Raw genomic sequence first — 56,826 nt, forward strand, 5'->3', positions numbered from 1 at the left:
AAACGTATTTCAACAATCATTGAGTTTAGCACTCGATGGTCTGGAGTGCTAAAAATTTCGAGTACAGGAATAAGAGCGTCGCAGCAAGAAAAAGTTCACTACTTGAGGGGAAACGGCGGTCAATCGGTGGGCAGAACGCCACAAACAGGCAAAAAACCGTGTCTGCCTGAGAGTAACGCCTTAAGGCCCACCTGAAAATAACAAAGTACGACCTTGTTTATCCAACGATCACAGTCGCTCGGCGTGGAAATTCAGATGGTCCTGAATGAAGGTCGAGATGAAGTAGTAGCCATGGTCATAGCCGTCGTGACGGCGCAGGGTCAAAGGCTGTTTGGCCTGCTCGCACGCCTGCTCGAATACGTCCGGATACAGTTGTTCGGCCAGAAAACCGTCGCTCAAACCCTGATCCACCAAAATTCCGGCAGGATACGGCGTGCTGGTCTTGGCCATCAAGGCGCTGGCGTCGTGCTGTTCCCAGGCCTGACGATCCTGACCCAAGTAGGCACCAAAGGCTTTTTCACCCCAGGGGCAGCGGGTTGGCGCAGCAATAGGCGCAAAGGCCGACACGGAGCGGTACTTGCCGGGATGGCGCAACGCCAGCGTCAAGGCACCATGACCGCCCATGGAATGACCAAAAATACCCACACGGCTGGCATCACCGGGCAGGATGGTCGTGACCAGCTCAAACAGCTCCTGGGTCACATAGCTTTCCATGCGGTAATGCTTGTTCCAGCCCGGTTCAGTGGCATCCAGATAGAAACCAGCACCCGTGCCCAGATCCCAGCCCTCATCCTCCCCTGCCACACCAGCGCCACGCGGGCTGGTGTCGGGAGTCACCAGCATGATGCCGTGCTCGGCAGCGTAACGCTGGGCACCGGCCTTGATCATGAAGGTTTCCTCTGTGCAAGTCAGCCCTGCCAGGAAAAACAGCACAGGCACACGGCCTTGCCCGATGGCCTCTGCCAGGCTGGCGGCCCCTTTCTGAGCGCCGGCCTGTAGTTGTGGCGGCATATACACAGAAAACCGCATGGGCAGACCAATCGTCTGCGAAGCGTGTTGGTAATAACGCTGCCAGCCATCAAAACAGCGGTGTTCGTTGAGCAGTTCCAGTGTCTGAGTCATAGCCCCCTCTTGTTCTCAATTGCAGATCCGGCCCAAAGCCGGTGGCACACCCCCAGGGCGGCAACGGACTCTGGCACCGGGATAAAGGGTGCAGGCAGCGGCCTGCGCCCTCTTCCTGCGACATCTATCAGTACATCACCACCGAACGGATGGATTTACCGGCATTCATCAGGTCGAAACCTTCATTAATGCGTTCCAGCGGCAAAGTGTGGGTGATCAGATCGTCGATATTGATCTTGCCATCCATGTACCAGTCCACAATTTTCGGTACGTCGGTACGACCACGAGCGCCACCAAAGGCAGAGCCCTTCCATTCACGGCCGGTCACCAACTGGAACGGACGAGTGGAGATTTCGGCACCGGCCTCGGCCACCCCAATAATGATGGACTGGCCCCAACCACGGTGGCAGCACTCCAACGCCTGACGCATCACCTTGGTGTTACCAATACATTCAAAGGAGTAATCCGCGCCGCCGTCCGTCAGTTGAATAATGTGGTCCACCACGTTTTCAACGTCATTGGGGTTCACAAAATCAGTCATGCCGAACTGGCGAGCCATGGCTTCGCGCTCGGGGTTGATGTCCACTCCAATGATCTTGCCCGCGCCCACCATCTTGGCGCCCTGGATCACGTTCAGGCCGATACCGCCCAAACCGAACACCACCACGTTGGCACCGGCCTCCACTTTGGCGGTAAACAGCACGGCGCCCAAACCGGTGGTCACGCCGCAGCCGATGTAGCACACCTTGTCGAACGGCGCGTCGTTACGAATCTTGGCCAAGGCAATTTCTGGCACCACGATGTGGTTGGCAAAAGTCGATGTGCCCATGTAGTGGTGCACAGGCTTGCCACCGATGGAGAAACGCGACGTTCCGTCCGGCATCAGGCCCTTGCCCTGAGTAGAGCGAATGGCGGTACACAGGTTGGTCTTGCGCGACAGGCAGGATTTGCACTGGCGGCACTCGGGCGTGTACAGCGGGATCACGTGATCGCCGGGACGCAGGCTGGTCACACCCGCGCCCACATCCAGCACCACGCCTGCACCTTCATGGCCCAGGATGGCCGGGAACAAACCTTCTGGATCCGCGCCAGACAGGGTGTAGTAATCGGTATGGCAAATGCCCGTCGCCTTGATCTCGACCAGCACTTCGCCCGCTTTGGGACCTGCCAGATCGACCTCTTCAATCGTTAGCGGTGCGCCCGCTTTCCAGGCAACTGCTGCACGTGTTTTCATGTGGTCCACCCTCCGGGTAAAAGTAATTATGGTTACGGCAAACTCGGTCCTTCGGGACCAAACTCTTAAAGTATAGAGAGTATTTTATAAGGCGCTGCCCGGCTGGCGGCACCTTGTATGGGTAAAGACCCGCACAACGTACAGGATTGCCCTCAATACAAAGACGATTTACCCGTCAGCAGCACGCCCAGGCGCAACATACCATAGGCCAGGTAATCAACCAGCCGGCTGAACACCCCCAGACGCTGATATTGCTCCGGGTAGACTCTGGCAGCATTGTGTTCGATCTCGTACTCCAGCTTGGTCTGCAAATTCTGGGTAAATGGCTGATCCTGAATCAGCACATTGGCCTCACGCGCCAGGAGCAGGCTGAACGGATCCAGATTGGACGAGCCCACCATGGAGTAGTCATCGATGACGGCTACTTTGGCATGCAGATAGCTGGCCTTGTACTCGTACAGCTCAATGCCATGATCCAGCAACTGCCCATACATGAATCTACAGGCCCGATATTGCAGGAAATATTCGGCATGGCCTTGCAACAACAAGCGTACTCGCACACCACGTTCGGCGGCTTGCTCAATATGCCGTCGCAAGGTACGGCCCGGAAAAAAATAGGCATTGGCCAAAATGACCTGCTCTTTCGCCTTGCACAACAACTGCAAATAAGCCTGCTCAATTTGCTGACGATGGCGCACATTATCCCGCAGCAACAAAGTGGCCCGTATGCCTTCAAAGACCTGGCCGGCCTGCTCCGCCTTCTTGCGCTGCTGACGGCGCTTGCGCCATTCGCGCCACAAGGTGAAACGCTGGGTGAAGCTGTCCCAATCCTTGCGTCTGCGCCAGGCCATACGCAGCCATAAAGCCTGCTGCGCCCGCACCATGTCATCGACAATCGGCCCTTCACAGCGCACGGCGAAATCAAAACGCGGCATACCCTGCCCATTGATCAAGGGCACATCATCAAAGTCATCCAGAATATTAATGCCACCCACAAAACCAATGCGCTCATCGACCACCAGCATTTTCCGGTGCAGTCTGCGCAGGCGTCGCAAGGACAGGCGGGGTTCGCGCCACCCTTGCGGCTTGGGGCGATAAATCCGGTAGCGCGCACGCATGGCCTTTAACTGCTCGGCAATTTGCAAGGCATGCACATCGCTGCCAAAGCCATCAATTACCACGCGTACGCGCACACCGCGCTCACTGGCTCGACGCAAGGCGTCCAAAACACAGTGACCACTATCGTCCAGATTGAAGATATAGGTTTCCAGATGCAGACGCTTTCTGGCCTGATCGATGGCTTCGCAGATAGCCGGAAAAAACTCCTGGCCATTTTGCAGCAAGGTGATTTGATTACCTTCGTGCCAAAGTGGATCGCGCTTCAGACTCGGCATGCTGGCTAGGCCTATACGTTAGGAAACCACTGAATGCCCCGTTACGGCAGCTCCAGCTCGGTCAGGATAGGGGCATGATCGGACAACTGCTTCCAGGGGTCTCCCACCAGCACGCGGGCATTACGCACTGCAAAACCACGCTGATAGACACGATCCAGCCGTAACCAGGGAAATGCTGCGGGGAAAGTACGAGGTGGGGGTGTCATGCGTGCAGCACCATTGACACCCAGTTGGATGCCTTGGTCCGGCACAACCAGCCCGCTTTTACGCATGGTACGCAGCCATTTAATGGGCTGGCGCAAGCGGAAACGGTTATCGGCCTGACCGCGAGGCGAGAAGGAAAACACTTCGTACAGATTCAATTGCTGCACAAAGATAGGCGCCAGACGGTTATTCCAGTCGTTGAAATCGCCCGCGATCAACAAGGGTTCGTCCGCAGGGACAATGCGCTTGATACGATCGAGCAAGGCCTGAACTTGGCGAACCCGGCCACTGTTGAACAGGCCCAGATGAACCACAATGCAATGCACCGGACGGCCGCCAACATCAACAACCGCATGGAGCAAACCGCGCTGTTCCATACGATGGTCGGAGATGTCCTGGTTTTCGTACTGCAAAATGGGAAAGCGCGACAGCAAGGCGTTGCCGTGATCCGTATGAGGACGAACCACGTTGCACCCATAAGCCGTATTCATGCGCAAGGCAGCGGCCAGCGATTCGTGCTGGGCGTCCAGACTGCCTTGCAGTTGGTTACGCCCCTGCACTTCCTGCAAAAACAACAAGTCGGGAGACAATCCGTAAAGTCCCAGGCGCAGATCCGCCAAAGACTCCCGTTTGCCAGAAGCCGAACGGCCTTTGTGAATGTTGTAGCTGACTACCCGAATCACTGACACGCCGTCCCCCGCTCTGACTTACTTGTTTTCAACAGCCCGCAGACGAATATGCAACTCACGCAGTTGCTGCTCATCCACAGCCGATGGGGCCTGGGTCAGCAGACACTGAGCACGCTGTGTCTTGGGGAAAGCAATCACATCACGAATCGAATCGGCACCGGCCATCAAGGTGACCAGACGATCCAGGCCCAGAGCCAGACCGCCATGTGGAGGCGCACCGTATTGCAGCGCATCGAGCAGGAAGCCGAACTTCAGTTGTGCTTCTTCAGGACCGATCTTCAAGGCATTGAACACCTTGCTTTGAACGTCGGCACGGTGGATACGGACCGAACCGCCGCCCACTTCCCAACCGTTCAGCACCATGTCGTATGCCTTGGCAAAGGCCTTGCCGGGATCGGTTTCCAACAGGTCTTCATGGCCGTCTTTGGGGCTGGTGAAGGGATGATGAGCCGCAAAGTAACGGTTTTCGCCCTCGTCGTATTCGAACATGGGGAAGTCCACCACCCACAGAGGCTTCCAGCCTTCCTCAAACAGACCGTTCTCTTTACCAAACTCGCTGTGACCGATCTTGATACGCAGGGCACCGATCGCGTCGTTGACGATCTTGGCCTTGTCCGCACCAAAAAAGATCAGGTCGCCGTTCTGGGCGCCCGTGCGCTCCATCAACTGCTTCAGAACATCAACATGGATGTTCTTGACGATCGGCGACTGCAAGCCTTCAGGAATCGAGGCAACATCGTTGACCTTGATGTAAGCCAGGCCCTTGGCACCGTAGATACCGACGAATTTGGTGTAGGCGTCGATTTCGCTGCGGGGCATGGCGCCACCACCAGGAATGCGCAGGGCAACCACACGGCAGGATGGGTCATTGGCTGGGGCGGAAAAGACCTTGAAGTCCACTTCACGCATCAGATCAGCCACATCCACGAATTCCAGTTTGACGCGCAGGTCAGGCTTGTCCGAACCGTAGCGCTGCATGGCCTCGGTCCAGCTCATGGTGGGGAACGTAGGCAGTTCCACGTTTTGCACCGTACGGAAAATGTGCGTGACCATGCCTTCAAAGATCTCGCGAATCTGCTCTTCGTTCAGAAAAGAGGTTTCGCAGTCGATCTGGGTAAATTCTGGCTGGCGGTCAGCGCGCAGGTCTTCGTCGCGGAAGCACTTGGTGATCTGGTAGTAGCGGTCAAAGCCCGAGACCATCAGCATTTGCTTGAACAACTGGGGCGACTGAGGCAATGCGAAGAATTCGCCCGCGTTCACACGCGAGGGAACCAGATAGTCGCGAGCGCCCTCAGGGGTGCTCTTGGTCAACATGGGGGTTTCAATATCGATGAAACCCAGGTCGTCCAGATAGCGACGGGACTGCATGGCCACTTTGTAGCGCAGCATCAGGTTGTTCTGCATTTGCGGACGACGCAAATCCAGCACGCGATGCGTCAGACGCGTAGTTTCGGACAAATTGTCATCATCCAACTGGAAAGCCGGGGTGACCGAGGCATTCAGGATTTCGATCTCATCACACACGATTTCGATCTCGCCCGAACGCAGATCCGGGTTGACGGTGCCTTCAGGACGGGCCTGAACGCGGCCGGTAATGCGCAGGCAGTACTCATTACGGATACGTTCGGCCACTTCAAAGGCCTGCACGTTGTCAGGATTGACGACAACCTGCGCCAGACCCTCACGGTCGCGCAGATCAATGAAAATCACACCCCCGTGGTCGCGGCGACGATGTACCCAGCCAAACAAATTGACCGTCTGGCCCAGGTATTCTTTGGAAACCTCGCCGGTATAACACGTACGCATCTAGGATGACTCCGAAATAGTAAAAACTGCAAATTGGAAAATTCAGGTTCCAGCCAAGGGAGGTGTCCCTTCAGACTGGTCAGAAACTGGGGGTAAGGCGATCGACTCGGCAGGGCCGACCACACCCATGGATACGATGTATTTAAGCGCCGCATCCACTGTCATGTCGAGCTTGTGTACATCGGCCCGAGGCATCATCAGGAAAAAACCGGAAGTTGGGTTGGGTGTTGTGGGCACGTAGACGCTGACAAAGTCGTCTCCCAATATCTGCGCCACTTGTCCGCCCGGTACTCCGGTCAAAAAAGCAATGGTCCAGGAGCCAGCCCTGGGATACTGCACCAGAACGGCTTCGCGAAACGCCTGACCATCGGGTGCCAACACCGTATCACTGACTTGCTTGACCGAATTATAAATGGAACGCACCAAAGGAATACGCCCAAGTAGCAATTCCCAACGATCCACCACCGCACGGCCCAGGTAATTGGCCGCCAGTAAACCCGTACCAAACAAGACCGCCAGCACCAGCACAATTCTAAAGCCGGGAATTCGCAGGCCGAACAGGGCCTGCGAAGACAGAAACTCCGGTACCACGCTCTCCAGCGTTTCGATCAGCAAAGTCATCACCCAGACGGTGATGACCAAGGGCACCCAAATGAGCAGGCCAGTGACGAAATAACGCTTGAAGGGGCGCATAAGAAGTGATGTTAGCTGGACGATGAGGACGTGGGTGTCGCCGCAGGCGCAGGCGTGGACGTAGCGCCACTGTCCGCGGACTTGCTGCCACCCTGGTTACGAAAATCCGTTACATACCAGCCCGTACCCTTGAGCTGGAATCCTGCCGCCGTTACCTGTTTGGTAAAGGTAGGCTGATTACATTCTGGACAAACCTCTAAAACGGGGTCCGACATTTTTTGCAGCACATCTTTTTCGTATTGGCACGAGCTGCATTTATACGCATAGATAGGCACGACTCATCCTAACAAAAAGCCGAAACAAACTTCGAGAGATAAATAAGTAGGGTCGATACCAGCAAATTTCAAGCTGGGGACCCGCTCAAAAAGAACCCGAAAAGAGTTCACAGGGGCACTTCTGACGTGATTTTAGCCCTTTTTGGGGTGCAATCGCACTGAACTTCACCCCGCCAGACAGGCCGCCTGCGGCGGCCATCCGATTTAGATCAAAAATAGGCAGGCAGCAATCAAGGTCGGTGCTGCGGCGCTAAGCAGCAGCCGCAGGGGTGAGATGGCCCCGTCCGGGAAGCTGCCTTTCAAAATGGAAAAGCCAGCGGGGTTCGGTGCATTGGCAATCACGGTCAAGCCACCGCCAGTTACAGCACCTGCCACCAGCATGTATCGCCAAATGTCCGACGTACCTTCAACCAAAGAGCCCAGATAGGTCAAGGCAGCATTATCGGTCACAGCGGTCAAGGCCGTTGCACCCCAGAACAGCACCGTCGGCGACAGGCCGCCCAGCAAATCCTGCAACCACCATTTTTGCAAACCACCCAGCACCACCAGACCGGCCAGAAAGAAACCAACCATCAGACCTTCACGCACCAGCAAAGGGTTCTGGTAATGCTTGTACGAATGGGCATAACCAATGAACAGCATCAGCAACGCCATGAACACAATGGGGTGATGCGCACCGAGCACAACCGCTATCAGGAAAGCCACGTGAACCGCCATGACACCAATCGGTACCGGGCGTTGGGTTTGGCTGGGCTCGGGCATGCCCTGCCCCATTTCCAGCAAAGCTTTACGGCAAATCAGTGTGACCAAAGTGGCATTGATCAAGACGGCCAAAATAGCGCGCCAACCAAAATGCGTCGCCATAAAGGCGCTGTCCCAGCCAAACGTGCTGGCAACCATCAGGACAGGCGGTGCCGCGTACGCGGTCAAAACACCGCCAATGGACACGTTCACAAACAGCACACCCACGGTCAAATACTTGAAACCGGCATGGCCTTGATGGCGGAAATACGCCTTATGCAGCAGTAAGGCCGCCAAGGTCATGGCAGCGGGCTCGGTAATCAGGGAACCCACCAACGGCACCACGGAAATGGTGATGAAGTAGGTGGAAATCTGGTTCGACACGGGTACCGCTCGTGCCAGCACCGACACGATCTTGTTCACCAGCTCCAGAATCGGGCGGCTGGCGGCAACCACCATAATCGCAAACACGAACATGGGCTCGGTAAAGTTGCGGCTCTCCAAATACTCGATGGCCGACTGCAAGTCCACAAAAACGGCCATATAAGCCACCAGCACACAGGCCCAGACGCCAAACACGGCTTCGACCTCGGACAACATGTGCCATAGCCCTGCATGGCTGCCGCCTTTATTGGCCAAGCGTGCAAACACCGGAACCGAGAAGGTGTGGACGATGGCAATGGCAAACAGCGCCGTTGCAACATACTCAAGAGGAGAAGCCATTCTTCGAACCTTTAAAGCTTTATGTAAATTGCTGCGTATCAAACCAAACTGATTGTGCCCGCCAACGCGGCCACCACCAGCAAAACACCAACCCAGATGTTGGCACGGAAAAGGCGCAGGCCTCGTTCGGGATAGCGCACGTCAAAATGTTTCATCTGCCACAGCAGATGGGCACCAATAACCGCCATCACGGCGTAATACAAAATCCGCTCGTCCAACAGCAAACCGCCTACCAGCCAGCACAACATGGCGGCTATGTAAAAACCGCTGATCCAGGTCTTGCCGGCCTCACGAAAACGCAAGGCGGTCGAGTGCAGACCCAGCTTGGTATCGTCAGCCACGTCGATATAGGCATAGATGGAGTCATAGCCTACCTGCCACAAAATCGCGCCCACCCACATCAGGATGGCACCCAAAGGCACTATGTTCTGCGTGTCGGACCAGGCCATCAGCATGCCCCAGTTAAAACAGATCCCCAGAACCACTTGCGGCCAATAGGTAAAGCGCTTGCACAGTGGGTAGATCATCACAATGGGAAACAGGGCCAGCGCCAGCCAGCGGCTGTACTCATTGATGGCAAAAAGCAGCAAGGCACACACAGCCATCTGCGCCAGCACGAAGATCACGGCCTTGCGCATGGTGAGCTGTCCGCTGGTCAAAGGCCGGAAACGGGTGCGTTCAACCTGGTGATCAAAGTTGCGGTCCGCCATATCGTTAAAGCAGCAGCCAATGCCACGCATCAACAAGGCACCCAGGGAAAAGATCACCACACGCCACAAGGTAGGAAGACCGTCCGCCGCCTGCACCAGAGCGGCCAGGGCGGGCAAGAGGGTCAACCAAGTGCCCACAGGCCGGTCCAGCCGGCACAAACGCGCATAAGGCCCCCAGGAGGCGGGTAAATAGCGGGCCACCCAGTCATTGGTGGGGCGCATATCGGACAGATCTGGGCGCGGAGAAGACTCCGAAGCGGATGGAGATGTCATAGAGGTAAAACCTAAATCCAGGCCTTGAGCCATAGACTAGAAACAGGCATACCCTCTGGCTGAGGGTATGCGGTGGATTCCAGGAACCTGCTCATGCTCCAGGAGCAAAGAGAGCAAAATGGACGACCCTTGAAAACCACAACGCTGGCCCAGCCAGCGCGTGAAAAGACGCAGACCATCAGTCTGCGTCCATTGCCTGCCAAACACCCATCAGGCTTCTTTAATGAGTTTACCCAAGATGGCGATGCCTTCGCGAATTTTTTCCTCGGGCACAGTCGCAAAGCTCAGGCGCAAGGTGTTGCGTTTGACGTCCTTGCCCGCGTAGAAGGGCTCGCCAGGCACAAAAGCCACCAGATTTTCAATCGCTTTTTGCAACAGGGCCGTGGCATCCACGTGCTCGGGCAAGGTCACCCAAATGAACATGCCACCTTCAGGACGAGTCCATTGGGCCGTGTCCGGGAAGTTCTTGTCCATCGCATCGAGCATGATGGCGCACTGTTTCTGGTAAATATCGCGCACTTTGGGCAGGTGCTGTTCCAGGAAACCGTTATGTACGGCTTCGTAAACCGCCATCTGCGTCAACGTGGAGGTATGCAAGTCCGTGGCCTGTTTGATCTGCACCAGCTTGTCGATGATTTTGGCAGGAGCCACGATGTAACCCAGGCGCAGGCCGGGAGCCAGAACTTTAGAGAAGGTGCCCAGACGAATCACGGTGGCACCTGCCTTGCGGCCCAAAGACAGCAAGCTGGGCAGGCGTTCGCCAGCGTAACGCAGTTCGCCGTAGGGATCGTCCTCGACGATTGGGATATGTGCGGCAGCACATCGTTCCACCAGATCCTGACGACGCTCCAAGGGTAAACGCAGACCGGTCGGGTTCTGGAAGTTAGGCAGTGCGTACAGCAGACGGGCACCCATAGCTTCAGGAGCCGACACGTACTCGGGAATCATGCCCTGACCATCGGTAGGAATCGCCACAAAAGAAGGGTCGTACACCGACAGAGCCTGCAAGGCACCCAGGTAAGTAGGCGATTCCACCAACACCTTGCTGCCCTCGTCGATGAACAACTTGCCCAGCATATCCAGCGCTTGCTGCGAACCGTTCACCAGCAGGATTTCGTCGGCGTGTACAGGGGCGCCTTCGGCGCTCATTTGCTCTGCCAACCACTGGCGCAGGGGCAGATAGCCTTCCGTGGTGGCGTATTGCAAGGCCACACGACCCTGCTCGCTCAGTACCTTGTTGCACGCGCTTTGCATTTCCTCGACAGGAAAGCCAACTGGAGTGGGCAGACCGCCCGCAAAGGAAATAATCTCGGGACGCGAAGTGACCTTGAGAATTTCACGAATTGCGGAGCCACTCAGTTTCTGGGCACGTTGGGAAAAGGTAAAAGACTGCGAGAGGGTATCCATGATTCGGAAAAGTCCTGAAGAAGAACGATTAAATACTTCATATGCAAACTTTCTAGCTTGCAACAATGAACGCAGGATGCCGGACAAACCAGGCATCCTGCACCTTTGAATGAGTTATGACGCGGGTTTATTAGCGTATACCTTGCCACCAAGCGGCTTGCAGCGCAAGTAGCCAAACCGTATCAGCTCGGGATTTACCCTGAAAAATCGATCTCCCCTTCAAGGCAATCGTCGCACTTTGTCTATACTCAGCTATTGTATATACAATTAAAAATCTGCTCGGAGCCATGCCACCATGAGCGACCCTCACCCTGCCACTTTGCTTGACCTGCTAAACATCAGCAGCCTGCCCGCGCAGCCCTGGAAAAACGGTGGTGGCACCACGCACGAAATACGGTGCTCCCCAAAGCATTCCGATTATGAGCACTTTGACTGGCGCATCAGCCTGGCCCAAGTCCACACTTCCGGCGATTTTTCACGCTTTCCCGGCATAGATCGACACATCATGTTGATCAAGGGCGACACCATGCAGCTAATCCACCATGACCACATTCATGTGCTGCACCCTTTCCAGCCCTACGCCTTCGCGGGCGAGGACCGGGTGGCCTGCATGTTACCGCTCGGGCCCACGCAGGACTTGAATCTGATGCTGCGCCGGGGCCGAGCCCAGGGCAGCCTGCAAGCCTGGCAAGGACGGAATGCTCCCATGACCTTGGCCGCAGGCACGCACTTTCTGTATGCACCGCAAGGCGGCTACCAGTTCCAGGCCGACATACATCGCTGGACCTTGAACACCGGGCAGGCCCTGACAGGCAGCACATCCGCCCCCTTGTCGCTGCAACTGCAGGCCGAGCACGCTGATGCTCCACTGGTCTACGCCTATATCGCTCCCACGGAATGAAACCATGCGCTACACACTTTGGACTGATTTACGCTTGGCCCCCAACGCCGACCCCGAGCAAGTCATTGAAGATGCCTGCCTGGTCGAACAGGCAGGCCGTATCGCCTGGATGGGCCCGCGCCATGCTCTGCCCGCACAGTGGCAGCAAGCCACAGAAGAACACAGGCTGGGAAACCGCTGGGTCACTCCAGGCCTGATCGATTGCCACACTCATCTGGTTTACGGCGATAACCGCGCCCAGGAATTTGCCTTGCGGCTGGCAGGGGCCTCCTATGAAGACATCGCCCGTCAGGGCGGGGGCATTGTGTCCTCCGTTAACGCCACCCGCTCCTTGAGCGAGGACGAACTGCTGGCTCAGGCCCTGCGTCGTCTGGATGCTTTGCTGGACGAAGGCGTCACCGCGATCGAAATCAAATCCGGCTACGGCCTGAATCTGGAGAGCGAGCGCAAGATGCTGCGTGTGGCCCGTCGTCTGGGTGAGTTGCGTCCGGTAACCGTACGTACCACCTTTTTAGGGGCCCATGCCCTGCCCCCTGAATTTGCCGGGCAAACCGATGCCTATCTGGATCTGGTGTGCGATCACATGCTGCCCACGCTGGCACAAGAAGGACTGATCGATGCGGTTGACGTCTTTTGCGAGCGCATTGCCTTTGATTTGAAGCAGTCCGAGCGCGTCCTGAAAGCAGCCCAAGACCTGGGCCTGCCCGTCAAAATGCACGCCGAACAGCTCTCCAACCTGGGCGGTACAGAAATGGCAGCACGCTACCACGCCCTGTCTACCGATCATCTGGAATATCTGGATGAGGCCGGTGTCATCGCCATGAAGCAAGCAGGAACCGTGGCCGTACTCCTGCCCGGTGCCTACTACTTCCTGCGTGAAACTCAGTTGCCCCCTATCGGATTGCTACGTAAACACGGCGTGCCCATGGCCCTGTCCACCGACAGCAACCCCGGTACATCCCCCTGTGCTTCCCTATTATTGATGCTGAACATGGGCAGCACGCTTTTCAAGCTGACAGTCCCTGAGGCCCTGGCAGGTGTCACCCGCCATGCCGCCAAAGCCCTGGGTGCCCCGAATATCAGCGGTGAATTGAGTATCGGGGCCCGCGCCGACTTTGTTGCCTGGGATATAGACTCCCTGCCCGAGCTGGTCTACTGGATGGGCCTGCCACGCTGTGCCCTGGTCGTGTACCAAGGAATCATCAGCCGTGACCTGCGTAAGGAATCACCATGACTATTCTGCGGCACTATGATGCGCTCTGGGCCCCCTGGGCCTATCTGGACAGCCAATGGCAGGCCAATGTACTGCTGCGCTGGGACCGGGACGGTACGCTGACGCATGTTCTCCCCGAAGCCAACCAACAAGACATAGACACCGCAGGCTCCGTATATAAGGCACTGGGCGCCGCACTGCCGGGCATGCCCAATCTGCATTCACACGCTTTTCAAAGCGCCATGAGCGGGCTGACTGAATTCCGGGGACAAGGCCAGGACAGTTTCTGGAGCTGGCGTGACCTGATGTACCGCTTCGCCGCCCGTCTGGAACCCGAGCACATGCAGGCCATTGCCCATTGGCTCTATATACAGATGCTAAAAGCAGGCTATACCAGCGTGTGCGAATTCCACTACCTGCATCACCAGCGCGACGGCCAGAATTACGCGCCCATAAGTCTGCTGGCCCAAGGCGTCATGGAAGCGGCCAGCGCCAGCGGACTGGCCATTACCCTGCTGCCCGTGCTGTATCAGTACAGCAATTTCGGCAGTCAGGCTCCCCGCCAGGATCAACAACGCTTTTTGAATAGCCCCACACAGTTGCTGTACCTGCTGGAGTCCTTGCACACCAGCCACCCGTTGAATGCCGACCGGCGTTACGGTATTGCGCCCCACTCCCTGCGCGCCACCAATATTGCTTCCATCAATACCCTGATCGACGGCCTGCACAGCCTGCCATCACGCCACCCGATTCACATCCACATTGCCGAGCAAATGGCCGAAGTGCTGGCCTGCCAGGACGTCAAGGGCTGCAGCCCGGTGGCCTATCTGTATGACAACTTCAACGTGGACGAACGCTGGTGTCTGGTCCACGCCACTCATATCGACGAGCAAGAGCGCAAGCAAATTGCCCGCAGCGGTGCCGTAGCCGGCTTGTGCCTGACCACCGAAGCCAATCTGGGCGATGGCTTGTTCCCCGCTGCCGCCTTTCTGGCCGAGCATGGTCATATGGGTATAGGCTCGGACAGCCATATCTGCGTGGACTGGCGCGCTGAGCTACGCTTGCTGGAATATGGTCAACGATTAATCAGCCAGCAACGCAATGTGCTGACTTCACCCCAACAGCCTTTTGTGGCGGACTACGTGTTTGAGACCTGCACGCGCGGCGGCGCACAAGCATCCGGACGAGCCAGCGGGCAACTACACCCCGGCCATCAGGCCGACGTGATGGTGATTGATCTGAAGCACCCTAGCCTGGCGGGTCTGGACAAGCAGCATTGGCTCTCTGCCCTGGTCTTTTCCGAACGCGCCCACGCCAACCCGATTCGTGATGTATTCGTCAGTGGTAAGGCCTATGTGACAGAGGGCCATCATCCGCAGGAAGAAGCGGCCTTTGCCGCCTATCAAGAAACGCTGAGTAGTCTACTGAACAAGGCTTAGATACAAAAAATCAGATAATGGCCTGTAAGCCCTTGTCGGCAATGATGTTCAGCAACTTGAGCGCCGGGCCGGTAGGATGGGTTTCACCTTGCTCCCACTTGCGTATGGTCGATGCCGTGGTATGCAAATAAAGCGCAAATACCGGTTGGCTGAACTTCAAGCCCTCTCGCAGCCGCTTGATGTCGGCTGCATCGAACTCCCGAACTGGCGGCGGACAAATCGCGTCAAACTCGCGCATCGTCACCTTGCCAATCGCTCCTGCCTCCTGGAGCGCCGCCAGGTCGCCGCGTAGCGATTCGATGATCTTGCTCACAATGCACCTCCAATAACACGTCAGCCTGCAATGCATTAAACAAGGCTTCAGGGGACAAACCCAAGAACACCTTACCGACAAATTGCAGCGCTTTCTTCTCATCCTGCGTGATGTTCCCCTTGTCGCTCTTGGAGAACCCATGCAAGAACACATAACGGCTACCTATTCTGGCCGAAAGCAAGCTGCGATAGCCGCCGCTTTTGCCACCACCAGGGCGAGCTACCCGCTTCTTGTATAAGGCGCCCCCCAAGTCCACATCGATCAAACCGCTTTCCATCTCCTGAACTGCCTTGCACAAGGCAATATCGGGCAGCTTCTCGGCCGCCTGCCATCGTGCAAAGTCTTTGCGCTTGAGAACGCACGTCATATCGACCTCCAAACTATACCCGTATCGGATACACTTATCAATCTCTCGCCGTGGAACAACCGATTCACCACCCGCTCAGCCGCATTCCACGCCTCGTTATGAACATAGCGCATACCCATCGCCACAGCCATGTGACTTGTGAGCTTTATATCCATCTTGATTGGCACACCTCAGTTGGCAATACAGGTCATCGCTCGATAGCGGATACCGTGCCTGCCTACGTATGGGACGCAGCAGCAGCCGTAGCATTCAGCGTGGACTTGTGCCGGCAGGGTGTAGTCCAGCGAAATGCAATGCTGGAGTCGTCGTGAAGCCCCCCCCCACGCTACGCCTTCGGCTTGCTGCCCCCGAGGGGGAGCTTTTTGTCTTGGGGCGGCCCGGCGACAAAAAAATCCCCGGCTTGGTGATCCAGGCCAGGGACAAGTTCGTGGAGACAAAAACAATCAGCAGTACTTCATGAAAACTAAAACAGATCCGCCGCCGTCGCTGCCAGGCTCTCGTCCAGCACCAGGGCTTTCAGAGCCTCGATATCGGGAGCCAGATAACGGTCCTGATCGTAGAAAGGAACGGCCTGACGAATCGCATCCTGCACCTTCTTCAAACGCGCCGAAGTCAGCAAAGGCGCATGAAAATCAATGCCCTGTGCCGCACACAACAATTCAATTGCCACAATCGCAGCCGTGTTCTGTGCCATGTCTTCCAGCCTGCGCGCCGCAAAGGTTGCCATGCTGACGTGATCTTCCTGATTCGCCGAAGTCGGCAAGCTATCCACACTGGCGGGATGGGCCAGCGACTTGTTTTCCGAGGCCAAAGCCGCCGCCGTCACATGGGCAATCATGAAGCCCGAATTCAGGCCTGCGGACGGCACCAGGAACGGAGGCAGTCCGGAGATGCTGGCATCAATCAGCAAGGCGACTCGACGCTCTGCCAAGGCACCCATTTCAGCAATGGCCAGAGCCAAACCATCGGCGGCAAACGCGACCGGCTCGGCATGGAAGTTGCCGCCTGAAAGCACCTGATCCGGCTCGCCATCCTTACCGGGGAACACCAACGGGTTATCCGTGACGGCATTGGCTTCGGTCAGCAAGGTACGTTCGTTTTGCGTGATCAGATCCTGAATCGCGCCCATGACCTGGGGCTGGCAACGCAAGCTGTAGGGGTCCTGCACCTTGTTGTCATTGTCCCGGTGCGACTGACGAATCTGGCTGCCGGCCAGCAGTTCCCTATACAGGCGGGCCGCGTAAATCTGTCCTGGCTGCCCACGCACCTCATGGATACGCGCATCAAAAGGCGCATCACTGCCTTTGGCGGCGTCCACGCTTAAGGCACCGGCCAGAATCGCATTGCGGAACAAGGTCTGGGCGCGGAACAGGCCGTTCAGTGCCAGGGCCGTAGACACTTGCGTGCCATTGATCAGCGCCAACCCTTCCTTGGCAGCCAGCACAATCGGGGTGATACCGGCCTTGGCCAAAGCCTGCTGGGCCGGCATCCATTCACCTTGCCACTTGGCTTGCCCTTCCCCGATCAGCGTCAAGGTCATGTGCGACAAGGGTGCCAAATCACCCGATGCGCCTACAGAACCTTTGGACGGAATGAACGGCACCACGCCCGCATTCAAAATATCCAGCAAGGTCGTGACCACATGCGAGCGAATACCCGAAAATCCCCGTGCCAGACTGGCGATTTTCATAGCCATGATCAAGCGCGCAACCGCATCGGACACCGGCTCACCCACTCCCACGGAGTGCGACAAAATCAGGTTCTTTTGCAACTGCTCCAGATCGTGGTCGGGAATGCGTTGCTGGGCCAATTTGCCAAAACCGGTATTGATGCCATAGGCGGGATTACCTTCACGGATAATCTTGGCCACAATGGCCGAGGACGCATCCATGGCCCCGATCGCCTCTGGCGGCAGAGTCAGAACAGTCGGTTCCTGCCAGATTTGGCGCAGTTGTGCCAAGGTCAGTGCGCCGGGCGAAAGTTCGATACGCTTGCTCATTTATCTGTCCTGTTGTTCTTACTTGATCATGGGCAATGTCAGCCCGAAACTCTTGGCCGTTTGAATCGCCAGCTCGTAGCCTGCATCCGCATGACGCATCACACCACTGGCGCAATCGTTAATCAAGACCCGCTCCAGACGGGCCGCCGCCTGCTCGCTACCGTCGGCCACAATCACCATACCCGCGTGCTGGCTGTAGCCCATACCCACCCCGCCCCCGTGGTGCAGCGAAACCCAACTCGCCCCGCCTGCGGTATTCAACAAGGCATTGAGCAAAGGCCAGTCCGACACGGCATCCGTGCCATCACGCATACTTTCAGTTTCGCGATTGGGGCTGGCCACCGAGCCGGTATCGAGGTGGTCACGACCAATCACAATTGGCGCTTTCAACTCGCCGTTACGCACCATTTCATTAAAGGCCAGACCGGCGCGATGACGCTCGCCCAGCCCCAGCCAGCAAATTCGTGCAGGCAGGCCCTGGAAAGCAATGCGTTCCTGCGCCATGTCCAGCCAGCGATGCACGTGCTGATTGTCCGGAAACAGCTCTTTGATTTTTTGATCGGTTTTGTAGATGTCTTCCGGGTCGCCCGACAAGGCCACCCAGCGGAATGGGCCTTTGCCCTCACAAAACAAGGGGCGAATATAGGCGGGCACAAAACCGGGAAAGTCAAAGGCATTGGCCACGCCTTCATCAAACGCGACTTGGCGAATGTTATTGCCGTAGTCCACAACCGGAATACCCATTTTCTGGAAATCCAGCATGGCCTGCACATGGGCCACGCAAGACTTGGCAGCCGCTTGCTGAATACGAGCATGTTGAGCGGGATCTTGCTGCGCCGCCTGCCACTGCTCCACCGTCCAACCCGAAGGCAAATAGCCATTGAGCAAATCGTGGGCGGAGGTCTGGTCCGTGACCAGATCAGGTTTCAAACCACCGGCTTGGGCGCGTCGCACCAGCTCAGGCAGCACGTCAGCCGCATTGCCCAGTAAGCCAATCGACACGGCCTGTTTGGCGGCAGTATGTTGAGCTATCAGCTCCAGCGCATGGTCCAGATCCCGCGCCTGCTTATCCAGATAACGAGTCTGCAAACGGAAGTCGATACGGCTTTGCTTGCATTCAATCGTCAGCGATACCGCTCCGGCAAAGCTGGCAGCCAAAGGCTGTGCGCCGCCCATGCCACCCAGGCCAGCGGTCAGAATCCAGCGCCCGGCCAGCGAACCACCAAAATGCTGACGGCCTGCCTCGGCAAACGTCTCGTAGGTGCCTTGCACAATGCCCTGGCTGCCAATGTAGATCCAGCTACCTGCCGTCATCTGTCCGTACATGAACAAACCGGCCTGATCCAGCGCGTGAAACTTTTCCCACGTGGCCCATTTGGGCACCAGATTCGAGTTGGCCAGCAACACACGCGGTGCATCGCTATGCGTACGAAATACGCCCACCGGCTTGCCGGACTGAATCAGCAAGGTCTGGTCATCCTCCAGTTCGCGCAAGCTGGCCAGAATCTGGTCGTAGCACTCCCAGTTCCGGGCTGCACGCCCAATGCCGCCGTATACCACCAGATGTTGCGGATTCTCGGCCACGGCTGGATCCAGATTGTTCTGAATCATGCGGTATGCGGCTTCCGCCACCCAGTTTTTGCAACTAAGCTGTGTCCCCGTGGGAGCATGAATCTGCCGCGCAGGATCGAAACGAGGATCTTGGCGGGCCGCCGAAGTGTGATGATCTGGCATGGTGATGTCCTCCGTCTGAGGTGTCTCTGGGTACGCGCTGGTTCTATCTGGCAGGCTGCTCCACACACTGATGGCAGGCCCAGGCGCCGACAAAACAACGGTTTTCTTGTAAGCTCACGTCAATGTATAGTCATTTTTTCAAGTTGTCTATACATATACCAAGCAGAGTCTTGCATAAGCTCATGACCGTGAGCATGGCTTCACTCACTGCCCAGTTCACGACCTTAAGTCTGGTCTGCGCGAGGCCCTTTTGAGTGTGGACACGTCCTACAGGAAAGCATAAGAATGGATGCCCCCCAGACGAGCAATACGCCCTCCGAATCGGCGTTACCCGCCTACCTGCAAATCAAAAATTTTGTGCTGGAAAAAATCCAATCCGGCCAATGGCGCGAAGGCGATCTGATTCCCACCGAACTGGCTTTATGCGAGCAGTTTGGTGTGTCACGCATGACGGTCAACCGCGCTCTACGTGAACTGACCACCGACAAGTTGCTGGTCCGCATCAAAGGCTCGGGCACCTATGTGGCGCAGCCCAAATTCCAGTCCACCTTGATCGAGATACGCAGCATCGCGCAGGACATACGGGAGCGCGGCCACCAACATAGCTGTCAGGTGCTGAGCGTAGAGCGGCTGCAGGCCAGCCCGGCTCAAGCGCGCTTGTATGGCATTGCACCGGGCTCAGCCCTGTTTCATTCCATTATTGTTCATGCAGAAAATGGCTTGCCCATCCAATATGAAGATCGTCTGGTGGATGCGCACATGGCCCCAGATTACATGGAGCAGGATTGGAGCCAGATCACGCCTAACGAGTATCTGCTGCGGGTTGCCCCCTTGCCGACCGGCTTTTACAGCATTGAAGTGCTGGTGCCTCCCGCCAGAATCGCACAAGCCCTGCACATGAAAGAGCAGCAGCCCTGTTTGGTGATGGACCGCCGCACCTTCTCCAGCGAGCAGTTCACGACTCACGCAAGACTGTGGCACCCTGGCGACCGCTATAAATTCACCGGCAAAATGTAGGCTGTAAACCTGCTCCGCCTGGAGTTTGAGTCCCAAACGCATCGATCAGGCGGACAGACTTCTCGCCTTCCTGAGCCATACAACATTGCCATTTTCTTATCGTATTGACCAGGCACGACCCGCCCTTGAGCTGATCACTTGCAACCCCCACCGTCCCTCTATCAGCCTATTGCCACCACACCGGAACGGGCCTGCTCATGCTGGCGATAGCGGGTCAACGACAAGCCTGTGTGACGCTTGAAGTAACGGCATAGATACGAGGGATCCTCAAAACTCAACTGATCGGCAATCTGCCCGATTGCCAACTGACTGTAGGAAAGCAGCGCCTTGATCTCCAGAACCACCTGTCTGTCGATCAAGGCCTTGGGGCTGTCGTTGAAGAACTCTTTGCTCAGTTGGGAGAGGTAAAACGGCGTGATATTGAGCGCATCCGCATAAAACTTCACCTCTCTGTGCTTTCGACATTGCTGGCCTACCAGCTCCCAGAAACGCCAGCTGATCATTTCCTTGCGGCTGAACGACTGGCTACCCTGGTATTCGGACGGAATCTGCTCGGCAATACGCAGAAAGAAGTTCTGCAGCTGATTACGCAGCATGATGTGTTGATACCGCCCTCGGGCCTGCACAATCTGGCGCAGTTGCACCAGCCATGCGGCCAGCAAAGCCCGATCCTTTTGCAGGGGCACACACAAGGGATTGTCGTGCAGGAACACAAACAGGGAATTGGGCAGCGGATAAGCCACTTCTGACGCCAGGTTCTTGGGCATCAACAGGAAAAACACCTTGAAGCCTTGCGAGCGTCGTTTCAGCAAGGTCATCGTATCTTCGGCCAGCACCAGCACATCATGGGTACGTACGACCTGATCCTTGAAGTTCAGGCTGACCAGGGCGCGACCCGACAGGCAGATCATCAAGGTCATATAGGCATGACCAAAAGACAAAGGCATGCCCACGCCTTCGGACAACGTTGTCTCGCCCGTCAGGCAGCCGTCTTGGGCGCTGAATAATTGTGGAATGTGATGCATGGGGCTGAACTGTCCTTGACTGGCTAACAACAGGCAAGACTTTCTAAAAGTACCGAAACTGCCAAGGTCCCGCTCTGTTCGTCAAACCCGCCAGCTTCTATTCTGTTTGCTGCTTGACCGTGAGTAAACAAAATGAAACTTCAAACAGAAAGACTTATTTTACGCCCCTGGCAGGACAGCGACGCCGAGGATTTGTACGAATACGCCAAAGATGAACGAGTCGGCCCGATTGCAGGTTGGCCGGTTCATACCAGCGTTGAGGAAAGTGCCGAAATTATCCGCACCGTTTTCAATATGCCCGAAGTGTATGCCGTCGTACACAAGGACAATGGCCGCGCCGTCGGTTGTATTGGCATCCTGATCGGCAAGAACAGCAACGTCGAGATCAGTGCAGAAGAAGGCGAAATTGCCTATTGGATTGGCGTGCCTTACTGGGGGCAAGGCTTGATTCCCGAGGCCGTGCGCGAAGTGATGCGACACGCTTTTGAAACACTGAAGCTGAAAGCACTGTGGTGTGGCTACTTTGCCAACAATACCCAATCGCAAATTGCGCAAGCCAAGTGTGGCTTTCGCCATCATCACACCGAGGAAAACAAGTACAACCAGTTCCTGCAGGACTATCGGACTGAACACATCAGCCGTATTACGGTCCAGCAATGGCGGGCCTTGCCCAAACAACCGGCCTAATCCCAGCCATCATCCTCCGGTCAGTTGGAAGCGGCATCCTGGGACTGACTCACACACAAGAACAGCTCCTGGGCTTCTTCGATGCTTAATGTCAGGCCCAAGCGTGACTGCAAGCATTCAGCCCAGGATGCCACCCATCAGAAACTCGGCACTGCCCATGGCAAACAGGCTCAGGGCAAGCAGATAGACGCCAGACGGGATGGTTCCAGTGGTTTTCAGGCTACTCATGACAAATGTCCCAACAAATTACATCGCCTTAGGCCACGTGCTTGGTCAGCAAGGCCGCAAAGTACATGCCCAGACCAAAAATTGCGTGTGTCAGCACGCTGCGCAAACGATTGATCCAAGGCGTAGGGGTACGCGATGCAGCCACTCCGGCACCCATGGCAGGCTGCATGACAAAAAAGGGCATCACCACCGTCACCGTGCCCACCATGACAGCGGGCAGCCAGCGGGGATCTTGCAGCCATGCGGTGCCATAGACCGCGACCAGCAAAAAGGCGAAAACAATGCCCACGGCATAGTGAATGAACCAGCCCAGGGCAGACTCCCCCGCAATCGGTTCAGCCTTGCCGATATGGCTGTGCGTAATCTGGCCACGCAGCAAATGTCCGGCCCAGCGGCCCACCATGGCGTAGTTCAGCGTAGCAACGCCCAGCGCTTTTTGAATCAAGCCCCAAATATCCATAAAAATGGTGGCTCCGACCCCAATCAGCATCACCTGCACCCACTCATTGATCGATAACATTGGCAATCCTTTCCGTTGATAAGCACCTTGTTTTGAGTGATCATAGAAGTTGAAGTTAACTTCAAGTCAATAGGTACACGATGGATATTTCAGAAGTCGCCAAACATACCGGCTTGCCCTCCTCCACCGTGCGTTATTACGAGAAGGAGGGCCTGATCAGCGCAGTCAGCGCCCCCGGTGAACGACGCCGTTTTACACCACAAGTGCTGGATCAACTGGCCTTGATTGCCCTGGGGCAAGCGGGTGGTTTATCGCTGGAAGAAATACGGGCCATGCTGCCTCCCGATGGGGCTGCGCAGGTAGACAGGCAATTGCTGCTGTCCAAGGCCGATCAACTGGATGCCACCATCAAGCGCCTGAAAGCCATGAGCGAAGGCTTGCGCCACGCTGCCCACTGCCCCGCCGCCAACCATACGCAATGCCCGACATTCCAGCGCTTGCTGAAAGCTGCCGCCATCCGGGTGAAGAAGAACAAGACCGGCAACTCCAGCGAGGCAGTGCGTCTTGCCAAAACCAGATAGGACAGAAACGCAACAGCCATACTGGGTTGAAGCTTCAAAGCCATAAAAACCTCCCCCTATAATGGGCAACTGCCGCAACAAGGCCATATACCCTCTTGGGGATTGCGCTGACCGGTACACGTACCGCATTTCGCCAACACCCCCCAGCAAATTATTTAAGTGAGGAGCCGTCTACATGACGAGCACTAAGTCAGCAACTGAATAAGCCGCAACAAGCTCTTGTCTTGTTGCGGCGTTCTGTACTTCCAATCCCGCTGATTGATAACAAACAGACGCCGCCCGATTTCTTTTTCGAGTGGTAATTTTGTTATGTCTTCCTCACGCTCTTCCTGGGCTTTTACGCTGCCAGCCGCCTTGCTGCTGATGGCGCCCTTCGACATCCTCGCCTCCCTGGGGATGGATATTTACCTGCCTGTCGTCCCGGCCATGCCAGCGCTTCTAGGCACGACCCCAGCCGTCATCCAGCTGACCCTTAGCCTGTACATGCTGCTATTGGGTGCCGGGCAACTGATCTTTGGCCCCCTGTCGGATCGCATAGGCCGACGGCCTGTTTTGCTGACAGGGGCCGCCCTGTTCGTGCTGGCTTCAACAGCCGCCGCCCTGTCCAGCTCCGCCTGGGCTTTTGTGGGTTTTCGGGTGCTGCAAGCACTGGGGGCTTCGGCCACCCTTGTGGCCTTGTTTGCCACAGTGCGCGATGTCTATGCCGATCGCCCTGAAGGAGTAGTGATCTATAGCCTGTTCAGCTCCATCCTGGCTTTTGTCCCCGCCTTGGGGCCGATTGCCGGTGCTTTGATTGCCCGTGCGGGCGGGTGGCAGGCCATCTTCCTGAGTTTGGCTGGCATAGGACTGCTGGCCTGGATCCATGCACTGCTCAAATGGCCAGAAACGCGACCTGCCAAACCAATACATTCACAACAGTCCGCACTGGCCGTACTCAAAAGCCCGGCCTTTTGGGTCTACACCCTGGGCTTCTCTACCGGGATGGGAACATTTTTTGTCTACTTCTCGACCGCGCCACGAGTCTTGATCGGACAAGCGGGCTATTCGGAAATGGGCTTTAGCCTGGCCTTTGCCAGTGTTGCCCTGGTGATGATTGCCACCACCCGCCTGTCCAAAACCTTTGTTGCTCGCTGGGGCACAGCCGGGAGCCTGAAACGCGGCATGGGCTTGATCGCCCTTGCCGTCCTGCTACTGGCAGCCGGACAACTCTGGCTGGATCCCTCCTTTGCCAGCTTCATCCTGCCCATGTGGCTGGCCGCCATTGGTATTGTGATGACCGTATCCGTCACCGCCAATGGCGCCTTGGCTCAATTCAACGACGTGGCCGGTTCCGCCGTGGCGATCTACTTTTGCGTGGAAAGCCTGATCGTTAGCGTGATCGGTACGTTGGTAGTGACCCTGCTAAATGGGGATACGGTTTGGCCGCTGGTGGTCTTTGGACTAGGAATGAGCAGTGTGGTTTTACTGGCTTTGATGCTGCTGGAGGCAAGAATCAAACGCGAAGTTTGAAGATAAAAAAGGGAAGGCTTTCGATAAGTCTTCCCTTCATTTGGATCACCCGTCTTCACTTTTCATAAATAATTCCAGGAGCGAGCTATGGCGGACAATAAGGCAATCAAGCGTACCCATGTCCGTAATCCCAGTCCTTATGTGTTCTTAGGGCTGGGATTACGGACATTAAGTCTGCAAGTCGTCGGGTTTCTTCTAGCGAAATAGCCCGCAAAAGACTTGTGCAACAAACCATCACGCCCACCATCGAGCAGAACAGACACTCTCAGTTCTGTGTATCGCCAGCCTTCTCCAGATTCAAGTCATACGTCACCCACGCTGTTGCCTGAGCCAGACCATCGTACAGCCTCCGCGCCTGGGCATTGTCAGCCGCCGTGATCCAGCGCAGAAACGGCCAGCCTTGCTCCTTACCGGCTTGGGCGACGGCCTCAATCAAACGACGGCCCAGCCCGCTGCCTCGCTGTTCAGGAGATACAAACAAGTCATCCAGAAAGCCTGCTTCCTTACCCAACAAAGGCTCCGGGAAAGGACGGTAATGCGCCAGGCCCAGCAACGCACCATCCGCCGTCGTTGCCACCTTGCCCTGCAAAGGATGCCGCGCATCCAACAGCCAGGACCAGGTCCGAGCCAAGATATTTTCGTTCATGGGTTCTTTGTAAAACTCGGCATACTGCCGATACAGCCGCTCCCAGGCAGCCCGGTCTTGCGGCTGCAAATCCCGGATCTGAATACCATCGGCTCCGGGCTGTTCTGCACTGCTAGTCATGCTTGTATTCCCCTGTCGCTACCAAGCTGTTGCAAGGGCTGGCTGCTCCTGGTGAGAGGCAAAATGCGGCAGCACATATTCAGCCAGCTCCTGGACAATTTCCGCCGCCGGTCGCTGCGAAAACTGAATACCCAAAGCGGCATGATTCACACCCGCTGCCTGCCATTCCTCCAACAAGGTAATCAGCCCCTTGCGCCCGGTACGCAGTGTAAAGCCACCGCGCAAAGGGGTGCGTGGATAATCAGGGTCGTCCACCAAATCCAGCCACTCGTTGGTCATATGCGGACGAAAGCCGCCATCTGGAATCCGAGCGCGCCAGGCCCGAATTTTCGCAGCCAGCTTTTGCGGGCCCAGCGGCGTATGAGTCGCTTCCGGGTAGGTCAACCAACCATCGGCGTGTTCTGCAATCCATTCGGGCGACTGTCCCGAGGAACTGGTGACAATCAAAGGAATGGAACCATGCACGGGCTTGGGTAGCAGCTCTGCCGTATCAAAGCGGCCTAGCGGAGAGTCGATATTCAATTGCCCCGCTTGCGTTAACTGACGGAAGTAGCTGACAGCCTGCGCGAAACGCTCTGCCCGTTCGGCTCGCTCCACGCCATAGGCGGGAAACTCCACGGGCCTGTCCCCGGAAGCAATACCCAACACCAGGCGTCCGCCCGATAACTGGTCAATGGTGAAGGCGGATTTGGCCAGGTCGATCGGGTGACGCAAGGAGAAAATCGTACTGCCCGTGGCCAAGGCCACCCGCTTGGTGCGAGCAGCCAAAAAAGCCAGATAGGTAAAGGGGTCGAACACTTGCCCCGCATCCCCGAAGCTGGGGTCATACAAAGGCACGTCACGTACCCACACCGCCGCAAAATCCTGGCGGTCTATCTCCTCTACCAGCGCCGCCTGCCCAGCCAGCACACTCATATCGCCTTGATAAAAACGCAGGGGCAGAAAGATACCCATGGTCAGACAACCCGGCGCAAACATGCGGCTATAACCAGGATGAGTGGCAAAGGCAGGGAAAGATGAGCCTTGAGTCTGGCTTGTTTCAATCGTCATGATGTTTTCTCCTCAAGCGCCGGTAGCAGGTTCAGGCAAGGTGATGCCTTTACGAACGGCTGGGCGCTGGGCCACGCGTTCATGCCAGGCGCTCATGTGCGGGTACTGACTGAAATCAAAGTCGATAATTCGCGCAATATGCGTCCAGCCAAAATGCGCAATGTCGGCAATGGAGTAGTCCTGTCCTGCCAGATAAGGATGGTCTGCCAGACGTGTATCCAGCACGGTGAACAGATCATTCACCAGACGGCGGTAGCGCTCGATAGCGGCCGGAATCTTCTCTTGGGCGAACAGCTCGAAGTGTACGCGCTGGCCCAGAATCGGCCCCACGCTGGAGGAATGAAATTGCAGCCATTTGATCGTTTCCCAGCGTTGCTGGGGATCGTTTGAAAGCAATTGGCCGGTTTTCTCTGCCAAATACAACAAGATCGCGGCAGACTCGAACAGAACAATGCCCGTTTCATTGTCCTTCATCACCGGGATACGTCCATGCGGATTCAAGGCCAGAAACTGCGGCTGCTTATGCTCATTCGCATCAATACGCACATGATGCAGGCGATACGGTAGCGCCAGTTCTTCCAGAGCGATGGTTGCCTTAAAGCCGTTAGGCGAACTATCGGTGTACAGATCAATCATGGTGTGCTCCCAAACGGCAAGTTCGCTCTTCTTTTGCATATAGATAAGCTAAACTTTAAAAACGATTCAGAATCCCATTCTCCCAAGCTATACAGACAAAGAAAAACGATTAAATCTGCTTTAGAGATTTAGATAAACTAAACCATGAATCCTGTCTTTCCTTTGCAGGCTCTGCGCGCCTTTACCGAAGTCGGACGCCACGGCAGCATCAAGCTGGCCGCTCAGGCGCTGGGCGTGACCTCGGGCGCAGTCAGCCAACAAATCCGGCTGCTGGAAAATCGCTTGGGCGTCACACTGTTCGTGCGCAGCCACCACAAAATGAGCCTGAGCGAAGCAGGTGAACAGGTCTACCCTGTCCTGCTGACGGCGTTTGACCAGATCGAACAGGCCATGCACACGCTAGACGCCACCAAGCAGCGCAAGACACTGACAATCAGTACCGTGCCTTCCTTTGCCGCTTCCTGGCTGATTCCCCGGCTGGCCGACTTCAAGCAACAGCATCCTGATATCGAAATCCGTGTGGAGGCCTCCCCCACGCTGGTGGACCTGCGCCGCGACAACGTCGATATCGCCATTCGCCACGGCTTGGGCGTGTATCCCGGCTTGCAGGCCGAGCCCTTGATGGCCCCTGTCCTGCTGCCTGTAGCCAGCCCCGCCTTGCTGAAAGACAAGCCAGCCATTCAGGAACCGGCGGATTGCCTGGCATGGCCATTGCTGCAGGATACCGATCGGGCCGACTGGGCACTTTGGCTGTCTGCCCACGGGGTAAAGGACGATGCGCGCGCCGATCGCGGCACGGCTTTCGAGGATGATTACCTGCTGATACGCGGTGCGATTGCGGGCCTGGGGTTGGCCTTGATACCGCAGGAGTATGCGCAGGATGAAATCGCCGCAGGCCGCTTGGTGCAAGTGCTGGACAAGCCCTGGCCAGCCCGCTTTGCCTACTACCTGGTGACCTTGCCCGGTACGACGCAAAGAGCAGAGGTCCGTGCCTTTAGTGATTGGATCATTGAACAGGCACAGATATAGCAAGGTCGCCAGGCTTCTTCCCGCTGCGGCTGCTGCTACGGCTGCTACGGCTGTAGTAGTTGTTGTGATGGTGGTGGTAGCAATGACTGCTATCTCAGAGCAGAAGAGAAAATAAAACAGCGCATGATCGCTTCCCCATCCAGCCTATGTAACACCACCACTTCAACAGTCCCGATACCACGCCCCCCCTGCTCCAGACATCGAAAATCCGCCTGACTTCCAACAAGGAAGCATATGATTTTTTTTTGAAAAAAAACCCCGTCCCAACAGGACGGGGCAAACCTCAACAAGCAATTGAAAAACGCTTAAGGCACTTCCACAACCACCGGGCCACGGGGACGGGAACAGCACAACAAGACTTTGCCCTCTGGCACCGGATCCAGAGGCTCTTCAAAATAATCAACCTCGCCCGATACCAGGGCACACATGCAGGTATTACACAGACCCGCACGGCAATTGAAGTCCGGGCTCAAGCCCGTTTCTTCAGCCAGATCCAGCAAGGAAGGGCAGTCTTCATGCCATTGAGCCTGACGGCCATCGGGCAGAAACGTCACGGTCTGCGTGGCAGCCGTGACAGTTTCATCCACGACGGCGGGCGACTCCGGCTCTGACGCACTTGCAATCGCACTGCCAAGCACCTCAGGCCCTGCCCCTGACTGCTCTGGCTGAACAACGCTGGCCGCAACATCACCGGCCAAGGTGTTTTCCAGCACCGTCGCCGGACCAAAAAACTCATAGTGAATGCGCTCTCGCGCCACACCCAGGCTACGCAACACACCGTAATTGCTCTGCATGAAGGCACTGGGCCCACACAGGTAAAACTCGTAATCATCCAGTGGCAGCCAATGCTGCAACTGCTCACGTGTAATCAGTCCCGCCACATGGTGCAAACCGGCTTGTTCATCATCTTCAGTCGGGTTGCGATAGCAGAAGTAAAGTTGCACACCCTCGCGTTGTGCGGCCAGTTCGCGCATTTCATCCGCAAAGGCATGCACCGTGCTGTTATCACAGGCATGGATCACAGACACCTTACGCTGACTGTGTTTAAGCAAACGATGCAACATAGCCAGCAAAGGGGTTTGGCCCACGCCACCGCTAAGCAGCACCACAGGCCGCTGGCTGCTTTCATCCAGCACAAACTCGCCCATCGGTCCGGCCGCGCTCAGCACATCGCCCGGCTGCACCTGTTGGTGCAGATAGGAGGAGGCCAAACCATCAGCCACGCTTAACCCTGCTGGGGCCTTCTCGTGCTTGACGGAAATGCGCAGTCGATCCGTGCAGTCGGGGTCCCCCGACACGCTGTAGTTGCGCAACACGGTTTGCCCGTCAATCTCCAGGCGAAACACCAGATACTGGCCCGGCTGATAAGACGGCACAACACCGTCCACCGGCTCCAGGACAAATGAAGTAATCACGTCACTTTCGCGCTGTTTTTCCAGTACGCGATAGGCCCGGAAACGGCGGCTGGCCGTGTTCTCGGTGGGCGCAGGCGATGCAGTCGTATTCATCACGCTCAAGCCGTCGTGGTCTCGCTGGTAACGGCTTGCTCGGCCTGAATCATCTGGCTGATCTTGCGACGGAAACGCAAGGGGCCGGAATCCAAGGGCAAATCCAAAGCGGCAGGACGCTCTTTCAGGGCCTTATGCACTTCTTCCAGAACCACTTTGTCTTCCAGGAAGGCGTGGCGCACGTCTTCGTTGAAAATCTTGGAAACGGCCTCGTCATCCGGGCTGAAATTACGCAGTTGGAACCAGAAGTAGCGGGTGTGTTCTTCGTCGATAGGTGTCAGAAAGTTATAGGAGTCCATCAGGAAAACGTCCTGGTGGTACTCGCTGGGCTCTTCGGTGGCGGCACCGGCGGGCAGGAAGATAGCCTTGATCACGGCCAGCGATGGGAAACGCACTTCGTATTGCTGCTTACGGTCGCAATTGCCTTCAAATTTCACAAACTGCTTGTAAAACGGTGCAACTTCCACATTTTTGGACCAGCGCGAGACCGTCACGCCATGGTCCTCAACCTTGACGGTCAAGGGCAGGCCGATGATGTCAGGGCTACCAAAGGAGCTTTGGTGGACCCAGGACACGTGCGACGGGTCCAGCAAATTGTCGGTGACGTACAGGTAATTACAGTCCAGCTCCATGGCATCGCCACGGTTCACACCCCACTCGGGATTATCCCACTCGGGGATGTCGATCAGTTTGGACGGATCAGCCAACTCAGGGTCACCCATCCAGACCCAGACCAGACCAAAACGCTCCGTACAGGGGTAGCTGCGCACCACCGCACTTTTGGGGATTTGCGCCACACCGGGCGCTTTGGTACAGGAGCCGCTGCAATCAAACGTCAGGCCGTGATAGCCGCATTCCACCTGGTCGCCAATCAAACGGCCTTTGGACAAAGGCAGACGGCGGTGTGGACAGGAATCTTCCAGAGCGACTGGCTGACCGTCTTCACGGCGATACAGCACCAGGTTTTCGCTAAGCATACGCACGGGCAGCAAGCTGCGACCGAGCTGCGTAGCCAATGCGCCTACATACCAGGCATTGCGTACAAACATGATTTACCCCCAACTCTGAATGCGGTGCATGAAGGCTGAACAAGCCCATTCATGCTCTCTTGTTTTTGAAGCGCTCCGGCCTGCTGGCCAGGGCTTCTGCGCCACTGTGCGGGAACACCTAGAGCACCGTATCAATCTGGCCCCGCTTGAGCTCGCCAGCCGTGGCGAGACTTGCGCTTACGTTCTTGCCCATCATAATCGCAATTAAATTCAGCCTACTATCCATATCGTTTAGAATTTCTAAAGTTAAATGACTTTTCTGGACGGGGTCTAAGCACCATGGATACCTTGCCTCCCTTACGCGCGTTGCAAGTATTTGAAACTCTGGGCCACAGTCAAAGCCTGCAAGAGGCTGCCCGTCGCCTGAAAATTACTCCCGGTGCCATCAGCCAGCAATTGCGCCTGCTGGAGGACACGCTGGGCTGTAGCCTGACCTACAAAGAAGGCAAACGCTTGCGGCTGACGGCCGCGGGGGTGCGTTTTCATGAAATCTGTACTCAGGCGTTTGAGCTATTGCGCGACGGCCAGCAAGAAATGGAGCGTTCGCGCAACACCAGCCTGCTGTCCATCAGCGCTTTGCCCTCCATGCTTAAAACCTGGATGGCCCCGCTGGCGTTTCAATGGCAGGAGCAGTACGACCCGGAGCTAACCCTGCACCTGAAAGGCAGCCATGCCGAGCCGGACTTGGAAGCCGAACAAATCGACTTTCGGATCACCTACGGTCAGGCCGCCGCCCGCCCCCGCAGCTTTACCGAGCTTTATACAGACCGTGTCGTTCCCGCCTGCAGCCCGACCCTGCTGCAAGGGCAAGCCGCCTTGCGACATCCCCGTGACCTATTGAACTATCCCTTGCTGTCCTCGGACTGGCAGCCACGCTTTACCTCGCCCCCATCCTGGCGCGACTGGTTTGAGTCTTTGGCTATACACATAGGCAATACGCCCCTGGATCGCTTCCGTGTTTTTTCCCTGTCGCATATGGCACTGGAGTCCGCCGTGGCAGGCCAGGGGTTTGTATTGGCGCAATGCTCGATGATAGAAAAAGAAGTGCGCAGCGGGCAGTTAATTCTGCCCTTCTCCCATTCCTTGCCCCTGCCCTGGCCTTATGTACTGACCCGACGGGCGGGTGCGTTTGAGTCGCCTCATAGCCAGGATTTTCATCGCTATTTATTGAACCAGGCACGACAACAGGAGCAGATCAATCAGGAGCTGTTGCTGCAAGCATTAGCCTGAGCAATGTCGCAGTACGACGAAATACAGCCAGATTGCCGATAGACCTGCTGGCCTGGCCGTGGCTAAGCACTAAACCATTGAGTGCTTCAGCTACATAAGCGCAGGACTATTCGATGGCTTAGCTCTACACCGTTCCACTTTTAGTTCAGTTTCCAGCACTCAGCCAGGAGAGCAAAACAAGTCGAGCGCCTGGATCAGACAAGTACATATAAGCGGCTTCTACCGCCCGATAAACGCAACTGCAGATGCATTTCTAGCATCAACAAAAAAGCGTGTTTACCGCCCCCGAAGGGGCCATCAACACGCTCTTTAATCCTGCCGGAGACTTCAGTGTCTTAGGCCACCACAGCAGCCAGCGACTCCGCGAAGTAATCCACGTTGGACTGGTTCAAGCCTGGCACGCTGATGCGGCCAGACTCCAGCACATACACGCCAAAATCATCACGCAGTTTCTGAATCTGCTCTTTGGTCAGGCCGGTGTAGCAGAACATACCTTGCTGTTTGACAAAATAGCTGCTGTCGTACTGGGGAGCCAGCTCTTTCAGGCGATCGTGTACACGCTTGCGCATGGCAGCAATACGCTGACGCATGGTTTCCACGTCTGCCGCCCATTCGGCCAGCAAAGACTCATCCGACAAGACCGAGGCAATAGCCTGTCCACCGTGCGAGGGCGGGTTGGAGTAGATGCGACGCACCACGGCTTTAAGCTGGCCCAAAACGCGGTCAGCTTCGTCCGCGCTCTTGCACACCACCGACAAGCCGCCGCAGCGCTCGGAGTAGTAGGAGAAATTCTTGGAGAAAGAATTGGCCAGCAGGAAAGTCAGTCCTGCATCGACCATGGCGCGCACGGCAAAGGCATCTTCATCCAGGCTACGACCAAAACCCTGGTAAGCCATGTCCAGGAAAGGTATCAGCTTGCGCTGCTGCAGCACAGGAATCAGTTGCAGCCACTGCTCGTCGCTCAGATCAGCCCCGGTGGGGTTATGGCAGCAGGGGTGCAGCAGGACAATGCTGTACTCGGGCAGGACGGAAATATCTTCCATCAGGCCGGTGAAATCCAGACCGCGAGTAGCGGGATCGTAGTAGCGATAAGTGTGGGTAGGAATGCCCGATCCACGGAAAATAGAGTGGTGGTTATCCCAGGCTGGATCGCTGATCCACATTTCGCTATTGGGGTAAGCTTCGTGCAGGAAGTCGCCACCCACTTTCAAGGCACCCGAACCACCCAGTGTCTGGATGGTCGCCACACGACCTTCTTGCAGCACTTTACTGTCGGCACCAAAAACCAGTTTTTGCACGGCGCTGCGGTACGAAGCCAAGCCTTCGATAGGCAGGTAGCCACGGGGTTGGCCCTTGGCTGCCCATTGCTCTTCAGCGCGGCGAGCCACATCCAGCAAAGGCAGACGACCTTGCTCGTCGTAATACAAACCAATGGTCAGGTTGACCTTGCGGTCGCGCGGATCGGCGTGAAATGCCTCGTTCAAACGGAAAATCGGATCGCCACCATAGGCCTGCAAATGCTCAAACATGCTTGTTCCTTGAAAAATTACGGTTGTGGGCCGCCCGGTCTGGTCGACGGTCTATTCAAATAAGCATTGACCTTATACCTTGGGCCTACTTTAGCCAATATCTTGGGGATTTTTTTGCAGCACATGGGCACGCGAGCGATGCGTGAATACGTCATCAGACTTGTCCCCCCTTGGTTCGGCACCGCACCTGTTCTTGTCTAGTCGGTGCAGGCAGTCAAACACCAGCGTCACCATGCAGTCTGTTCATACCTCCAGCAAACCGAAGGTGCAAGAACGTGAACACGGTGTACCAGCTTGTCTGCCTGGGCCTTGCCAGCAACGAATATACATGGCTTTCTGACGATACAGAACCATGCACTTTCATTCATTCTGCTTTTGCTCCGCCCGCGTTGCCCACATGACACCGCATGGTCATATGCAGATCCCGCCCAAGACCGTTAACATGGGACTTTCACCGTTTCAACAGGAGTCCGCCGTGTCCGTATCGCCGCTGCCCAGCCCCGTATCCTGCCCTTTAGAGGGGGCCAGCAACTTCCGTGATATTGGCGGCTATGCCGCAGGCTCCGGCTCCTTTCGTAAAGGCCGTGTCTACCGCTCGGACCATTTGGCGAATTTAAGCAGCCAGGATCTGGACACACTGCAGGAACTGGGCATTGCCTGTTCACTGGATTTCCGTGGCGCACACGAGCGCAAACGCTCTCCCTACCAATACAGCTTTCTGACCAGTCATGCGCTGACCGTCGAACCCACCGTATTGCCCGATTTTCTGGACATGCTTGCCAAGGGTGAAGTGGATGTCAAAGCAGCCCATGGCACGATGAACAAAACCTACTCTGAATTCGTGACCGCACATGCAGCCACGTTTGGACGGGTCTTTGACCAGTTGCTGGACACCCATACTCCCCTTGTCCTGCACTGCACGGCGGGCAAAGATCGCACCGGCTTTGCGGTTGCCTTGCTGCACCGCGCCGCTGGCGTACATCCTGATGATGTGATGCACGACTATCTGCTTACCAATCAATTTTTCCGCCGCCCCGATCTGCCCGATAACCGTGGCATCAGCGACGAAGTGCTGGATATTCTCTGGGGTGTGCAGCCCGAGTTTCTGGAAACCGCCTTCAAGACCATTGATAAGACACACGGCAATCTGGAGAACTTCTTCCAGAACGCCTTGAAGCTCAGCCCCGCCCGACGTGCGGCCTTACTGGAACGCTACACCGCCTAAACCACGCCTACCGAGGCCTCTGGCAACTCCCAGTGGCCGTCCAGGCTCAAGGCTGGCCCTATCACATTGCGCCAAGTGGGCAGATCATGCATTTGCGTGAACAAAGGCATGCAATAACGTGGCTGCACCATATCCACCAGCCAACGCAAATCCGTCAAACGCGGGTGAGCATTCCAGCACAAGGTATGCGTGCCGCGCGGAGCATGCGGGGCCACATAGCCGGTGTGAATCAACAAGCGATCGCCAGGCTCGGCATTGCCGTCCGAAGTCCGCGCTTGCTGCTCACGAATCAACTCTCCTGCCTTACCCTGACAACCGTCCGGTTCACCAGCCAAAAGCAGGTGTGCTTGGGGATCAAACGTAGCCGCACGCGGCATCAGTTCGCGCAAGGATTGCTGCACGCCTGGCAACAACAGATCGCTGCTTTGGCTGATCATGCGGGTCAGGTTTTCGTAGCAGGACGCATCCATGCTCCAATCCTCAAAGCCTTGCTGCTGACGCCACAAGGCAATCTCGATCGCCCGGCCCGAAGGCGGCACCGGCAACAAAGCAGGATGGGACTGCAGCAAGGACTCCAGAATGCTCCAGGCAACGTGATGAGACTGATCATACAAACCATAAGACGCATCCAGTAACGCTAGATACGCAGGAGGTGGCAAATCAAAGGGAAACAGCAAGGACTCGCAGGAAAAGTCCCCGCTATAAAACAGACCACCACCCACATCCAGATGCAGCCAGACACCCCCCAAGGCATGGCCGGACAAACCAGTGCGAACGGCAATATCGCCAATATAAGTCGTGCCGCGTGTCGGCAATTCACGCCAGATCCGACCGGCAGGCAAGCTGCGCGCGGTCGAGGCCGTGGCGTAAACAGGAATGTGTTCGGGCAGTTTGGATAAGGAGCCCATATGATCCTGGTGATCATGCGTCACCAAAATGGCATCCACCTCCAGCCCCTCATGCCAATCGCACACCTGACCGGGGTACAAGGGCCCACCGGCATCTAGCAGCAGTCGCAAGCCACATGCCTGCACGAGAATGGCGGCAGGCACTTTACCTCCAGAGCCGCTTAACACCGTCACCCGTGTCTGGTTCATGCTCCGTCCCCTACAAGGCATTGTGGCCAACCTATCACCCAACCACACCCGGCATTCTGCTTTGCAGCACGGCGTAACGCGGGGCACAAAAGCAAAGCATCAATAAGCGCAATGGGCCGCAGCTCACGCTGCCGGACAGAGAAAGGCATCAACTTAAAGAACCAGAGCCACCGAAGTGCCCTGCCTTAAAAAAAACGACGACAGGATCAGATTAAACAAGTGTTCTTTCAGCCCTGTTACAGATTTATGGCAGTTCGATGGCAGTGCCCGGTGAGCAAACCGAAGCCACCCCCGCTGCTTCAACTATGTCTTATTGGCACTCAGGTGCTGAATCGACCCTGGCGAAACGCCCCCGGTGCAACGCCAGTCCAACCCTTGAAAGCACGCTGAAATGCAGCACTGTCTTTAAAACCCAGTTCCTGTGCCAGTTCCGCGAAAGACATCGAATGAGCATTCAAACGAATAATGGCCATATCGCGTCGCAACTCATCTTTCAAAGACTGAAACGATGTCCCTTCCATCGCCAAGCGCCGCTGCAATGTCGCTGTCGACATATGTAAAGCACGAGCCGTAATTCCCAGATCTGGCCAGCTAGGTCGAGTGCGTTGAAGATACTCACGTACCCTGGCACTGACCACATCGGTGGAGCTGCGCGGCATGATGATATTGGCCTGAGCATCCGCTAGAAACAGACGTAACTCCGTCTCACCCCGTCGCACTGGCGTCTTTAACCAGGCGGCTTCAAACCACAGGGCAGTTTGTCCGCGCTTGAACTCTAAATTGGCAGGAAACACTTTGCCATAACTACCGGCATGGGGGGGGTTGTCAAACGCGAAGTCAAAGCGCACCACCGGCAAGCGGCCACCGATGAGCCAGGCCAGCAAACGCCAGAACACTCGCAGTAATAGCTCATGCAAAAAAATCGGCTCTCCAAGAGAACCGTTAAAACGCAAACCAAGGCCGGCAAGATCACCCTTGCTATGCAATTCCAATGCCACGTCCTCCTGCAATAACCAAAAGGTCCTGGCTATACGACGAATTGCGACTTCCAGATTATTCGCCCCCAGGGCCGAGCGACTTATCAGCGCAAAGCTGCCCAGTTTCAAGGGGCGCGATAAAAAACCAAGACCTTCATCCTCGCGCTGTTCAATCAACAAACGAAACAAAGCACTGTATTGACAAGCCGTGACTCGGGCTCCCGCATGTCCAATCAGCTCAGGAGAGATGTCTGTAGCGTTTAAGAACGGTCCAATATCTTCGCCCCGCATTTGTAAACCCATCAGCATGCCACTGACTAAGACAATCGGCACAGTAGCCGGAGCCTTAAGGGGGGCGCGGGGAGCGCGTCGCTGATTGAGGTGTTCTGCCATTCGATCGATGCCTTGTGTCATTGCTGGAGCGGGCACGCATTTTTACTATAGGTCACATAAACCAAGCAGTCGATCCGCATCAATACGAACATGACGGGAGACAAAAAAATGTACCTGACTCAAGCGTTACATCGCGCGGTTCAACAAAAGCCTGAACGTATTGCTGTGCGCTACGGCAATCGGGCCTGGACCTTCCGCCAACTTGGAGACCGTGTAGCCCGCCTGGCCGGTGCGCTACAACATCTGGGTATGAAAGAAGGCGACCGCGTCGCCATCCTTGCCCTGAACTGCGACCGCTATCTCGAATACCAGATGGCCGTCCCTTGGGGTGGCGGGGTACTTAACCCATGCAACACCCGCTGGTCCGCCTCGGAAACGCTGTACGCACTGAACGACTCAGGCTCTACGATCTTGCTCGTCGATGACACATTCTGTGACCTGGTCGAAAAAATCCGAAGCGACGCCACCACTCTACGCGAAGTGATTTACTGTGGGGATAATCAGGCACCTGCGGGCATGCACGACTATGAAACCTTATTAGCCACCCATGCCGCCATCGCTGATGTCATGCGCCGCGACGAGGATCTGGCCGGAATCTTCTATACAGGCGGCACCACCGGCTTTCCTAAAGGCGTCATGCTGAGCCACAGCAATTTGCTCAGCTCTGGCCTGGCCCTGCGAGCTGAAGGTATCGCGACTCCTGATGGCATCTATCTACATGCCGCCCCCATGTTCCACTTGGCCGACATGGGCATCGCCATGCCTCACTGGATCGAAGGCAATACTCAATCCATCATCACCGCGTTCTCTCCGGAAAAGGTGCTAGATACACTGGAGCGTGACCGCGTGACACACATGCTGCTGGTGCCGACCATGATCCAGATGCTGGTCGATCACCCGTCCATGCAGCAAGCCCGCGACTTAAGTGCACTGCAAACTATTATTTACGGGGCTTCGCCCATTTCTACGGCCGTCCTTGAGCGCGCCATGAAAGCCTTGCCTCACGTCAGTTTCATGCAGGCCTATGGCATGACCGAACTGTCTCCACTGGCAAGCATCTTGCCCGCCTTTCACCATACACATGAAGCACGCAGCCTCAACAAGCTGAAATCGGCTGGCCGCGCCAGCTTATGTACCGAAGTACGCATTGTGGACCCACTGGATCAAGAGGTTCCGCGTGGCACGGTGGGCGAGATTGTCGTACGTGGCCCCAATGTGATGCAGGGCTACTGGAACAAGCCTGAACAAACCGAACAAGCCCTGCGCAATGGCTGGATGCATACCGGTGACGGTGGTTACATGGATGAGGATGGTTTCATCTTTGTCGTGGATCGCCTGAAAGACATGATTATTAGCGGCGGCGAAAACATCTATTCCGTTGAAGTCGAAAACGCACTGGCCCAACACCCCAGCGTCGCCGCCTGTGCGGTCATTGGCATTCCCAGCCCCGAGTGGGGCGAAGCGGTCCATGCCGTCGTCGTTCTCAAGCCCGACGCATCGGTCCATGCTGGCGACCTGATGGCTCACTGCAAGACCCTGATTGCCAGCTACAAGTGCCCCCGCAGTGTCGTTTTCCAAGAGACTCTGCCCTTGTCAGGGGCCGGCAAGCTTCTCAAAACCGAGCTGCGCAAGCCCTACTGGGATCAGCAAGACCGAAAAATCAGCTAAGTCATTTCCATTTAAAGGAGTCTGTATGAGCTCTTCTGTCATCGTGGCCGGTGTCGGCATGATTCCCTTTACCAAGCCTGGGAGCAGTGAACCCTACCCCGTCATGGCTACCAAGGCCATTCGTGCCGCACTGGCTGACGCCCATCTGGGCTACGACAAAGTCCAGCAAGCCTACGCCGGGTATGTTTATGGAGACTCGACTGCAGGCCAGCGCGGGCTCTATGAAGTAGGCATGACAGGCATCCCTGTAATCAATGTGAATAACAACTGCTCGACCGGATCCACCGCTCTATATCTGGCACGTCAGGCGATTGCCAGCGGAGCGGCCGACTGTGTACTGGCCTTCGGCTTTGAACAGATGACACCCGGCGCGCTTGGCTCTGTATTCAATGACCGTCCCAGCCCGTTCGAGAAGTTCGATGCCATCACCGCTGAGCTGATTGATGTTCCCGATATCCCTTTCGCGCTGCGTTACTTTGGCGGTGCCGGCCTGGCCCATATGCAGGAGTTCGGCACCAAGTTGGAGACCTTTGCCAAAATACGTGCCAAAGCCAGCCAGCACGCTGCCAACAACCCACTGGCCCTGTTTCGGACTGTTGTCACTGCGGACGACGTCATGGCCTCCCACATGATCTGGCCTGGCGTCATGACCAAACTGATGGCTTGCCCACCCACCTGTGGTGCAGCTGCTGCGCTGCTGGTCTCCGAGTCGTTCGCCAGAAAACAAGGCCTGAATACGAATGTTCGTATCCGCGCCCAAGCCATGACGACCGACACGCCACCTACCTTCGACGCTCGGGACATGCGCGAAGTCGTGGGTTTCAGCATGACTCGCAACGCCGCTGAACAAGTCTACGAAGCAGCAGGTGTGGGGCCAACCGACATCAATGTCGTAGAGCTGCATGACTGCTTTGCCCACAACGAACTCATTACGTACGAAGCACTCGGTCTGTGCCCCATCGGCGGCGCCGAGAAATTTGTCTGCGATGGTGACAATACCTATGGTGGCCAGGTTGTCACCAATCCATCCGGTGGCCTGCTTTCCAAGGGACATCCACTGGGCGCAACCGGGCTGGCGCAGTGTACTGAGCTGGTTGAACAGCTAAGAGCCAATGCCGGGACTCGCCAAGTCGACGGGGCCCGGCTGGCACTTCAACACAACCTGGGTTTGGGCGGTGCCTGCGTCGTCACCCTGTATGAAAGGACACAATCATGATCGATAAGAAATGGATTGGTCATGAAGTCGGCCACTCGGTCTTGCCCATTGAACGCAGCCGTCTGCAGTTTTTTGCCAAGGCCATCGGTGACACCAACCCCATCTACACCGATCTGCAAGCCGCCAGACAAGCAGGCTATGCCGATTTGCCCGCTCCTCCTACCTTCCTGTTCGCTGCCGAACTGGACTCAGGTGCCCTATTCGGCCTGCTTGACCTGCTGCAAGTCCCTCATGCCAAGGTTTTGCACGGCGAAGAAGGTTTTGAATACTTTGGCTCGGTTGTCGCAGGCGATACCGTCACCGTCAGCTCTTATGTCAAAGATATTTATGACAAAAAAGGCGGTGCACTGGAATTTATTGAAATCGAATCGAATGTGTGGAACCAGCGCGGGGAGCAAGTGGCCCGAATGCGTTCCGTCACCGTCGTGCGCCACTGAAGGAGACACCATGAGCAGCATCAACTATGACGCGGTACAGGTGGGCGACAGCTTGCCCCCCTTGACGCTTGTCCCCGTGGATCGCCGCATGCTGGCGCTGTTTGCCGGTGCTTCGGGGGACCACCATCCCATTCATATCGATCTTGACTACGCCCGTCGTGCAGGGATGCCGGATGTTTTTGCACATGGCATGCTCGGCATGGCATGGCTAGGTCGTTTGCTTACCGGATGGGTAGAACAATCACAACTACGCCGCTTGGATGCCCGATTTCAAGGTATTACTCACCTGGGCCATGTCATGTGCTGCAGCGGGCATGTTATTGAAAAACAAGAGGTCAATGGTGAACGCTGCCTACGTATCGAGCTGCGCAGCACCAACCAATACGGACAAACCAAAATCGCGGGCGAAGCATTAATCGCTTTCCCTGATCTCTGAATCAAGAAAAACGGCAGGAGACACTCATGACCCAAAAACTCGACGGTAAAGTTGCCCTTGTCACTGGCTCTGGCCGAGGCATAGGCCGCTCAATTGCACTGAAACTGGCCAGTGAAGGCGCACGTTTACTGATCAACGACCTGGATGCCGAACCCGCTCAGGAGGTGGTTCAAGCGATCCGTGATATGGGCGGCGAGGCAGTCGCCTGCATGGGCAGCGTCACTTCCCCGGACTTTGCCGAGCGATTCATTGGCACAGCAGTCAGCGAGTATCAAGGGCTGGACATCATCATCAACAATGCCGGCTACACCTGGGATAGCGTCATTCAGAAAATGACTGACGAACAATGGTACGCCATGCTGGATTGCCACCTGACAGCACCCTTTCGCATTCTGCGAGCTGCACAACCGGTCATCCGCCGCCTGTCCAAGGCCGAAGGTGAGGCCGGTCAGCGTGTCATGCGCAAAGTGGTCAATATTTCTTCGGTTGCCGGTCTATTTGGCAATGCAGGCCAGGCGAACTACTCGGCGGCCAAGGCAGGAATCGTCGGCATGACACAAACCCTGGCAAAAGAATGGGGACGGATCAATGTCACCGTCAACTGCGTGGCTTACGGCTTAATCAACACCCGCCTGACCAGCAGTGTCGCAGGCGAGTCCACGACCAATATTGAAGGACGCGAAATCAAAGTCGGCGTAAATCCCGATTTGCTGGCTGCCATGGAGCGCAACATCCCCTTGGGTCGTGCCGGCACCCCAGACGAGGCGGCCGGAGCCGTTTACCTATTCTGCACTCCCGAATCGGATTACATCAGTGGCCAAACACTGCTTTGCAGTGGCGGCCTGACCGGTATTTAAAGAGGCCCACCATGCTACCGCAACTGCATCGCCATCCCTGGATGGATGAGGAGATTGAAGCTTTTCGCGAACAGGTGCGCCGCTATATTGCGGGCGAGCTGACGCCACACATGGACCATTGGCGACGCCAAGGCTACATTCCCCGCGAAGTCTGGCACACATTCGGACAGATGGGGTTTCTACTGCCAGAAATCGAAGAAACCTATGGCGGTGCAGGCGCAAGTCTGGCCTATCAGCTCGTCGTGCAAGATGAGCTGGCCAAAGCGGAAGTGCCCGCCACCACAGCCGTACACAGCATCGCCACGCATTACATACTGGACTACGGCACGGCTGCACAAAAACAACGCTGGCTGCCCAAACTGGTCAGTGGAGGGTTGCTGGCTGGCATCGCCATGACCGAACCCGGTTGCGGTTCAGACCTTCAGGCCTTACGTACCCGTGCGCGGCTTGAAGGAAATGAATACGTAATCGACGGCAGCAAAACCTTCATCACCAATGGCTTTACCGCCAATTTGCTGGTGGTGGCGGTACGTACCGGAGAGGCGGGCAGCCGAGGAGTCTCACTGATTATTCTGGAAACTGAAAATCTAGCTGGGTTCCAGGTGGGCAAACGTCTGGAGAAGCTGGGCCAGCATGCTTCCGATACCGCTGAACTGTCGTTTAACCATGTCAGAGTCCCGGTTGAACACCTGCTAGGCGAAACAGCAGGAAAGGGTTTTGCCCAGTTAATGAGCCAGCTTCCCTACGAGCGCCTGTTGCTGGCCGTTCCCGCTGCCGCCGTCATCGAGCGTGCTGTAGAGCTGACCCTGGAATACACGCAGCAACGCAAGGTGTTCGGCCAGACGCTCTATGAATTACAAAACACGCGCTTCAAACTGGCCGAGTGCGCCACTCTGGCCCATGTGGTGCGCACCTTTGTCAATGACTGCACCCAACGTTTGCTTGACGGTCAGCTTGATGACACTGCGGCCTATATGGCCAAGTGGTGGTGTACCGAACAACAGCACAAAGTCACGGACGAGTGCTTGCAGCTCTTTGGCGGCTACGGCTATATCACGGAATACCCGATTGCCAGAATGTACGCGGATGCCCGAGTACAACGTATCTACGGTGGTGCCAACGAAATCATGAAAGAACTGATTGCCAGAAGGCTGCCCGCATGATGCCGCCCCTGACTGGCATCCAGATTGTGGAGTTTGAGGGAATAGGGCCGGGGCCCTTGGCTGGCCGCATGCTGGCTGACATGGGCGCACAAGTGACGGTTATTGCTCGCCCCCAAAAAAGTGCCGTAGACGAACGGATGGGGGCCGCCACCAACCCCATGCGCCGTGGAAAAAGAACCGTAACGTTGGATCTGAAACAAGCTGACGATGTCGCCACCGCTTTACAACTGATCACCCAAGCAGACGCACTACTAGAAGGTAACCGTCCCGGCGTCATGGAAAAATTGGGCCTGGGCCCGGCTGACTGTGCTGCACACAACCCCCGGCTGGTATACGGCCGCATGACAGGCTGGGGACAATCCGGCCCCCTGGCACAGTCGGCAGGTCACGACCTGAACTACGTCGCGCTCACCGGCCTGCTGTCACTATCGGCACACAAGGGCCAAATGCCGATGGTGCCCCCCACTGTCGTAGGCGACGCTTCGGGGGCACTAGGCCTGGCCTTTGGCATGGTCTGCTCATTACTGGAGGCGCGCTCAAGCGGCAAGGGACGAGTCGTGGATGGGGCAATCGTCGATGTGCTGGCGATGCTCGGCAGTATCGCCCAGTGGGTCCGTGCCAGCGGACAACTCGATGGAGTTTCACCCAGCCCCTTTCACGACTCGCCTTTTTACGATGTGTATCGTTGCGTCGATGGCGGTTTTATAACGCTCGCAGCCTTGGAGCCGCAATTCTATGCCTTGGCGCTGAGCAAGCTGGGCTTAAGCGATGTGGACCCGGCCGCGCAGTATGACACGCGTCAGTGGCCAGATTTCAAAGCCCGGCTGACACGCCTCTTTGCCAGCCAAACACGAGCGCACTGGTGTGCGCTTCTGGAGGGCACGGATGCCTGTTTCGCACCGGTACTGAGCCTGAAAGAGGCCGCCTGCCACCCCCACAATGTGGCACGCGGCATCTACCACACCGCCGCCGACAACAGCATACAGGTTGCCGCTGCCCCACGCTTTCTTCCCTTAATCACGTCGTCTGACACAGGCGCCGAACGTCATGAGCAACGCTAGGGGCAGCATGTCTGTCAAGCGGGAAAAAACCAGATCAACACCCAATTGCGTCGCCACCATGACGCACACAGGAGAAATCATATGCAGCAATCCGATGGAGTCGCCTGGGGTGTAACCGAGAGCGTGGGTCGGATCGTGCTCAAACGGCACGAATACGCCAACACACTTTCACACGCAACCAGCCAGGCTTTGATACAAGCCATCAATAGTGTGCTCGACCAACAGCCACGCGTTGTTCTTCTTGCAGCCGAGGGAAAGATCTTTTGTGCTGGAGGTGACATTGCCGAGTTCGCTGCCGCTGGTCCAGCCCTTGCAGATTTAGTTGACGATATCCTTGAACCACTACACCCCGCACTGTATCGCCTGGCAACAGCCCCCATGCCTGTCATTTCGGTACTGAACGGGCCTATCGGGGGTGCAGGCATCGGTCTAGCACTGTGTGCGGACTTTGTACTGGCTGCGCAATCGGTCAAGCTTCGTACTGGCTACGCCGCACTGGGTTTATCGCCAGACCTGGGAGCCTCGTACTTTCTGGCTCGTCGCGTTGGCGCAATACGCGCCCAGCAATGGCTGATGCTTAGCCAAACCATCAATGCCCAAGACTGTCTGACTCACGGTGTGGTGGATGTACTCTACCCAGAGAATGAATTGACACAAGCAGCAGAGGACTTGGCGACACGACTGTCGCAATCTGCCCGTGCCTCGTTAACCAGCATTAAAACCTTATGCTCCGGTCTGCCCGCCCGCGACTTACACACCCATCTTCAACTGGAGCACCAGTTTCTTACAGCATGCGCACGCCGCACGGATGCACAGGAAGGAATACACGCGTTCATCGAGCGGCGAGCACCCCGCTTTACAGGGAACTGATGCCGTTTTGCCGTGCTACGCACAAAAAAAAGAGCGCCAGATCAGCGCTCCTGAAAAGGGGGACTACAAACAGGAACTTAAATAATGAGGGGCGTCAAAAATACCGCCAGAATCACGGCCATTACCAAGCGCATGACGATACCCAAGGTCGCAGCCAGCATGACTTCTTTTTCATTCAGATCTGAACACTCGGCCCAGACCACCGGAATCTGTCCAAATACCGCCGATAAGGGCAGGCCGGACGAGGCCAGAACGAACGCCCCCACGACCAGGGAGGGATCCAGTGTCGAGGCAATAGCCTGCAATTTACCCATTGCCAGTGTCGGGCTGACCAGGATGGCCAACACGCCCGTTTCGGGATGAATGTTCAAGGCCAGCAAACCACGTTCAAGCACATCGCTGATCGGAGCCCAAATGCCGATATGTTCCAGCAAGCCAATGACACAGAACACCAAGGCCACGGCCGGAATCAGGATCAGCAGCAACAATTCCACCCCTTCACGGGCCGCCTTGAACAGCATGGGCGCAAAATCAATATTCGGCGTGAAACGAGGCGCAGCCAGCAAATCCACCGAACGGACGTTGCGATAAACCAGCCGTGACAACAGCAGGGGGGACAGCAGCAAGGGGCCAAAGACCGCAATCAGCACCACGGCAAAGACATTCACTCCAGCAAAGGTCAATGCCATCATGCCCAGCATGAAGGTCGAGAAAGATTGCTGGGACTGCACCATCGTGGCAACCGCAATTTTCTGCTCGTCTTTGGTCGCCCCTGCCTGGCGCAACAAGGGCCCCGAGATACGACCAGCCGCATTGATATCGCCAAAAATGTTGTACACGCTGGGAATGATGACGGCCGGATTGATCCCGATAGCCCGCATCGCCGGCATAAAAACCCGCATCATGGCATCGGTAAAGCCCAGACGCTCCAGCAGCCGCCCAATAATGACGCTGATAATGACCGCCACCCCAACCTGCCCGGTCAAAAACACATCCACCACAACGGGTTTGACCTTGTTCAACACGGTATCAAAGGCACCGGACAAGGTAGCGGGAAAGAAAAACAGCGTCAGCATGGCCGCAGCCAACAAGCTCAGGCCCACCACCTCGATACGCTCCAAAGGACGGCGGCCCGCAGGCGGTGAATGCACAACCTTATCGATTTCTATTGTTTTGTTATCCATGTCTGTCTCCGTTCAGGAAGCTGGATTTACTGGAAGCTCAGCACGTTCTTGCCCATGAGATGGGCAGTCGAGAAATGCCGGGCGTATTCACGCAAACGGGTCCCCCCCACTTGATGCACCGGCGTAGACGTCACCCGATCGCGGAACATCACCACCTCGACACCATCGAGCAAGGCGCTCAAGGCATAAGCCAGTGGCAGTCCGTTCTCCAGAATTTCCAGTACATGGCTGTTGCCCACCAGGAAATTCAGCCCCAGTTCACGGGCGCATTCAATCAAGGCATGGCCGTCATAGACTCGGCTAATCGACGCCAGCACCGTATCCACTCCTGGGTTCTGAGCAACTGCCTGGCGCAGATGTTCAGGACTGAATCCCGTATGCGGGAAGATATGCAAAATACGGCTGACTGGACTGCTACGTTCGCCCAGTCGAATCGCACCGCGCGTCAAGGTGCTGGTCTCCAGAATATTCTCGTTGTCCTTGATGCGACGCTCGGCCTGCAAGATCTGATCTTCCAGATCCAGCCCCATGAAACCGTCCAGCCTATCGAGCATATCGCCCAAGGTTTTCACCCCTTCCAAGGGCTCGCCCACGAACATTACATTGCCATGAATACCTCCATAGGCGATATCACTTTTAGCCACTTTGTGGCCATGCAGATACGCAATGCCCGGATGCAAGCCATGAAATGCCTCATGACACTCCAGCGCTGCCACGCCATACAGGTCCAGATAATCCTTCAGGGTCACGCCCCCACAACTGGCGGCATCTGCGATGGGATGGTGCGCCACAATGGCATCCACCCCGGTCGCGCCGGCCAACTCAATACTCAGTTCGGACATGGTCATGCACACGGCCACCTTGCGCACTTCCTTGTTGGGGTCTCCATGAATCAGCCCCGGAATTTCCAGCACTTCCTTGCCGTAAATTCCCGAGGACTTCCAGATCACGAAAGGATGATGGCCGCACTTGACCTCATCCATACAGGACACCATGCGTCCCCCCGTAATGACATTCAACGCATCCAGCAAATCGGCTACATAGGCCATGATTTTGTCTCCAAATAAAAAGCCGGCCTCAGGCCCTGGGAAATCCCAGGGTCCGAGGCCGGCGGTATGCGAGCACTTCCTGTCGGCAACTTCCCCAAGCGGGCCGGTCAGGGCCTGGGCTCGGTTCCAAAGCCAATTGCACACCGGGCAATCCACTCTGGACGGAAGGACAACAAGACTGTCTACCAGTCAGCTTCTTTTTATCGATTCGGAACTCAGGGCAGCGGTTTGCACCGGCGCCACTGCGTTCACACTCCTTTTTGCAACAACACCATGGTGGAAGACAACTGCGCTGTCGCGTCGTAATCCTTGAAAATGGCGACGACATCCAAGCCATACTCTTCCACCAAAACCTGCTTCATCTCCTTTTTGAAAGCCTTGATCAGGTACAGATCGGCCAGATCGGCAATATGCGCATTTTCACGGCTCAGCGTCTGCAGGGCAGGCTGGCGTTTGTGAACGGCCAGCATGCTGATCCTGTCCTCGAGCACATCAATCTTTAGCGTCACCACACCTGAGGCAAAAATACTGCTGTTAATGCGGTTGTAGTCCCGGGTCAGCGCCTGCTTGAATTCGCCCATAGAAGAAAAGCCTGCCATCACCATTGCCTACCCCCAACCTATTTGAATTATTGTCGTTTACTCGTGTTCAGCGACCGCCTCCTGCGCCATCTTGCCATGCTGATAACGGCGATACGCCAAACCAGCAACAGCAATATCTTCAATCGCCACACCCACTGATTTATACACGCAAATACCCTGTGCGTCGTAACCTTGTCCACGCTCCAATTGCAACCAATCGCTTAACTCGGATACCTTGCCCTGAATGCCGCAATCGGCTGCAGCCAGAATCAGATCCCCGGCCTCAGCAAGCGTCTGCTCCCCCCACTCCACAATGATCTTGCCTGCTCGCTGCAAGCAAACATCATCCAGCTCCCGCGCCGTGGGCAGACTAGAACCAACAGCCGCGACAAAGCAACCTGGTTTGAGCGTACGCCCATCAAACAAGGGCTCACGGCTGCGACTGGCGGTAACCAGAATATCTGCCTGAACCGCGATCTCATCAGGGCGTGCTGCACGTACCGGTACGCCACAGTCCAGCTCCAGCTTGCGGCAACGCTCCTGATCCACATTCGGGCTCCAGACCAGCACACGGCGCAAATCAAAAGCCTGGCAAAACTGCTGGACATGCGCGGTGCCCTGAGCCCCGAGCCCCAGCACTCCCAAGGTTCGAGATTGGGGGTTTGCCCCCCGCTGTGCGGCCAGCACCGAGCACGCGGCAGTACGCCACTGCGTAATCGCACCGGCATCCAGCGTTGCCAAGGTTTGTCCACTGCGCGCATCAAACAGCACAATCACAAAGTTGAACCTGCCGTGTACGGTCGTATAAATTTTGGCCCCAGCGACTTGCTGGCCTGAGATAACCGCCCCCAAGGTAGATAAGCGCGTATCGCCCACCTGCGTGCGCACACGACGTTGCTGCGCCGCCTGCCCCTGTCCAAACTCAAGAAAAGCCTGCTCCAGCACCTGCTGTACCGCAGGCGCATCCAGCAGTGTGTGTAATTGCTTATCGGTCAAATGCAGCATGGGCGGCTCCTTTTACCAGCTCACCGTCACGTCACCGCGCACAAAAGTCTGGCACGCCATACGAAAACCCTCTGCCAGATCCTGCTCGGACAAGTGTTTATGTTCCTTGGCCTTGACCTCATCCGTATTGCTCAGCCCTTCCGTAATTCGGCACTTGCAGGTACCGCAGATACCGCCCCCGCACTTGAACGGGATGCCGCCTCGCTCGCGAATCGAAACCCGCAGCAAATTGCTGTTCTCGGCGGCAGACACCACCAAATCATTATTCGACGCAAATGTAATCTGAACCATATTCTGCTACCTCAGGATTGCTGCTTTACCAGGGGCTGCGTCCCTGTTTTGTGACCCGTAAGCTCACATTGGCGCAACTCGGCCTGTAGGCTGCCAAAGTGCGTCAATCCGGCCAGTTCTTCATAAGCCTGCTCGGCTGTGGCAAATTTTTCCATTTGCCGAGTAGGAATGTCATTGACCGTGCCATTTGGCGTCTCTTCCACAATGCGAACCCGCGACCCGTCCTGGATACGCGCAATGGCAAACACCGCTTTGAAACGACCCTGAAAATGGTATTCATACGCCGCCACCATTTCCACGCCCACACCCGGCTCCGTACGGTATTCGCCTGGCTTGCTCGTTAGCACCACATACATCACTGCACCTCCTGTATCTCTGCCTGCTCCAGAACGATGTCCTGGTTAATCCACAACTGGCACGCCAGCCGCCAGCCCTGATCCAGCCGCTCGCCTAATTGCTTTTTCTCTTTCCAGTTGGCCGCTGGCAGATGCTCAGCCCCCTCCAGCACCCGACACGCACATTTGGCGCACTTGCCCATCCCACAGCCATAGGTCAGATAAGGAAAAGGAAACTGCTTGATCCCTGCCCGGACCACCAAATTGGTGTTCTCCTGCACCTCGCCCACATGTGTCTGGCCGTTTTTATGAAAAGTAATGGTTGGCATAAGACCTCCTGCTTGCTGCCAATGATGCGACCGGATTGCGAGCCCTGACCGCCTGAAAAAAAACAAGAACGGTATACCAAGTTAAAAATTGCACTTTTCCCACAACAGATTTCTTTAGTTTTAGATACAGTTTCCTGCCTATTTGAGTAGAAACCCCTATTGCGGTATACTTAATTCAATTCAACCCCTAAACGAGATTGCCATGAAAACCCCCGTCGAACTTCGCTACTTGCAGCGTCCCGTCGGCGAGCAGTTGCTGCCACATCTGGCTCAGCGCAAGCATCTACGCCGTCGTATTCCGCTCATCAATCTGCCCTCACTCACTGAACTGTTTGGCAGCCGAAAAAAGCGCGAACCCGAAGTCGCCCAAGATCAGCTCCCACACAGCGCCTAAGCAAGAGAAGGCTCTGCCGAGCGGCTATCGGACTGAAAGTTGAACGCATCGGCATACATGAACTGCTCATTGGCACCATGCTCCTTGAACAAGCCACGGGCCTGCTCAATCATCACGGGTGAGCCACACAAGTAAATGGCATGCTCAGACAGGTCAGGTTCATCCTGGCATACCTGTTGTTGCACATAGCCCCGAGCGCCTTGCCAGCTCTCGTCGGCATGCGAGAGCACAGGCACGAAACGGAATTCGCACAAGCGGTCTGCCCAGGATTCGATCTCCTTGGCCAGATACAAATCCTCGGGTCGGTTCATGCCCCAGTACAGGCTCACAGGTGGGCAGTCGTCCTTGTCCAGCAAGGACTCCAGAATCGCCTTGATCGGTGCAATACCCGTACCGGTTGCCACCATGACCATGGGTCGCCAGTCGCGCTCGCGCCAATAGAACACCCCCAAAGGCATCTCCAGCAGCAGCTCGTCTCCAGCCTTCAGGCCGGGCAAACACACTTGGGTAAAACGGCCGCCTTCCACTTCCCGTACATGCAGTTCAATACGCCCATGGGCCGCATCGGCATTGGCCATGGAAAAACTGCGCGCACGCCCGTCCTCGAACAAGATGTTCAGATACTGACCAGGACGGAACTGCACGTGTACGTCCTGGGGTAACTGCAAGGTCAAGCGCCAGATTCCTTGGCACGCCCGCTCCACGCTATGCACCTGCGCCCTGACCTGCTGCGTGTCAGGCAGCTCATCACGATGGGCGGCCAGACTGATTTCAATATCCGCATCCAGTCGAGCCTGACAGGCGGCGGCATGGCCCTGCTCGTGCTCCTCATCGGCAATACTCATGGGCAGGCAGTCGTCCTCGTAACAAACCTTCCCTCGGGTAACCTGAATGCGGCAGGTACCGCAACCGCCAAACTCACAGTCGCTATAAATGCGCACGCCTTGCCGCTGAGCGGCCTGCAAGAGGGTCTCTTGCGGCTCTACCCAGAACTGCTCGCCGGTTTCCTTGATGTCGACACGATGGGCCATGACCCGTCCTCCTGATGCCACTATTTCTTGATGTCCGCCTGAACCAGCACGTCCAGACCCTCTGCCTTCAAGGCCTCGGCCAAGGCCTGCAAGCCGGCCACACCGGCTGCCGTGTCCTGCTCGCCGTTACCGCCGCTCAGGCCAATACCACCGATTACTTCCCCATTGACCACAATGGGGTAGCCGCCCACAAAGGCCGCAAAGCGTCCCTCAAAGCTGAGCTGAATCCCGAAGGCCTCGTTACCAGGCAGTGCCGGACCATTGGGCGCTTGCGTGAACAAATGGGTGGAGCGCTTGTGGCCGGCAGCGGTAAACGCCTTGTTCCAGGCAATTTGTGCGCCAGTGATACGTGCCCCATCCATGCGCTCCATCACGATGGGATAGCCCCCTTCGTCAACCACGCAAACAGTCTCCAGCACGCCAATCTCTTTGGATTTGGCAATCGCCGCGTCCACCATCAAGCGCGCTTCGCGCTGTTCGAGACGTAGGATTTTTTTCATAAGTCTTCCCAGTATTTCCGGTTAATAAAATTCAGATGCCGCGATACACGGTCTTGATCTGGGTGTAGAACTCCAGACCAGCCCGACCCGACTCGCGGAAAGTGGATGTGCTGGACTGTTTCAGTCCACCAAAAGGGGCATTGATCAAGTTGCCGGTTGTTGTGCGATTGATCTTGACCGTCCCGGCCTCAATGTCATTGGCAAAGCGATGCGCATAGTCGGCACTGCGCGTCACAATGGCGGCCGACAAGCCATATTCAGTGTCATTGGCCATGGTCAGCGCCTGCTCGTAGGAATCAATTTCCAGCAAGGCAATCACCGGACCAAAGATTTCTTCGCGGGCAATACGCATCTGCTGGGTCACGTCTGTAAACAAAGCCGGGCGCATGAACAAGCCACGTGCATAGTCGCCTTCGGTCAAACGCTCGCCGCCCAGTAAATGGGTGGCCTCCTGCTTGCCGATGGCCACATAGTCCAGAATGCTTGCCAGTTGGCTTTCGGTGGCAATGGGGCCCAGGTCGGGGTTGCCATTCAAACCATTACCCACGGTCAAGGCGCTGACTTTCTCTACCAAGCGCCGGGTGAACTCCTCTTTGACCTGACGATGCACCAGCACACGGCTGGTGCCCGTGCAGGCCTGGCCACTTAAGGAAAACCCACCTTGAACCACCAGCTTGACGGCCAGATCCAGGTCGGCGTCTTCCATGACAATCAGGGGGTTCTTGCCACCCAACTCCATCTGGGTGCGAGTGCTCATGCGGGCTTGACGACAAATATCTTCACCCGCCTGGGTCGAGCCGGTAAACGAAATGGCACGTACCTGAGGGGATTGCACCAGCGTGGGCCCCACTTCACTGGCCCTGCCATGTACCAGGTTCAGTACACCGGCCGGAACCCCTGCTTGTGCAAAGGCTTCGCACAGGTAATAACCCGTCAACGGCGTCTCCGACGAAGGTTTGAAAACGACGGTATTACCCGTAATCAAGGCAGGCGCAATTTTGCGTGCCGGGATGGAGATGGGGAAATTCCAGGGCGCAATTACGGACACCACACCCAAGGGTTCGCGCTGGGTATACACCAGTTGCTGCGCATCATCCTGCGGAAAGGTCTCGCCGGTATAGGTTTGGCCTTCAACCGCATAAAAACGCAGGGTCTGGGCCGAGCGCCCTACTTCCATCTTGCTTTGCGCCAGCGTTTTGCCCTCTTCTCGCGTCAGACCCTGAGCGATACGATCAACATTGGCATCCAGCCAGGCCGCCGCCGCATTCAGCACACGGGCCCGGGTGGAAATCGGTGTTGCTCGCCATCCTGCAAAAGCAGCCTGAGCAGCAGCAACGGCTGCCTGTGCGTCCTCAGCCGTGGACAGAGGGAAAGCCCCCACGACATCGTCCCGATCGGCCGGACTCAAATTGGGCTTCGTGCGCCCACTCTGGCTGGGCTGCCACTGCCCATTAATGTAATTGTCGAAAACGACGTCCTTGAGATTGTCCACCGCTGTACTTCCTTGTTTCTAAATCGGCGGGCAGCCTATCTGCCCGCCCGGCTGGCCGACTTACGCTGCTTCCAATTGCAGATCCTGCAAGCTGATCTCGTCTTTGACGTAATCGTTGTACAGGGAAGTGGTATACAGTAGACGCATCTCGGCACCAATTTCGCAGATACGCAAGCAACGCTGCTGCAGTTCCACCGTGTTCGCATGCTCAAGCACGATCTGGTAACCACGCTCGCCGTGGATTTCGTCCGACACAATGTGCAGGTCGAAAAACTCCACTTCTTCGTCCGTGAAGCCGTATTTTTCGCGCAAGGTTGGGGTCTGCTTGCGGTAAATGGATGGCACTTGGGACTCCAGGCCCACCACCAGTCCCGCCACGGCGACGACGGGGTCTTCACGCATGGCAATGGCATAACACCAGGCCTGCAAGGCGCGGGTGGTGGCATTCATGTTGTCGGGGTCTTCAATACGTGCCCGTGTCGTGCCGCAAGCTTCGCCAAAGCGGATCAGCAGATCTGTGTGGCGGTCACCGCCAATTTCCTCTTCGTACATATTGGCCAGCAAGAAGTCTTTGGCTTCCACGTATTCAGCGGGAGTGCGGGCATACAGATAACCCAGGTAATCGGCAAAAGGGCCGACATAGTGATAGTGGTTTTCAGCCCAGCGAGCCAGATGCTCACGGCTTAGCTTGCCGCTGGCCCAGGCAATACTGAAAGGGGAAGTATTGGCACTTTTCCCTTTAATGGCGGTTTCCAGTGCGGTGCGAAATTCATCGCGATTCAGCAGTTTTTCCATGACTGTTTCCTTGTTGAAAGACGTCGCCCTGACAGCAGCCGACGAAATATGAGGTTTGGACTATTTAAGTATATTGTATACCGTCTACTATTTTAGAAAGTAGGGAATAACCCTGCCTGTTTATCAAACCAACGCCACGCAGCCATCTTTGCGCGGGTCCGATACGGCTTTCAGGCGGCCATCCGCCAAGCGCTCCACCGCTTGTGCACCGCCAAAATCGCTACGGCCTGCCAGTTCGCCGACTCCCTTGTCGGGCGCCCCATACCCGTGTTCACGCAGGAAGGCCGTACGGCTCGCATCAAAGCCGTCTTCCAGAGCCAGACGCCCAGCCCCCTCCAGACGCCAGCGCGGTGCGAACAAGGCTCGCTCCAAAGGCCAGCCATCGCGCAAGACACGGGTCCATATCTGTATCTGGCCCTGGGGTTGCATCAAACCGCCCACCACACCCAGCCCCATATGGAACTGGCCCGTCTTCAAGGCCAGAGACGGGACAACCGTGTGATACGGACGTTTTCCCGGACCGGGGCCATTCACATGCCCAGGCTCGGAGAAGCCAAAGCCTCGGTTTTGCAGCACAAACCCACAGCCAGGCACGGCGAAACCGGAGCCAAACCGTTTGAAAATACTGGACATGAACGTGACGGCCAATCCGTCCTCGTCAACCACAACCGTGCAAACCGTATTGCCTGCCGGATCACACACGACCTGAGCAGCTTGACTCATTGCCCCTTCGGTCGCCTGGATCAATGCCAACTCCGCCTCATCATCATCCAAGGGTCGGTGCCAGGCGCTTTGGACCGCGTCCAGCACGGCCACCCCATGTGTGTTGGGCGGACACTCATACAGACTGAACTCCCCCAGCGATGCGCTGACCGGTTCACAGAAAAATCCTTTATGCCGACGAAAGTCCTCCGCCCGCAACAGCCCCTGTACCCGTTCCATTGCCTGTTCAGCCTGCCATGCGGGGCGCCCCAGATAGAAGGCATCGGGTCCTTGCGTAGCGATATCCTGCAAGACAGCCGCCAGCTCCGGGTTCAGGTACTGTTCTCCTGCCTTGGGCGGCTTACCCGCCCTATAAAGAGCGGCACACTCGGGATCGCGATGCAGTACAAAATCAAAGATTTGCCATTCACGCGCCGCCACCGACGCCACCGCAAAACCTTCCTGTGCTGCCTGGATGGCGGGCTGAAGCAAGCGGGCCCAATCCAGACGGCCATAGCGCTGATGCATATCCCACCACCCTCGCACCAGGCCGGGCGTGGTAATGGACAGCACATGGCGCTCGGGAATCCGTCCCCCAGGCAAGGCCTGAACCTGCTCTGCCTTCAACAGCAAAGGCGCCGCTCCGCTACCGTTATAAGCCACTGGCTTACTGTCCGGCGGTGCAACCATCGCCAGCAAGTCGCCGCCTATCCCCGTTGCCATCGGTTCAACGACGCCCATGACGGCATCAGCCGCAATGGCCGCATCCACCGCACTACCCTTGAGTTCCAGCATGGCCTGCGCGGCCCGAACCGCCAAGGGGTGTCCGGCAGCCACGGCCCACTGTTTCCCCAAACCCTGTTTTTCACCTGCGCTATAGGCTGTCGTTCCCATACCGATCATCCAAACACCAGTACGGCACAGATTGTCGAAATCGCCATCCCGGTCAGTACCGGTACCGTCAAGGCCCGCACCAGATCGAGCACATGCACCCGAGCAAAACCTGCCACCGCAATCAGGGACGACCAGGCGATCAAGGTGCCACCACCGGTCCAGATCGCACCGATCTGTCCTACCGCTGCCAAGGTTTCGATGTCCAGACCCGACACAGGGCTCAACGCCGAGGCCAGGGTGCCCGTCAGAGGCAGACCCGAGAAGCCCGACCCATCAATACCCGAGATCATCCCCACCAACAGGACACCAAACGCCACCAGAAAATGATTGTCCGGAATCAGATGCTGACCGGCTGAAATCAACTCGAACAAGAGGCTAGGTGTTTGTGCCAGTGGAATGCCTAAAATGGCAGAGGTCGCTTCACTGGCGCCCAGGAAGAAGAAACCAGCGATTGGCAACACCGAGCCCATGGCACGAAACGCGAAGACAAAACCATCGGTCATATGATCCGGACAGGTGTCCAGCATGCGCCGTGGACCTTCTGCCATACAGGTGGCAATCATCATCAACACAAAGGCGACGCCCCCCACCAAACCGGCAGCATCTCCACCACGCAGAACGGGTAAGGACGGGATAAAGCGGGGCAGCAGCATGATGCCAATCACCGCCAGGAACGCCAGTGGTGTGATCCAGGCCAGAATGCGCGAATAACGTTCTTCCTTGGCACTTAAGCCGGAGTGCACCGTGTGTTCATTACCCGCCGTCCCACGGGCCATCTCTGCCTTGTCATACGTCCCTTGGGATTCCACGTCATCCAACGTGCTGTCCGGTGCCTGACGCATCCAGGCGTCCAGCAAACGGCTGTCTGCCGGCTTGAAATGGCGACGCATCAACAAGAACGCCAAGGTCAGCGCGACACCCCCCGTAATCCAGGACAACACCAGCGCGCGGTCAGCCAGCACGGCAACATCAGCACCGACACCGGCTGCCTTGGCGCTGATGCCCGGAGCAACCCCAATGATGTAGTCCGACGATAACGCCATGCCCTGCCCACAGATGGCGATCGCCATCGCACCGACCAATGGTGGCAAACCAGCCGCAATAGCCGCCGGCAGCAAAATGGCCGACACCAGAGGCACTGCAGGCGTGGGCCAGAAGAACAGGGAAATAAAATAGGTCGCTGCAGCAATCATCAAAAAGGACGAGGCACTATTGACCATGACCTTGCGAAAGGGGGCCACCATCTTCACATCGGCTTCCAGGCGCTTTAAGGAATTGAGCAACGCTGTCATGAAGGTGATTA

General features: G+C 56.5%; 55 protein-coding genes and 1 pseudogene (1 of these 56 running past the window's edge). 19 read left to right on the forward strand and 37 right to left on the reverse strand.

Annotated features, from left to right (window positions below; all coding sequences use genetic code 11):
• Window positions 1-228: 228 nt before the first annotated feature.
• The 10 genes from fghA to LNA76_RS15735 all read right to left on the reverse strand — a co-directional run bounded on the left by fghA (window position 229) and on the right by LNA76_RS15735 (window position 11,271).
• On the reverse strand, window positions 229-1,122 hold the full coding sequence (gene fghA / locus LNA76_RS15690) for an S-formylglutathione hydrolase (RefSeq protein ID WP_230019414.1): 894 nt from the start codon (window positions 1,120-1,122) through the stop codon (window positions 229-231).
• Between the two features lie 127 nt (window positions 1,123-1,249).
• Window positions 1,250-2,356, reverse strand: a complete 1,107-nt coding sequence (locus tag LNA76_RS15695; protein WP_094198071.1) for an S-(hydroxymethyl)glutathione dehydrogenase/class III alcohol dehydrogenase — start codon at window positions 2,354-2,356, stop codon at window positions 1,250-1,252.
• 152 nt (window positions 2,357-2,508) lie between these two features.
• Entirely contained in the window at window positions 2,509-3,750 is a 1,242-nt protein-coding gene (clsB, locus tag LNA76_RS15700) for a cardiolipin synthase ClsB (protein ID WP_094198072.1), read from the reverse strand.
• Between the two features lie 41 nt (window positions 3,751-3,791).
• Window positions 3,792-4,643: an endonuclease/exonuclease/phosphatase family protein gene (locus LNA76_RS15705; protein WP_094198073.1), complete on the reverse strand. Its 852-nt coding sequence runs from the start codon at window positions 4,641-4,643 to the stop codon at window positions 3,792-3,794.
• Between the two features lie 18 nt (window positions 4,644-4,661).
• A complete protein-coding gene (aspS, locus tag LNA76_RS15710) occupies window positions 4,662-6,449 on the reverse strand; it encodes an aspartate--tRNA ligase (RefSeq protein WP_094198074.1) in 1,788 nt (595 codons plus the stop codon).
• A 42-nt stretch (window positions 6,450-6,491) separates the two neighbouring features.
• A complete protein-coding gene (locus LNA76_RS15715; RefSeq protein WP_094198075.1) occupies window positions 6,492-7,142 on the reverse strand; it encodes a DUF502 domain-containing protein in 651 nt (216 codons plus the stop codon).
• An 11-nt stretch (window positions 7,143-7,153) separates the two neighbouring features.
• Window positions 7,154-7,417, reverse strand: coding sequence for an FmdB family zinc ribbon protein (locus LNA76_RS15720; protein ID WP_094198076.1), 264 nt, complete (start codon window positions 7,415-7,417; stop codon window positions 7,154-7,156).
• A gap of 204 nt (window positions 7,418-7,621) precedes the next feature.
• Window positions 7,622-8,881, reverse strand: coding sequence for a putative Na+/H+ antiporter (locus tag LNA76_RS15725; protein WP_094198077.1), 1,260 nt, complete (start codon window positions 8,879-8,881; stop codon window positions 7,622-7,624).
• A 38-nt stretch (window positions 8,882-8,919) separates the two neighbouring features.
• Window positions 8,920-9,864 carry a 4-hydroxybenzoate octaprenyltransferase gene (ubiA, locus tag LNA76_RS15730; protein ID WP_094198463.1) on the reverse strand — a complete coding sequence of 315 codons (945 nt, stop codon included), beginning with the start codon at window positions 9,862-9,864 and terminating at the stop codon, window positions 8,920-8,922.
• Between the two features lie 210 nt (window positions 9,865-10,074).
• Entirely contained in the window at window positions 10,075-11,271 is a 1,197-nt protein-coding gene (locus LNA76_RS15735) for an aminotransferase-like domain-containing protein (RefSeq protein WP_230019416.1), read from the reverse strand.
• Window positions 11,272-11,566: 295 nt separating this feature from the next.
• On the opposite strand from LNA76_RS15735, the gene LNA76_RS15740 reads away from it, so the two are divergent.
• The 3 genes from LNA76_RS15740 to LNA76_RS15750 are packed head-to-tail and all read left to right on the forward strand — an operon-like array spanning window position 11,567 to window position 14,824.
• On the forward strand, window positions 11,567-12,172 hold the full coding sequence (locus LNA76_RS15740; RefSeq protein WP_230019417.1) for a HutD/Ves family protein: 606 nt from the start codon (window positions 11,567-11,569) through the stop codon (window positions 12,170-12,172).
• Between the two features lie 4 nt (window positions 12,173-12,176).
• Window positions 12,177-13,406 (forward strand): imidazolonepropionase, encoded by a 1,230-nt coding sequence (gene hutI / locus LNA76_RS15745; protein ID WP_108728362.1) that lies wholly within the window; start codon window positions 12,177-12,179, stop codon window positions 13,404-13,406.
• The gene (locus LNA76_RS15750; RefSeq protein WP_230019418.1) at window positions 13,403-14,824 is read left to right on the forward strand and encodes a formimidoylglutamate deiminase; all 1,422 of its coding nucleotides are present in this window, start codon (window positions 13,403-13,405) and stop codon (window positions 14,822-14,824) included. Before hutI ends, LNA76_RS15750 begins: the two co-directional genes overlap by 4 nt.
• Window positions 14,825-14,834: 10 nt before the next feature.
• Here LNA76_RS15750 and LNA76_RS15755 read toward each other — a convergent pair whose 3' ends face one another.
• The 4 genes and pseudogenes from LNA76_RS15755 to hutU all read right to left on the reverse strand — a co-directional run bounded on the left by LNA76_RS15755 (window position 14,835) and on the right by hutU (window position 19,237).
• Window positions 14,835-15,137 carry a helix-turn-helix domain-containing protein gene (locus LNA76_RS15755; protein ID WP_035269706.1) on the reverse strand — a complete coding sequence of 101 codons (303 nt, stop codon included), beginning with the start codon at window positions 15,135-15,137 and terminating at the stop codon, window positions 14,835-14,837.
• Window positions 15,124-15,504 (reverse strand): annotated as a pseudogene (locus tag LNA76_RS15760) (type II toxin-antitoxin system RelE/ParE family toxin); the annotation flags it as partial. The pseudogene LNA76_RS15760 and the gene LNA76_RS15755, both read right to left, overlap by 14 nt.
• A gap of 463 nt (window positions 15,505-15,967) precedes the next feature.
• Complete coding sequence (hutH, locus tag LNA76_RS15765) at window positions 15,968-17,503, reverse strand: histidine ammonia-lyase (RefSeq protein ID WP_230019419.1); 1,536 nt, start codon at window positions 17,501-17,503, stop codon at window positions 15,968-15,970.
• 18 nt (window positions 17,504-17,521) lie between these two features.
• Window positions 17,522-19,237 (reverse strand): urocanate hydratase, encoded by a 1,716-nt coding sequence (hutU, locus tag LNA76_RS15770; RefSeq protein WP_230019420.1) that lies wholly within the window; start codon window positions 19,235-19,237, stop codon window positions 17,522-17,524.
• Window positions 19,238-19,522: 285 nt separating this feature from the next.
• Between hutU and hutC the strand changes: the two genes are divergently transcribed.
• On the forward strand, window positions 19,523-20,254 hold the full coding sequence (gene hutC / locus LNA76_RS15775) for a histidine utilization repressor (protein WP_094198084.1): 732 nt from the start codon (window positions 19,523-19,525) through the stop codon (window positions 20,252-20,254).
• Window positions 20,255-20,415: 161 nt separating this feature from the next.
• Here the strand turns inward: hutC and LNA76_RS15780 are convergent, their stop codons facing one another.
• Window positions 20,416-21,279: an AraC family transcriptional regulator gene (locus LNA76_RS15780; protein WP_230019421.1), complete on the reverse strand. Its 864-nt coding sequence runs from the start codon at window positions 21,277-21,279 to the stop codon at window positions 20,416-20,418.
• A gap of 132 nt (window positions 21,280-21,411) precedes the next feature.
• On the opposite strand from LNA76_RS15780, the gene LNA76_RS15785 reads away from it, so the two are divergent.
• A complete protein-coding gene (locus tag LNA76_RS15785; RefSeq protein WP_230019422.1) occupies window positions 21,412-21,966 on the forward strand; it encodes a GNAT family N-acetyltransferase in 555 nt (184 codons plus the stop codon).
• A gap of 256 nt (window positions 21,967-22,222) precedes the next feature.
• Here the strand turns inward: LNA76_RS15785 and LNA76_RS15790 are convergent, their stop codons facing one another.
• The gene (locus tag LNA76_RS15790) at window positions 22,223-22,714 is read right to left on the reverse strand and encodes a DUF2938 domain-containing protein (protein WP_230019423.1); all 492 of its coding nucleotides are present in this window, start codon (window positions 22,712-22,714) and stop codon (window positions 22,223-22,225) included.
• An 80-nt stretch (window positions 22,715-22,794) separates the two neighbouring features.
• Between LNA76_RS15790 and LNA76_RS15795 the strand changes: the two genes are divergently transcribed.
• Together LNA76_RS15795 and cml are read left to right on the forward strand one after the other, a co-directional pair.
• Window positions 22,795-23,235 (forward strand): helix-turn-helix domain-containing protein, encoded by a 441-nt coding sequence (locus LNA76_RS15795; protein WP_230019424.1) that lies wholly within the window; start codon window positions 22,795-22,797, stop codon window positions 23,233-23,235.
• 309 nt (window positions 23,236-23,544) lie between these two features.
• The gene (cml, locus tag LNA76_RS15800) at window positions 23,545-24,744 is read left to right on the forward strand and encodes a CmlA/FloR family chloramphenicol efflux MFS transporter (protein ID WP_230019425.1); all 1,200 of its coding nucleotides are present in this window, start codon (window positions 23,545-23,547) and stop codon (window positions 24,742-24,744) included.
• 265 nt (window positions 24,745-25,009) lie between these two features.
• Here cml and LNA76_RS15805 read toward each other — a convergent pair whose 3' ends face one another.
• Genes LNA76_RS15805 through LNA76_RS15815 form a run of 3 tightly spaced genes read right to left on the reverse strand, consistent with a single transcriptional unit; the run spans window position 25,010 to window position 27,196 of the window.
• Window positions 25,010-25,510, reverse strand: a complete 501-nt coding sequence (locus LNA76_RS15805; protein ID WP_108728351.1) for a GNAT family N-acetyltransferase — start codon at window positions 25,508-25,510, stop codon at window positions 25,010-25,012.
• Window positions 25,511-25,528: 18 nt separating this feature from the next.
• Window positions 25,529-26,560: an LLM class oxidoreductase gene (locus tag LNA76_RS15810; protein ID WP_108728350.1), complete on the reverse strand. Its 1,032-nt coding sequence runs from the start codon at window positions 26,558-26,560 to the stop codon at window positions 25,529-25,531.
• A 12-nt stretch (window positions 26,561-26,572) separates the two neighbouring features.
• Entirely contained in the window at window positions 26,573-27,196 is a 624-nt protein-coding gene (locus tag LNA76_RS15815) for a glutathione S-transferase family protein (protein WP_230019426.1), read from the reverse strand.
• A gap of 144 nt (window positions 27,197-27,340) precedes the next feature.
• Here LNA76_RS15815 and gcvA point away from each other — a divergent pair, with 144 nt between their 5' ends.
• The gene (gene gcvA / locus LNA76_RS15820) at window positions 27,341-28,225 is read left to right on the forward strand and encodes a transcriptional regulator GcvA (protein ID WP_230019427.1); all 885 of its coding nucleotides are present in this window, start codon (window positions 27,341-27,343) and stop codon (window positions 28,223-28,225) included.
• A gap of 305 nt (window positions 28,226-28,530) precedes the next feature.
• Here the strand turns inward: gcvA and LNA76_RS15825 are convergent, their stop codons facing one another.
• Complete coding sequence (locus tag LNA76_RS15825; RefSeq protein ID WP_230019428.1) at window positions 28,531-29,733, reverse strand: FAD-binding oxidoreductase; 1,203 nt, start codon at window positions 29,731-29,733, stop codon at window positions 28,531-28,533.
• A gap of 5 nt (window positions 29,734-29,738) precedes the next feature.
• The gene (locus tag LNA76_RS15830; protein WP_108728347.1) at window positions 29,739-30,782 is read right to left on the reverse strand and encodes an aromatic ring-hydroxylating dioxygenase subunit alpha; all 1,044 of its coding nucleotides are present in this window, start codon (window positions 30,780-30,782) and stop codon (window positions 29,739-29,741) included.
• Window positions 30,783-31,061: 279 nt separating this feature from the next.
• Here LNA76_RS15830 and LNA76_RS15835 point away from each other — a divergent pair, with 279 nt between their 5' ends.
• A complete protein-coding gene (locus LNA76_RS15835; protein WP_230019429.1) occupies window positions 31,062-32,012 on the forward strand; it encodes a LysR substrate-binding domain-containing protein in 951 nt (316 codons plus the stop codon).
• Window positions 32,013-32,347: 335 nt separating this feature from the next.
• On the opposite strand, the gene LNA76_RS15840 is transcribed toward LNA76_RS15835, so the two are convergent.
• Complete coding sequence (locus LNA76_RS15840) at window positions 32,348-33,541, reverse strand: amino acid aminotransferase (protein WP_230019430.1); 1,194 nt, start codon at window positions 33,539-33,541, stop codon at window positions 32,348-32,350.
• Window positions 33,542-34,016: 475 nt separating this feature from the next.
• On the opposite strand from LNA76_RS15840, the gene LNA76_RS15845 reads away from it, so the two are divergent.
• The gene (locus LNA76_RS15845) at window positions 34,017-34,766 is read left to right on the forward strand and encodes a tyrosine-protein phosphatase (RefSeq protein ID WP_094198098.1); all 750 of its coding nucleotides are present in this window, start codon (window positions 34,017-34,019) and stop codon (window positions 34,764-34,766) included.
• Here the strand turns inward: LNA76_RS15845 and LNA76_RS15850 are convergent.
• Together LNA76_RS15850 and LNA76_RS15855 are read right to left on the reverse strand one after the other, a co-directional pair.
• The gene (locus LNA76_RS15850; RefSeq protein WP_108728344.1) at window positions 34,763-35,863 is read right to left on the reverse strand and encodes an MBL fold metallo-hydrolase; all 1,101 of its coding nucleotides are present in this window, start codon (window positions 35,861-35,863) and stop codon (window positions 34,763-34,765) included. The two genes, LNA76_RS15845 and LNA76_RS15850, sit on opposite strands and share 4 nt — an antisense overlap.
• Before the next feature lie 320 nt (window positions 35,864-36,183).
• Complete coding sequence (locus tag LNA76_RS15855; RefSeq protein WP_230019431.1) at window positions 36,184-37,233, reverse strand: AraC family transcriptional regulator; 1,050 nt, start codon at window positions 37,231-37,233, stop codon at window positions 36,184-36,186.
• A 108-nt stretch (window positions 37,234-37,341) separates the two neighbouring features.
• On the opposite strand from LNA76_RS15855, the gene LNA76_RS15860 reads away from it, so the two are divergent.
• The 8 genes from LNA76_RS15860 (at window position 37,342) to LNA76_RS15895 (ending at window position 44,941) form a co-directional block, all read left to right on the forward strand.
• Window positions 37,342-38,901 (forward strand): acyl-CoA synthetase, encoded by a 1,560-nt coding sequence (locus LNA76_RS15860; RefSeq protein WP_230019432.1) that lies wholly within the window; start codon window positions 37,342-37,344, stop codon window positions 38,899-38,901.
• 25 nt (window positions 38,902-38,926) lie between these two features.
• The gene (locus LNA76_RS15865) at window positions 38,927-40,117 is read left to right on the forward strand and encodes a lipid-transfer protein (RefSeq protein WP_230019433.1); all 1,191 of its coding nucleotides are present in this window, start codon (window positions 38,927-38,929) and stop codon (window positions 40,115-40,117) included.
• Window positions 40,114-40,554 carry a MaoC family dehydratase N-terminal domain-containing protein gene (locus LNA76_RS15870; RefSeq protein ID WP_230019434.1) on the forward strand — a complete coding sequence of 147 codons (441 nt, stop codon included), beginning with the start codon at window positions 40,114-40,116 and terminating at the stop codon, window positions 40,552-40,554. The genes LNA76_RS15865 and LNA76_RS15870 overlap by 4 nt, the downstream gene beginning before the upstream one ends.
• Before the next feature lie 10 nt (window positions 40,555-40,564).
• Window positions 40,565-40,990 carry a MaoC family dehydratase gene (locus tag LNA76_RS15875; RefSeq protein WP_230019435.1) on the forward strand — a complete coding sequence of 142 codons (426 nt, stop codon included), beginning with the start codon at window positions 40,565-40,567 and terminating at the stop codon, window positions 40,988-40,990.
• A 26-nt stretch (window positions 40,991-41,016) separates the two neighbouring features.
• Window positions 41,017-41,847 (forward strand): SDR family NAD(P)-dependent oxidoreductase, encoded by an 831-nt coding sequence (locus tag LNA76_RS15880; protein WP_230019436.1) that lies wholly within the window; start codon window positions 41,017-41,019, stop codon window positions 41,845-41,847.
• Between the two features lie 11 nt (window positions 41,848-41,858).
• The gene (locus tag LNA76_RS15885) at window positions 41,859-43,010 is read left to right on the forward strand and encodes an acyl-CoA dehydrogenase family protein (RefSeq protein WP_230019437.1); all 1,152 of its coding nucleotides are present in this window, start codon (window positions 41,859-41,861) and stop codon (window positions 43,008-43,010) included.
• Entirely contained in the window at window positions 43,007-44,071 is a 1,065-nt protein-coding gene (locus tag LNA76_RS15890; RefSeq protein ID WP_230019438.1) for a CaiB/BaiF CoA transferase family protein, read from the forward strand. Before LNA76_RS15885 ends, LNA76_RS15890 begins: the two co-directional genes overlap by 4 nt.
• Before the next feature lie 81 nt (window positions 44,072-44,152).
• A complete protein-coding gene (locus LNA76_RS15895) occupies window positions 44,153-44,941 on the forward strand; it encodes an enoyl-CoA hydratase/isomerase family protein (protein ID WP_230019439.1) in 789 nt (262 codons plus the stop codon).
• Window positions 44,942-45,018: 77 nt separating this feature from the next.
• Here LNA76_RS15895 and LNA76_RS15900 read toward each other — a convergent pair whose 3' ends face one another.
• The 7 genes from LNA76_RS15900 to LNA76_RS15930 all read right to left on the reverse strand — a co-directional run bounded on the left by LNA76_RS15900 (window position 45,019) and on the right by LNA76_RS15930 (window position 49,715).
• Window positions 45,019-46,125 carry a hypothetical protein gene (locus LNA76_RS15900; RefSeq protein WP_094198100.1) on the reverse strand — a complete coding sequence of 369 codons (1,107 nt, stop codon included), beginning with the start codon at window positions 46,123-46,125 and terminating at the stop codon, window positions 45,019-45,021.
• A 26-nt stretch (window positions 46,126-46,151) separates the two neighbouring features.
• Window positions 46,152-47,174, reverse strand: a complete 1,023-nt coding sequence (locus LNA76_RS15905) for a Nif3-like dinuclear metal center hexameric protein (protein WP_108728343.1) — start codon at window positions 47,172-47,174, stop codon at window positions 46,152-46,154.
• Between the two features lie 248 nt (window positions 47,175-47,422).
• Window positions 47,423-47,773 (reverse strand): DUF2294 domain-containing protein, encoded by a 351-nt coding sequence (locus LNA76_RS15910; protein ID WP_121740200.1) that lies wholly within the window; start codon window positions 47,771-47,773, stop codon window positions 47,423-47,425.
• A 39-nt stretch (window positions 47,774-47,812) separates the two neighbouring features.
• Window positions 47,813-48,760 carry an ornithine cyclodeaminase family protein gene (locus LNA76_RS15915; RefSeq protein ID WP_230019440.1) on the reverse strand — a complete coding sequence of 316 codons (948 nt, stop codon included), beginning with the start codon at window positions 48,758-48,760 and terminating at the stop codon, window positions 47,813-47,815.
• Between the two features lie 12 nt (window positions 48,761-48,772).
• A complete protein-coding gene (locus LNA76_RS15920) occupies window positions 48,773-49,051 on the reverse strand; it encodes a 2Fe-2S iron-sulfur cluster-binding protein (RefSeq protein WP_009457378.1) in 279 nt (92 codons plus the stop codon).
• Between the two features lie 11 nt (window positions 49,052-49,062).
• Complete coding sequence (locus tag LNA76_RS15925) at window positions 49,063-49,407, reverse strand: ferredoxin (RefSeq protein WP_230019441.1); 345 nt, start codon at window positions 49,405-49,407, stop codon at window positions 49,063-49,065.
• The gene (locus LNA76_RS15930; protein WP_094198105.1) at window positions 49,407-49,715 is read right to left on the reverse strand and encodes a 2Fe-2S iron-sulfur cluster-binding protein; all 309 of its coding nucleotides are present in this window, start codon (window positions 49,713-49,715) and stop codon (window positions 49,407-49,409) included. The genes LNA76_RS15925 and LNA76_RS15930 overlap by 1 nt, the downstream gene beginning before the upstream one ends.
• Window positions 49,716-49,917: 202 nt before the next feature.
• On the opposite strand from LNA76_RS15930, the gene LNA76_RS15935 reads away from it, so the two are divergent.
• A complete protein-coding gene (locus tag LNA76_RS15935; protein ID WP_094198106.1) occupies window positions 49,918-50,109 on the forward strand; it encodes a hypothetical protein in 192 nt (63 codons plus the stop codon).
• On the opposite strand, the gene LNA76_RS15940 is transcribed toward LNA76_RS15935, so the two are convergent.
• From LNA76_RS15940 to LNA76_RS15965, 6 genes are all read right to left on the reverse strand, one after another.
• Window positions 50,106-51,140: a 2Fe-2S iron-sulfur cluster-binding protein gene (locus LNA76_RS15940; protein ID WP_108728340.1), complete on the reverse strand. Its 1,035-nt coding sequence runs from the start codon at window positions 51,138-51,140 to the stop codon at window positions 50,106-50,108. The genes LNA76_RS15935 and LNA76_RS15940 overlap by 4 nt on opposite strands.
• A 20-nt stretch (window positions 51,141-51,160) precedes the next feature.
• Window positions 51,161-51,640: a GlcG/HbpS family heme-binding protein gene (locus tag LNA76_RS15945; RefSeq protein ID WP_094198108.1), complete on the reverse strand. Its 480-nt coding sequence runs from the start codon at window positions 51,638-51,640 to the stop codon at window positions 51,161-51,163.
• Between the two features lie 31 nt (window positions 51,641-51,671).
• Window positions 51,672-53,132 (reverse strand): aldehyde dehydrogenase family protein, encoded by a 1,461-nt coding sequence (locus LNA76_RS15950; RefSeq protein WP_230019442.1) that lies wholly within the window; start codon window positions 53,130-53,132, stop codon window positions 51,672-51,674.
• Window positions 53,133-53,192: 60 nt separating this feature from the next.
• Window positions 53,193-53,927: a TenA family transcriptional regulator gene (locus LNA76_RS15955; RefSeq protein ID WP_094198110.1), complete on the reverse strand. Its 735-nt coding sequence runs from the start codon at window positions 53,925-53,927 to the stop codon at window positions 53,193-53,195.
• 123 nt (window positions 53,928-54,050) lie between these two features.
• Window positions 54,051-55,523 carry a gamma-glutamyltransferase family protein gene (locus tag LNA76_RS15960; RefSeq protein ID WP_230019443.1) on the reverse strand — a complete coding sequence of 491 codons (1,473 nt, stop codon included), beginning with the start codon at window positions 55,521-55,523 and terminating at the stop codon, window positions 54,051-54,053.
• 5 nt (window positions 55,524-55,528) lie between these two features.
• Window positions 55,529-56,826 carry the 3' portion of a hypothetical protein gene (locus LNA76_RS15965; protein WP_094198112.1) on the reverse strand. The gene runs 220 nt beyond the window's last position, so the window shows 1,298 of its 1,518 coding nt (coding positions 221-1,518); the start codon falls outside the window, past its right edge — the gene reads right to left on this strand; it ends in the stop codon at window positions 55,529-55,531.

This window comes from Alcaligenes sp. MMA (assembly GCF_020907215.1).
Classification (GTDB): Bacteria; Pseudomonadota; Gammaproteobacteria; order Burkholderiales; family Burkholderiaceae_B; genus Alcaligenes; species Alcaligenes aquatilis.

Coding starts and splice junctions, on each gene's coding strand:
- LNA76_RS15815 (WP_230019426.1), bottom strand. CDS start 27,196: ATGATTGATCTGTACACCGATAGTTCGCCTAACGGCTTTAAGGCAACC.
- LNA76_RS15810 (WP_108728350.1), bottom strand. CDS start 26,560: ATGACGATTGAAACAAGCCAGACTCAAGGCTCATCTTTCCCTGCCTTT.
- LNA76_RS15890 (WP_230019438.1), top strand. CDS start 43,007: ATGATGCCGCCCCTGACTGGCATCCAGATTGTGGAGTTTGAGGGAATA.
- LNA76_RS15920 (WP_009457378.1), bottom strand. CDS start 49,051: ATGGTTCAGATTACATTTGCGTCGAATAATGATTTGGTGGTGTCTGCC.
- LNA76_RS15750 (WP_230019418.1), top strand. CDS start 13,403: ATGACTATTCTGCGGCACTATGATGCGCTCTGGGCCCCCTGGGCCTAT.
- aspS (WP_094198074.1), bottom strand. CDS start 6,449: ATGCGTACGTGTTATACCGGCGAGGTTTCCAAAGAATACCTGGGCCAG.
- LNA76_RS15910 (WP_121740200.1), bottom strand. CDS start 47,773: ATGGCAGGCTTTTCTTCTATGGGCGAATTCAAGCAGGCGCTGACCCGG.
- LNA76_RS15955 (WP_094198110.1), bottom strand. CDS start 53,927: ATGGAAAAACTGCTGAATCGCGATGAATTTCGCACCGCACTGGAAACC.
- LNA76_RS15740 (WP_230019417.1), top strand. CDS start 11,567: ATGAGCGACCCTCACCCTGCCACTTTGCTTGACCTGCTAAACATCAGC.
- LNA76_RS15785 (WP_230019422.1), top strand. CDS start 21,412: ATGAAACTTCAAACAGAAAGACTTATTTTACGCCCCTGGCAGGACAGC.
- LNA76_RS15900 (WP_094198100.1), bottom strand. CDS start 46,125: ATGGATAACAAAACAATAGAAATCGATAAGGTTGTGCATTCACCGCCT.
- LNA76_RS15850 (WP_108728344.1), bottom strand. CDS start 35,863: ATGAACCAGACACGGGTGACGGTGTTAAGCGGCTCTGGAGGTAAAGTG.
- LNA76_RS15925 (WP_230019441.1), bottom strand. CDS start 49,407: ATGTATGTGGTGCTAACGAGCAAGCCAGGCGAATACCGTACGGAGCCG.
- LNA76_RS15835 (WP_230019429.1), top strand. CDS start 31,062: ATGGATACCTTGCCTCCCTTACGCGCGTTGCAAGTATTTGAAACTCTG.
- LNA76_RS15795 (WP_230019424.1), top strand. CDS start 22,795: ATGGATATTTCAGAAGTCGCCAAACATACCGGCTTGCCCTCCTCCACC.
- LNA76_RS15915 (WP_230019440.1), bottom strand. CDS start 48,760: ATGCTGCATTTGACCGATAAGCAATTACACACACTGCTGGATGCGCCT.
- LNA76_RS15805 (WP_108728351.1), bottom strand. CDS start 25,510: ATGACTAGCAGTGCAGAACAGCCCGGAGCCGATGGTATTCAGATCCGG.
- hutI (WP_108728362.1), top strand. CDS start 12,177: ATGCGCTACACACTTTGGACTGATTTACGCTTGGCCCCCAACGCCGAC.
- LNA76_RS15825 (WP_230019428.1), bottom strand. CDS start 29,733: ATGAATACGACTGCATCGCCTGCGCCCACCGAGAACACGGCCAGCCGC.
- LNA76_RS15790 (WP_230019423.1), bottom strand. CDS start 22,714: ATGTTATCGATCAATGAGTGGGTGCAGGTGATGCTGATTGGGGTCGGA.
- LNA76_RS15945 (WP_094198108.1), bottom strand. CDS start 51,640: ATGAAAAAAATCCTACGTCTCGAACAGCGCGAAGCGCGCTTGATGGTG.
- LNA76_RS15735 (WP_230019416.1), bottom strand. CDS start 11,271: ATGGATACCCTCTCGCAGTCTTTTACCTTTTCCCAACGTGCCCAGAAA.
- hutU (WP_230019420.1), bottom strand. CDS start 19,237: ATGCCAGATCATCACACTTCGGCGGCCCGCCAAGATCCTCGTTTCGAT.
- gcvA (WP_230019427.1), top strand. CDS start 27,341: ATGAATCCTGTCTTTCCTTTGCAGGCTCTGCGCGCCTTTACCGAAGTC.
- LNA76_RS15880 (WP_230019436.1), top strand. CDS start 41,017: ATGACCCAAAAACTCGACGGTAAAGTTGCCCTTGTCACTGGCTCTGGC.
- LNA76_RS15885 (WP_230019437.1), top strand. CDS start 41,859: ATGCTACCGCAACTGCATCGCCATCCCTGGATGGATGAGGAGATTGAA.
- LNA76_RS15830 (WP_108728347.1), bottom strand. CDS start 30,782: ATGTTTGTACGCAATGCCTGGTATGTAGGCGCATTGGCTACGCAGCTC.
- LNA76_RS15860 (WP_230019432.1), top strand. CDS start 37,342: ATGTACCTGACTCAAGCGTTACATCGCGCGGTTCAACAAAAGCCTGAA.
- LNA76_RS15930 (WP_094198105.1), bottom strand. CDS start 49,715: ATGCCAACCATTACTTTTCATAAAAACGGCCAGACACATGTGGGCGAG.
- hutH (WP_230019419.1), bottom strand. CDS start 17,503: ATGAGCAAGCGTATCGAACTTTCGCCCGGCGCACTGACCTTGGCACAA.
- LNA76_RS15715 (WP_094198075.1), bottom strand. CDS start 7,142: ATGCGCCCCTTCAAGCGTTATTTCGTCACTGGCCTGCTCATTTGGGTG.
- LNA76_RS15905 (WP_108728343.1), bottom strand. CDS start 47,174: ATGGCCTATGTAGCCGATTTGCTGGATGCGTTGAATGTCATTACGGGG.
- LNA76_RS15725 (WP_094198077.1), bottom strand. CDS start 8,881: ATGGCTTCTCCTCTTGAGTATGTTGCAACGGCGCTGTTTGCCATTGCC.
- LNA76_RS15780 (WP_230019421.1), bottom strand. CDS start 21,279: ATGCATCACATTCCACAATTATTCAGCGCCCAAGACGGCTGCCTGACG.
- LNA76_RS15840 (WP_230019430.1), bottom strand. CDS start 33,541: ATGTTTGAGCATTTGCAGGCCTATGGTGGCGATCCGATTTTCCGTTTG.
- clsB (WP_094198072.1), bottom strand. CDS start 3,750: ATGCCGAGTCTGAAGCGCGATCCACTTTGGCACGAAGGTAATCAAATC.
- cml (WP_230019425.1), top strand. CDS start 23,545: ATGTCTTCCTCACGCTCTTCCTGGGCTTTTACGCTGCCAGCCGCCTTG.
- LNA76_RS15695 (WP_094198071.1), bottom strand. CDS start 2,356: ATGAAAACACGTGCAGCAGTTGCCTGGAAAGCGGGCGCACCGCTAACG.
- LNA76_RS15960 (WP_230019443.1), bottom strand. CDS start 55,523: ATGGGAACGACAGCCTATAGCGCAGGTGAAAAACAGGGTTTGGGGAAA.
- LNA76_RS15865 (WP_230019433.1), top strand. CDS start 38,927: ATGAGCTCTTCTGTCATCGTGGCCGGTGTCGGCATGATTCCCTTTACC.
- fghA (WP_230019414.1), bottom strand. CDS start 1,122: ATGACTCAGACACTGGAACTGCTCAACGAACACCGCTGTTTTGATGGC.
- LNA76_RS15875 (WP_230019435.1), top strand. CDS start 40,565: ATGAGCAGCATCAACTATGACGCGGTACAGGTGGGCGACAGCTTGCCC.
- LNA76_RS15895 (WP_230019439.1), top strand. CDS start 44,153: ATGCAGCAATCCGATGGAGTCGCCTGGGGTGTAACCGAGAGCGTGGGT.
- hutC (WP_094198084.1), top strand. CDS start 19,523: ATGGATGCCCCCCAGACGAGCAATACGCCCTCCGAATCGGCGTTACCC.
- LNA76_RS15855 (WP_230019431.1), bottom strand. CDS start 37,233: ATGGCAGAACACCTCAATCAGCGACGCGCTCCCCGCGCCCCCCTTAAG.
- LNA76_RS15870 (WP_230019434.1), top strand. CDS start 40,114: ATGATCGATAAGAAATGGATTGGTCATGAAGTCGGCCACTCGGTCTTG.
- LNA76_RS15940 (WP_108728340.1), bottom strand. CDS start 51,140: ATGGCCCATCGTGTCGACATCAAGGAAACCGGCGAGCAGTTCTGGGTA.
- ubiA (WP_094198463.1), bottom strand. CDS start 9,864: ATGACATCTCCATCCGCTTCGGAGTCTTCTCCGCGCCCAGATCTGTCC.
- LNA76_RS15935 (WP_094198106.1), top strand. CDS start 49,918: ATGAAAACCCCCGTCGAACTTCGCTACTTGCAGCGTCCCGTCGGCGAG.